The sequence below is a fragment of the Gemmatimonadaceae bacterium genome, from assembly GCA_035633115.1.
Classification (GTDB): Bacteria; Gemmatimonadota; Gemmatimonadetes; order Gemmatimonadales; family Gemmatimonadaceae; genus UBA4720.
In genome coordinates, this window is sequence record DASQFN010000080.1 from 1 (window position 1) to 57,671 (window position 57,671).

Here is a 57,671-nt window from a genome sequence, read left to right on the forward strand (position 1 = left end):
GGGGAGTGTCGAGCTACCGGAAGGAATGGAGATGGTGATGCCGGGTGACAACGTTCAGATGACGATCGAGCTGATCACGCCGATCGCGATGGACGAAGGTCTGAGGTTCGCGATCCGAGAGGGCGGCCGCACGGTAGGCGCTGGTGTAGTAACCAAAATCATCAAGTAACTCGAGGCTCCGAGGCTCTCATGGCTGGAAGAATTCGCATCCGACTCAAGGCGTTCGATCACGCGGTGATCGACCAGGCGGCGGCGGACATCGTCCGCACCGCCGAGAAGACGGGCGCGCAGGTGTCTGGTCCGATTCCGCTCCCGACGAAGACCAAGCGGTGGACGGTTCTCCGGTCGCCGCATGTCGACAAGAAGTCACGCGAGCAGTTCGAGCTCAAGACGCACAAGCGGCTGATCGACATCCTCGACAGTCGCGCGGCAACAGTCGACGCACTGACCAAGCTGGATCTTCCGGCCGGCGTCGATGTCGAGATCAAGGTCGAGTAGCAATCATCTCACGCTGAAAGAACTCCAATGATCGGCATAATCGGTAAAAAGGTCGGGATGACGCAGATCTTCAACGAGCAGGGACAGCAGATCCCCTGCACGGTTGTCGAAGCACCGCCGAATCCCGTCGTTCAGGTGCTCGCGCCGGAGACCGCCGGCGTCGCGTCGGTGCAGCTCGGCTACGGCGAGCAGCGCATTCGTCGCGCGTCGAAGAAAGGTGAGAAGACAATTCTGCGCGGTCGCAGAGCTCACAAAGCGGTGATTGGTCACGCGGCCAAAGCCGGACTCGCGACGGCGCCCGCGATTCTTCGCAGCTTCCGCCTCGATGACGCACCAAAGAATTCGGAAGTCCCAACGTTCAACCTCGGCGACACCGTAACAGTCGGAATCTTTGCGCCGGGCGATCATGTGAAGGTCACCGGGACGTCGAAGGGCCGCGGATTCCAGGGCGTAGTGAAGCGTCACGGCTTCCGCGGCGGACCGAACACGCACGGCAACACGAAGCACCGGCGGCCGGGTTCGATCGGCCCGGGCACCGATCCGTCGCGAGTCATCAAGGGCAAGAAGATGCCGGGACAGTATGGCAACAAGCGGCACACGCAAACGCACCTGCGCATCGAGCGCATCGATGCGGAGCGCAACCTGATTTATATCCGCGGCGCGATTGCTGGTCCGACGAACGGCATCGTGCTCGTGAAGAAGCAGGTCTAACGGAAATGCCTGAAACGACGACAATGAACGCCGCGGCGTACAACGCAGAGGGAGCTCAACGCGAATCGGTCGCCCTTCCGTCGGAGCTGTTCGACGGAACGGTGAACATGCCGGTGATGCACCAGGCGGTGAAGGCCTACCTCGCGAATCAGCGCCAGGGCAACGCATCCACCAAGACGCGGGGATTCGTCATCGGTGGAAACCAGAAGCCGTGGAAGCAGAAGGGTACCGGTCGCGCCCGTCAGGGCTCGACGCGCGCGCCTCAGTGGGTTGGCGGTGGAACAGTGTTTGGTCCGCGCCCCCGCAGCTACGCCGAAGCCGTGCCGCGAAAGGTTCGCGCACTCGCCCGGAAGAGCGCTCTGAATGCACGCGCTCGCGAGAACGCGATCATCGTGATCGACTCTCTCGAGTACGATGCTCCGAAGACGTCCCAGCTCGCGGGGCTACTCCGCACGCTCGGTCTCTACGGCAAGAAGGTTCTGATTCTCACTGACGGCGTGAAGCCGAACGTCTACATGAGCGGCCGCAACCTGACCGACACTCAGGTGCTGAACTATCCCGACGTCTCGACCTTCCACATCCTGTGGTCGGAAGTGGTGCTGATCGAGTCCTCCGCGCTCGGGCAGGATCTCGGCGCAGGGTCCGACGAGAGCGCTCCAGAGGAGCCGCGCGCCGAGGAGGGCGAGGCAAAGTCGCCGGCGAAGGCGGCGGCGAAGTCGGCAAAGTCGGCAAAGAAATCAACGCGCAAATCGGCTACGAAAACCACGGGCCGAAAGAGCGCCGCCAAGTCTGCTGCATCGGGCAAGTCCGCGCGCAAGGCGACGGCAAAGGCGCCAAAGCGCGCCGCAAAAAAGAAGGGGAAGTAAGCAATGGCTTCAATTCATAGAACGATCGTCCGGCCAATCGTCACCGAGCAGTCGTCGGCGGCTTACCAGGAGCGCGGGGAATACACCTTCCGCGTTGCAGGCGACGCTACGAAGACGACCATTCGCGGCGCGATCGAGAAACTGTTCGGAGTGAAGGTCACGAACGTCTGGACGTCGAACCAGCGCGGGAAGCCGCGTCGCGTCGGGCAGTCGATCGGACGCAGGCCGCACTGGAAAAAGGCGATCGTGAAGCTTCGCCAGGGCGACACCATCGACATCTTCGAGGGTTAGGTAAATGGGCGTTCGTCAGTTCAAGCCGGTCACAAAGAGCTCGCGCTTCCGAAGCGTCTCCGATTTCGCCGATATCACACGCACGACACCGGAGAAATCGCTCGTCTCGCCGCTCAAGAAGTCCGGCGGCCGCGACAATCACGGTCACATCGCGATGCGCCGCATCGGCGGAGGCCACAAGCGCCAGTACCGGATCATCGACTTCAAGCGCAACAAGCACAACATGCCGGCCGTTGTGCAGCACATCGAGTACGACCCGAACCGCTCGGCGCGCATTGCGCTGGTGCAGTACGAGGACGGCGAGAAGCGGTACATCATCCATCCGAAGGGACTGTCCGTCGGCGACAAGATTGTCTCCGGTCCGGGCTCGGACACGAGAACCGGAAACGCAATTCCGCTGCGCGAGGTTCCGCTTGGAACCGATGTGCACAATGTCGAGCTCAAGCCGGGAAAGGGCGGGCAGGTCGCTCGCTCTGCGGGAACCTCTGTCGAGGTTGTCGCCAAGGAAGGCGAGTACGTCACGCTGCGCATGCGCTCGACCGAGATGCGTCTCGTGCACGGGACATGTCTGGCGACGATTGGCGTCGTGGGCAACGCCGAGCACGAGCTGTTGTCCGCCGGCAAGGCGGGGAAGTCGCGCTGGCTGGGGAAGCGTCCGAAGGTTCGCGGTGAAGTGATGAACCCGGTGGATCACCCGCACGGCGGGCGCACACGCGGCGGGCGCAACGTCGTCAGCCCATGGGGAAAGAAGGAAGGCGTCAAGACGCGCCATCACAAGAAGGCTTCGCAGCGTATGATCGTTCGCGGTCGGAAGCGCGGCAAGGCGACGAAGTAGTCAACCAGGGAATCAGTAAATGGCGAGAAGCGTAAAAAAAGGGCCGTACATTCAGGAAGCGCTGCAGACGAAAGTCGACGCGATGAACTCGTCGAACGCGAAGAAGGTCATCAAGACCTGGGCGCGGTCGAGCACGATCATCCCGGACTTCGTGGGCCATACTTTCGCCGTGCACAACGGCAACAAGTTCATTCCGGTCTACGTGACGGAGAACATGGTCGGGCACAAGCTCGGCGAGTTCTCACCTACGCGGCTCTTCCGCGGTCACACCGGCGCGAAGGCCGTCGACAAGAAGGCCACCGGCGTTCCGACCGCACCAGCCGCTGCACCAGCGCCGAGGGCGGGAGCTAAGTAATGGCCGCCAAAGCGAAGGCAGCATCGAAGAGCGCGGCGAAGAAAACAGCCCAGCGCGACGAGGGCGATGACGCGACGACTGCTGCCCCTGCGGCGCCTCGAAAGACGGCCGCGCGGAAGAGCACGCGTAACGACGCTCCTGTACTCGCTGATGCGCGCGCGTTCCAGCGCAGCACGCGGCAGTCGCCATACAAGATGCGCCTCGTTATCGACCAGATTCGCGGCAAGAACGTCAACGACGCGCTCGGTCTGCTCAGGTTCTCGAAGAAACACGCTGCGAAACAGATAGAGAAGGTGCTCAACAGCGCCGTGGCGAACGCGGAATACTCAGCGCGAAGGAACAACGAATCGCTCGATGTCGACACGCTTTACATCAAGCGCGCGATCGTCAATGAAGGTCAGAAGATCAAGCGGTTCATGCCGGCGGCCCAGGGACGGGCGACACCAATTCAGAAGCGGACCAGTCACGTCGAGATCGTGATCGGCGCCAGGGAAGGAGGGGGGAAGTAATGGGACAGAAGACACATCCGATCGGGTTCAGACTCGGGATCTCCAAGACATGGAGATCCACCTGGTATGCGAACCGCGACTTTCCCGCGCTGCTGCGCGAGGACGAGCTGCTGCGCGATTATCTGAAGCAGCGGCTCGGTCACGCCGCGATTGCCGACATCCGCATCGAGCGGAAGCCTGGCAAAGTGGTCGTGACGATTCACACCGGGCGTCCGGGCGTCGTGATCGGAAAGAAGGGAACCGAAGTCGATCAGCTTCGCGATGAGCTCGCGCAGATCTCGGGCAAGGAAGTCGGGATAAACGTCGAGGAGATCAAGCGGCCGGAGCTCGATGCACAGCTCGTGGCGGACAACATCGCCAACCAGCTGGCGCAGCGAATCTCATTTCGCCGCGCGATGAAGCGTGCCGTGCAGAGCGCAATGCGAATGGGCGCGGGCGGAATCAAGATCAAGTGTGGCGGACGACTCGGCGGGGCCGAGATCGCGCGTACCGAGGGATACCACGAAGGTCGAGTGCCTTTGCACACTTTGCGGGCTGACATCGATTATGCCACGTCGACGGCGAAGACGACGTTTGGCACCATCGGCGTTAAGGTCTGGCTGTTCAAGGGCGAGATTGTCGAGGATCGACGTGGGAAGACCTACTCTACCGGGGTTTGATTCCGTTGCCCGTACCTGTTGGCCGTTACGCGTTCGCCGCTGCCCGTTAGCCGCCCGCCCGCTGCCCGTTACCAGTTACCCGTTATCCGCAAACAGAAATGTTGAGTCCGAAGCGAGTCAAGTTCAGAAAGATGTTCAAAGGCCGCACGAAGGGTCACGCTACGCGTGGCTCTACAGTCGCGTTCGGCGCGTTCGGTTTGCAGGCCGTCGAGCCAGGTTGGGTTTCCAATCGGCAGATCGAAGCGGCACGTGTCGCGCTCACGCGCCACATCAAGCGCGGCGGAAAAGTCTGGATCAGAATCTTCCCCGACAAGCCAATCACGAAGAAGCCGGCGGAAACACGCATGGGAAAGGGAAAGGGATCACCGGAAGGCTGGGTCGCAGTGGTGAAGCCTGGACGCGTCATGTTCGAGCTCGAGGGTGTGACGCCCGAGATCGCGCGGAAGGCGCTTGCGCTGGCAGCCGCGAAGCTCGGCGTGAAGTCGAAGTTCGTGGCCAGAGAGGAGGCTCACACCGATGCTCAGTAAGGACATTCGCGAGATGAGCGAGGCGGATATCCGTACCCGCATCGCAGAAATGGAGGAGGAGAGGTTCCGCCTCAAGTTCCGCGCGGGAACGGAGACGCTGGAAGATCCACTCCGCCTTCGTGTGATTCGCAAGGACATCGCCCGGCTCAATACGGTGCTGCGCGAGAAGATCATCGGGATCGTCGAGGCCGGCACGTCGGCGTCGCTTCCGAAGGCGAGGAGCGCGACGAAAACGCGCGTGAGCCGCCGTACAAGAACGGGCGCGAGTCGCTCGAGCAAGAGGGCATAGGACAGAATGGCCGAGATACTTGAGAACGCTCAGGGTGTGAACCGTACGTCGCGAAAGACGCGAATCGGTACAGTCGTGAGCGACAAGATGGACAAGACCGTCGTCGTCTCGATCGAGCGTCGCGTGCAGCACCCGGTGTACGGCAAGATGGTGCGCCGGACCAAGCGGCTGAAGGCACATGACGAGAAGAACGATGCGAAGACCGGCGACACCGTGCGGATCATGGAGACGCGCCCCTTGTCGAAGGACAAGCGGTGGCGGCTCGTGGAAATCGTCGAGCGCGCGCGCTAGCACACACTGCGGTAGAACCAGGATTCCTCAATGATTCAGCAAGAGTCGGTGGTCAAGGTCGCGGACAATTCTGGCGCGAAGACGGCGCTCGTGATCCGCGTGCTCGGCGGCACCCGCCGGAGGTATGCGGGGCTGGGCGACGTTGTCATCGTCACGGTGAAAAACGCGCTGCCCAATGGGACAGTGAAGAAATCGGAGGTCGCGCGCGGGGTGGTGGTTCGGACGGCGAAAGAGACTCGCCGAAAGGACGGCTCGTACATCCGCTTCGACGAGAACGCGATCGTGATCATCAACGAAGCGGGAGAGCCGCGCGCCACCCGCATCTTTGGACCAGTAGCGCGCGAGCTGAGAGAGAAGAAGTACATGAAGATCGTCTCGCTCGCGCCGGAGGTTTTGTAGGATGAGACTGCTCAAGCACCGGAAGACCGCGAAGAATCGGAACACGACGAGGCACGGGATCAACTCCGAGCGCGTGAAGATGCGCGTGTCGAAGGGCGATACCGTGCGCGTGATGCGGGGCGACGATAGGGGCAAAGAGGGGAAGGTGCTGCGCATCTACCCCAAGAACGGCCGGGTTCTGGTAGAAGGCGTGAACATCGTCAAGAAACATCGCAAGGCACGGACTCCGGACGACAAGAGCGGAATCATCGAGCAGCCGGCAGCAGTGCATGCCTCGAACCTTATGCTGATAGACGCCAGGACAGGCGAGCCGACCCGCACGAAGGCGCGCATCGACACCGATGGAACCAAGGAACGGGTGGGCGTACGAACGGGGGAGCCTATCCCCCGGGTACGCTGACGGAGAATCGATAAATGGCCGACAAAGAGAAGAAGCACGTGAAAGGAGCGGGACCACCCAAGCCTCCCGGCGGCGACGCGAAGGAAGCGAAGGGAAAGGGAAAGAAGAAGGAAGGCGGCGAGCAGAAGCAGCAGGCGCATGCCGGTGCCGGACTTCCCGCTCCTCCGCCACGCCTCAAGATCTACTACCTGGAGACCGTACGCGACCGCCTCAAGGAGCAGTTCGGCTACAAGAACTCGCACGAGATTCCGACCGTCGAGAAGATCGTTCTCAACTGCGGCGTCGGCGAAGCGATCAAGAACCCGAAAGTGCTCGACAAGGTAGTCGAGGAGCTCGCGGTGATCAGCGGTCAGCGTCCGGTGCGGCGCAAGGCGAAGAAGTCGATCGCCAACTTCAGCCAGCGCGAAGGGCAGGAGATTGGAGCGGCGGTGACGCTGCGCGGGGCGCGGATGTGGGAGTTCATGGATCGCTTCATCACCGTCGCGATCCCGCGAATTCGCGATTTCCGCGGAATCAACACCCGCTCGTTCGACGGCCGCGGGAACTACAGCATGGGTGTGAAGGAGCAGATGATCTTTCCGGAGATCAATTACGACATGGTCGAGCAGATCCACGGGATGGACATCACATTTGTGACCACGACGAACAAGGACGACCAGGCGTTCGCTCTCCTGCGGGAGCTCGGCATGCCGTTCAAGGGCGATGACAAGCCCATCGTCGTTCAGAGCTGACAGTGGGCAACATTTTTTCAGAGAGACTTGGGTATGGCGCGTAAGGCCATGATTGAGAAGAGCAAGCGGAAGCCGAAATTCGACGTCCGGCAGCACAACCGCTGCGGGAGATGCGGGCGCTCGCGGGCGTTCCTCCGAAAGTTCGGTGTATGCCGAATCTGCTTCCGGGAGCTGGCGCTGTCCGGATTTATTCCGGGTGTGAGAAAGGCGAGTTGGTAATACTGCGGACTGCGGACTACTTCGGACTATTGCTGACTGCTGACAAACCGCACTACGAACTGCGGACTAACTAGGGAAGATACTGATGAGTATGACAGATCCTATCGCCGACATGCTGACGCGCATCCGCAATGCATGCGGAGCTAAGCACCGACGCGTTGATATGCCTGGTTCGAAAATGAAAGTCGAGATAGCGAAGATCCTGAAGGAGAACCACTTCATTCAGGACTACAGGACGCTCGAGGCGGAGACCGGGCGGCAGACGCTGCGCGTCGTACTCAAGTACGCGCAGGGCGGCCAGCCGGTGATCCGCGAGCTCCAGCGCGTCTCGACACCGGGACTTCGCAAGTACGTTGGCGTCACCGAGATCCCGCGCGTTCGAAACGGACTCGGCATGGCGATTCTGAGCACGTCAAAGGGGCTGATGTCCGACCGCCAGGCGCGCCAGGCGCGCACCGGCGGCGAGATTCTCGCCCTCGTCTGGTAGGGAAGGAGAACTCACGAATGTCACGCATTGGAAAACATCCCGTCGCCGTTCCAAACGGCGTCACTGCCTCGATCGAAGGGAACACGCTGAAGGTGAAAGGCCCGCGCGGGGAGCTCACGCGCACCTTTCATCCGGATATGAAGCTGACGGTGGACAACGGCAACGTCAGCGTTGCGCGTCCCTCCGACGAATCGAAGCACAAGGCGCTTCACGGCCTGAGCCGCACTCTCATCTCGAACATGGTCGAGGGAGTCACCAAGGGCTACCAGAAGCAGCTCGACATCATCGGCGTCGGCTACAAGGCCGAGACGCGCCCGTACGGCCTGCAGCTGGCGCTCGGGTTCTCGCATCCGGTCGAATACCGGGCACCGGAAGGCATCAAGCTCACGGCGCCGGTGCCGACGCAGATTCTCATCGACGGCGCAAACAAGGAGATCGTCGGGCAGGTCGCCGCGGAGCTTCGCAGTCTGCGCCCGCCCGAGCCGTACAAGGGAAAGGGCATCAAGTACGCCGGCGAGCAGATCCGCAGAAAAGCGGGTAAGGCGGGAGGCAAGTAATGGCGAAGATGGCAACTCGGGGCCGGGCTGGACTGCGGACGCGGCGCCACTACCGAATCCGCAAGCGGGTGAATGGAACCGGCGAGCGTCCTCGTCTCGTAGTCTACAGATCGCTGAAGCATATCTACGCTCAGCTCGTGGATGACGTGACTCAGCGCACTCTCATGACGGCGACCGATCAGGGACTCAGCGGCAAGAAAACTGAGAAAGCTGCCGAAGTCGGCAAGCGCATAGCGCAGAAGGCAAAGGAAGCGGGCGTCACGAGAGTCGTGTTCGACCGCGGAGGATATCTGTATCACGGCCGCGTGAAAGCGGTGGCCGATGGAGCCCGCGAAGGCGGCTTGGAGTTTTAGATAAATGGCGGAGAACGAAAATCAGGAAGGCGAAGCACCGGCAGCACCGGCAGCACCGGCAGCACCGGCAGCTCCGGCAGCTCCGGCAGCTCCGGACGAGCGGCCCGCGGCGAGCGAAGAGCGACCGGCGGCGGCTGAAGAGCGTCCGGCACGGTCGACAGGTGGACGCAGCGCGCGCAGCGGCGGCGGAGCCGGCGGGCCTGGAGGTCGCGGCGGCCGCGGCGGTGGTGGACGCGGCGGTCCGGGCGGCGGACGTGGCGGACCCGGCGGCGGTCGAGGCGGGCCCGGCGGCGGCGGTGGTCGCGAAGGCGCGGCAGGACGCTCGCGCGACGGCAAAGGACGTGACGGCGGAAGAGGCGACGGTCGCGGCGGAGACGGCGGAAGCGAGCTGGTCGAGAATGTCATCGCGATCAATCGCGTCGCCAAGGTTGTGAAGGGTGGCCGGCGGTTCTCCTTCAATGCCCTCGTCGCCGTGGGCGACGGCCAGGGCAAGGTGGGATTCTCGACGGGGAAGGCAAACGAAGTTTCCGAAGCGGTCCGCAAAGCGGTCGACAGCGCGCGCCGCAACATGACGCGCATCCCGATGACGGGCGGAACGATTCCGCACGAGGTCGTGGGCTGCCATGGCGCGGGCAAAGTTCTCATGAAGCCGGCCGCGCCCGGAGCAGGGGTAATTGCCGGCGGTGCCGTACGCGCTATCATGGAATGCGCCGGAATTCAGGACATTCTGACGAAGAGTCTCGGCTCGACGAATCCGCACAACATGGTTCTCGCCGCGCTCGACGGGCTGAAGCAGCTCACGACGGTCGAAGAGATCGCGCGCGAGCGCGGTGTGGAAGTGCACACGCTCGGCTATCGGTCGCGCGCGAAGATCAAGGAGGCACAACTTGGCTAGGACTCACGTTTGGTGGAATACCAAGGGCCCGAAGAAGACGGAGAAGTCGATACTCACGTCGGGCAATGTGCGGATCAAGCAGGTTCGGAGCGGCATCGGGCACACGTGGCGCATGCGACACACGCTCGCCGCGATGGGACTCAGGCACCATCAGGATGTGATCGTTGTGAAGGATTCTCCTTCGCTGCGCGGACAGATCAAGCGCGTTCGTCACCTGATCGAAGTGACGACGGTAGAGGAATAGACGAGTGGCGAGAAAGACAGCAGCTGAGGGTAAGCGCGACCACGAGATCATCGCGCGGTCCGAGAGGATCGGGCTTCACAATCTCGTTGCCGCGCCCGGCTCGCACCGGAATCGTAAGCGCCTGGGACGCGGCCCGGGATCGGGCACCGGAAAAACCTCCGGGAAGGGCCACAAGGGAATCAAGGCGCGCGCCGGCCATCACGGGCCCGGCGGAGGAAAGCCCCGGTTCGAAGGCGGCCAGATGCCGCTCACCCGGCGGCTGCCAAAGCGCGGTTTCACGAATATCTTTCGCGTCGAGCACCAGGTCGTTCGGTTGAACGATCTCGACCGTCTGCCCGAGGGAATGGAAGTGACTGAGCAGACGCTCGCCGACGTCGGGCTGATCCACAAGCGAAAGGGTCCGGCCAAGGTGCTGGCAAATGGCGATCTGTCGCGCGCCGTCACCGTTCGCGGCGTGAAGATGAGCGCCGGCGCACGCGCGAAGATCGAAGCGGCCGGAGGCCGCGTCGAGGAGTAACATGGCGCAAAACAACGCGGCATCGGCGGTTCAGAACATCTATCGGACCCCCGAGCTGTGGCAGAAAATCACCTTCACCTTCATATGCCTGGTGCTCTACCGCATCGGGTCGCATATCACGGTGCCTGGTGTGGACGTCGTCGCGATCACCGACTTCTTCAGGAATCAAGGCGGCGGCGGAATCCTCGGTCTCTACGACCTCTTCGTCGGCGGCGGACTCTCGCGGGCGACCGTGTTCGCGCTGGGAATCATGCCGTACATATCGGCCAGCATCTTCATGCAGATCGCCGGCGCAGTGGTGCCGACGATCGAGAAGATGCAGAAGGACGAAGAGGGACGAAAAAAGATCACGCAGTGGTCGCGTTATCTGACGGTCCTGCTCGCCATCGTCCAGGGATATGGATTCGCGCTGTTCACATCTTCGCTCGAGAATGCGGTCCTGCGCCCGGGAATGATGTTCACGTTCCAGATGGTGCTCTTCCTCACCGCCGGCGCAATCTTCGTCATGTGGCTCGGCGAGCAGATCACCGAGCGTGGTCTGGGCAACGGCGCCAGCCTCATAATCTTCTTCTCGATCGTCGAGCGATTCTGGCCCAGCATCTTCAGCACGTTCACCTTCGTCCAGACGCAGGCCGTCGGACTGTTCTCGCTCATCGTTCTCGGCGTCGTGATGGTGGCTGTGGTTGCTGGAACATGCGCTGTGACGATGGCCGCTCGACGGGTGATGATACAGATACCGCAGCGCACGATGGCCCGCGGCCGGATGCGCGAGGCGGCCAAGAATTTCATCCCGCTTCGCGTGAATGCTTCAGGCGTCATGCCGATCATCTTCGCCCAGTCGGTGATCGTGGTTCCGGGTGCCATTGCGCAATTCAGCGGCAATGAGCAGGCGAAGATAATTTCCGATTACTTCCAGCCGGGCACCTGGGTCTACTATCTGCTGTCTGCGACCCTGATTGTGTTCTTCACCTACTTCTACACGTCGATCATCTTCAACCCGATCGACCTTTCGGAGAACCTCAAGAAGCAGGGTGGATTCATTCCTGGCGTAAAGCCGGGAAGCAGGACGGCTGAATACATCGACCACGTCGTCACCCGCATCACGCTGCCTGGCGCAATCTTCCTGACGTTCATCGCTCTCCTGCCGATCTTCATTGCCGACATGATCAACGTGCCTTTCCAGTTCGGCGGAACGTCGCTCCTGATCGTTGTCGGTGTCGCGCTCGATACAATGGCGCAGATCCAGCAGCACCTGCTGCTCAGGAAATACGACGGCTTCATGAAGAAAGGTCGCGTGCGTTTCCGCGGCCGTCAGGCGATGGGCGGCTTCTAAAACCGACCCGTTAACCGCTGCCCGTACCTGTTGGCCGTTAGCCGTTAGTCGCTATCCGATCCCGTTACCAGGTTTGCAGTAACCCGCCGAGGCGGCCGATACATTAACGAATGATCATCGTGCTGCTTGGCCCACCGGGCTCGGGGAAGGGAACGCAAGGCGAGCGCCTCGCCGAGCGCCTCGGTATTCCGAAGATCGCAACAGGTGATGTGCTGCGAGAAGCGATTCGGGATCGCACAAAGCAGGGGCTCGCGGCCAAGGCGTTCATGGATCGCGGAGATCTCGTTCCGGACTCGGTGATTCTCGGCATCATGAAGGATGCGCTTGGCTCGCCGAGCGCCGCGAAGGGCGCGATTCTCGATGGCGTCGTGCGGACCGTTCCGCAGGCAGAGGGACTGGTGAAGCTGGTTTCCGAGCTCGGGCGAAAAGTGGACAAGGTTCTTCTTTTCGATATCGATGACGAGGAGCTCATCCGCAGACTCAGCGGGCGAACTGTCTGCGAGAACTGCCAGACGCCATACAAAGGTCGGGAGCCGGGCAGCATCTGCCCGAAGTGCGGCGGGAAACTGGTGCGCCGTCCGGACGACGAGTCTGCGGCAGTTCGCACGCGACTGCAGGTGTACCGCACGCAGACAGCGCCGGTGATCCAGTGGACGCGAGATCACGGGCTCGATGTCGCGGAGATCGACGCCACTGGCGAGCTCGACGCGATCACCGATCGCGCCATGAAAGCGCTGGAGTCATGATCCAGCTCAAGTCGCAACGGGAGATCGAAGTGATGGCTCGCGGAGGCCGGATCCTCGCCGAAGCCGTGACGTTAATGGAGAAGTCCGTGCGTCCGGGTATCTCGACGCAGGATCTCGACAAGATCGCGGAGGATTTCATCCGCAGCCACGATGGTGCGGTGCCGTCGTTCAAGGGCCTTTACAATTTCCCCGCCAGCATCTGTACCTCGATCAACAACGAGATCGTGCACGGTATTCCCTCTCGTAAGCGAGTGCTTGTCGAAGGAGATATCGTTTCCGTTGATATCGGCGTGAAGTTCGAGGGATATCACACGGATTCGGCGACGACCGTGCCGGTCGGCGAGATTGCTGATGAATCGCGCCGTTTGCTGGCGGTGACTCGCGAGGCGCTGGAGGCCGGCGTCAGCGCGGCAAGGAATGGGAACCACCTGGGGGACATCGGGGCTGCGGTTCAGCAGGTGGTCGAGCGGGGCGGCTTCAGCGTAGTTCGAGACCTCGTCGGTCACGGTATAGGGTCGGGCTTTCACGAAGAGCCGCAGGTTCCGAACTACGGCAAGCCGAAGCGCGGCTTGAGGCTCGTGCCCGGTCTTACCATCGCGATCGAGCCGATGGTGAATGTCGGCAAGTCTGGCATCCGGACGATGCCGGATCGGTGGACCGTGGTTACGATCGATGGTACGCGCTCTGCGCACTTCGAGCACACGGTCGCGATCACGGAGAATGCGCCGAGGATCCTGACAGCGGCGTGACTCAGGCGGGCAGAGCGTGGGGCAGTCAGGAAGCGACTACCGAGACTCCCCTGATTGCATTGAAATCGCTGTCGAAAGTTGCGACGAATCCGGGCGAATGTCGTCGCGCGACGGTCACGATGGCGGCATCGGTGAAGCTGAGATCGTGCGACCGGTCGCGCCCAAAGGTCTCGAACGTGTCGGAGAATATGTCCGAGCATGGAACGAAATCGATCTCCCGCGCATCGAGGAGAATCCTTCCCACGGTCACGGCCACCTTTCTGTCGCGCCGCGCTCGGAGCACGGTGACGGTTTCCAGGAAGACGTATTCGAGCAGAAGTCCCCGGCCCCACTTTCCACCGATCAGCTGAATCATCATGCGTGCCGCAGCGGCATGATGCACGTCACGGGTGTTGTAGTAGGCGATCAGGAAGCTCGAATCGAGCACGATCATTCCGCGTCAGTCTCGTATGCGATAGCATCGATCTCTTCGCTGACCCGCTCGTTGCCCTTTGGAAACGGCTCGGGGACGAGATCGAGAAGGCTCCCGGTCTTCGATGGCTGCGGACGGGCGAGATACGCGCGCATGGCCTCGCTGACCGCCTTTCCGACGGTCATTCCAGTGAGCGCCGCGCGCGACCTGAGCTTCCGATAAAGCTCGGCATCGATGTTCCTGATCGTCGTATCCATGTCACCAATGTAACACAATCCGGTATTGCATGCAACACAACGTCACGTTCTCGCTATTGCAGTGCTTTCTCTACCAAGTTCATTGTTGCTCTTGTGCGCGTCTCCGTCCGCTGCACCAGCTCCATCGCTTCGCGCACTAGAAGCTCCCCGCTCGAGGGGTCGTCGAGCGATGACACGTTGATTCGCACGTTGTAGGCGGCGCCTTTGCAACCCGCGTCGGCCAAGAGTGCGGCAACCCCCGAGTCCGTAATCGCCTTCGAATTACCCTTCTCTGCAACTGCGGCGGCGAGATCCGCAACGCCGGCACAGGCGCGAGCCGTCTCGAGCGGTATCTCTGACGCGGCGAGGAGCGCAGTCGTGATGGCCTGCTTCCGGGCGTCCACTTCCGCTTCCGTGCCCTTCGGCATCTTATACGCCGCAGATACCGCCGAATAAACTACGGCGTCACTCGCTACCAGGCCCTCGAGTTTTTCCATCAGCGCAGCGGCGCTCGACGCGATATCGGCGATCTCCGATTCAACGGCGGCGTATTTCTTTTTTCCGAGGGTGAGGCCGGTCACCATGCGGGTGAGCGCCGCGGCGAGTGCGCCTGCGTACGCCGCGACGCTGCCCCCACCGGGAACGGGCTCGGCTGACGCGACAGCGGAGAGAAACGCATCAGACGCCGCGGCGCGCTTCGCATCGGGAGCGGGGGACTGATCCACGCCTGCCGCGGCGGGCTTCGCCTCGGGAGTGGGGGACTGCTCTGCGACTGCCCCGGCGCCTGACGCGCGCATCGCGCCTGCGACCTGCCGCTCGAGCACCTGATCATTCGTGAACTGCGCGAGCTTGAGGTAGTGCTTTGCCGAGTCGAAGAGGACGCGCTCCGGAACGAGTCCGATGATCTCGCTCCACGTGACTTCGGCACCGGCTGCCTTTGCCTGCTCGGAGATGAAATCGAACGGAACGTGAAGTGGAGTGGCCTCGGTATCGACGAGATTCATCGAGACCTGCGCCTGACCGTCCACCTCGAGGCCGAGGCCTTTGACGTGCTTGAATCCGCCGGACGACTCGCGCACGCCTTTGGCGATGGTCTTTGCGAGCGGCAGGTTGCCTGCGTCGCCCAGGTACACGTTGTACGCGACGAGAAACGGGCGCGCGCCGATTGCTACCGCACCGGCGGACGCGTGAATCACGCGCGGTCCAAAGTCAGGATCGCGATCGGGATTGGAGCCGATCTCTGTTGAAAGCGCCTCGAACTGTCCCCGCCGAACATCTGCGAGATTGACGCGAGTCGGCCGAGTTGCCGCGCGCTCGTAGAGATACACGGGAATGCCCAGCTCATCACCGACGCGCCGGCCGAGGTCGCGCGCGAGCGTGATGCAATCGTCCATCGTAGTGTCTTCGAGCGGAACGAACGGGACGACGTCAGCGGCGCCTATGCGCGGATGCTCGCCGGAATGCTGGCGCATGTCGATTTTCGCCCCCGCCACCTGTATGCCCGCGAACGCCGCTTCGACCGCGCGCTCGAGGGGAACGACGAACGTAATCACCGACCGGTTGTGCGAAGCATCCGATGATGCGTCGAGGACGGTCACGCCCTCCACCGCGGCTATCGCGTCACGAATCGCCTTGACGACCTCGGGCCGCCGGCCCTCGGAGAAATTGGGAACGCATTCTACGAGCTTCATCGTGCCAGGAGGGTGTGGTCTTCGACGGCGGCCTGAACGGTGCGCAGCAGCCAGGGCTGTATGTCCGGGTTGCCTGCAACGACTGAGCCGTGTGATATCGACTTCGTCGTCCCATCGAGATCGGTGACCACTCCGCCCGCCTCCCGGACGATCAACACTCCGGCAGCGATGTCCCACGGTGCGAGCACAAGCTCCCAGAATCCGTCGAAGCGGCCGCACGCAAGGTTCGACAAGTCGAGCGCCGCCGATCCTGCCCGGCGGATTCCAGCCGTGTGCCGGCTCACGTGGATGAACTGGCGCGCGTACTCCTCCAGCAGGTCATGTCGCTTGAACGGAAATCCGGTTCCGATCAAGGCGCGCGCAAGGGTGGATTCGCGCGAGACAGCAATCCGCTCGCCGTTGAGGTATGCGCCACCGTTTCGGACAGCGGTGAATGTTTCGTTCTTCGTGAGATTGCGCACAACACCGGCTACGAGGTCCGATCCATTGGTGACGGCTATCGAGACCGAGTATTCAGGGTAGTCGTGAAGAAAGTTCGTCGTTCCGTCGAGCGGGTCGACGATGAAGCTGATTCCTCGCGCCGCAAGCGAGCCTTCGGGGGAAAGCTCTTCGCCGATGATTGTTGCATCGCGGCAATGGGCGCGAACAACGTCTGCAATGGCGGATTCTGCCGCCCTGTCGACTTCAGTCACGAAATCCGCAGAGCCTTTCTCCTCCCACACGAGCGAGGTGCGCCCGCCGACTGCGTCGTCGATCACGCGCACGGCTGCCGCAGCAGCGAAAACCGCAATGTCGAGCAGTTCCTGCGCGGAGAGCGCATCGTTATCAGTGGATCCGAAGTTTGCTTGCAACTCGTTCCTCTCAATCGTTAACTTCGCCGGATGCCCAAAATCTTCAGTGGAATACAGCCTTCGGGTGAGCTGCATATCGGCAATTATCTCGGGGCGGTGAAGAACTGGGTTGTGCTGCAGCGGCAATACGAGTCGTTCTTCTGCATCGTCGATTATCACGCGATCACGGTGCCGTACGATCCGGCTGACCTGAGGCAGCGGACGCGCGACATGGCCGTATCGCTGCTCGCCGCGGGGATCGACCCATCCGCGTGCACGCTGTTCGTTCAGTCAATGGTTCCGGAACATACCGAGCTTGCCTGGATATTCAACTCGGTCACGCCGCTCGGCGAGCTCGAGCGGCAGACTCAGTTCAAGGAGAAGGCGCTCAGGCAGGAAAGCGTGGCCGTGGGGCTGCTGACGTATCCGGTGCTCCAGGCAGCCGACATACTATTGTATAAGGCGGACATGGTGCCGGTGGGCGAGGACCAGGTCCAGCACCTGGAACTCTCGCGAGAAGTTGCGCGGCGCTGGAACACGAAGTTTGCGAGCGAGGAGACTCCGTTTTTCCCCGAGCCGAAGCCTCTGCTCACTCCGACTCGCCGCGTCATGGGCCTCGACGGCCAGGCGAAGATGTCCAAGTCGCTCGGCAACACGGTTGGCCTGCTCGAGGATCCGAAAGACATCTGGGAAAAGCTGCGTCCGGCAGTGACGGATCCCAAGCGTGTTCGCCGGACCGACCCGGGGACGCCGGAAGTGTGCAATATCTACCACCTGCACAAGGCGTTCAGTCCGCCGGCTACGGTCGAGCACGTTGCCGTACAGTGCAGCACTGCCGGATGGGGCTGCATCGACTGCAAGAAAGTTCTGTTCGACTCGATGGAAGCCGAGCTGCAGCCTATCCGCGAGCGCGCTGCGGGAGTCCTGGCCGAGTCGAATAGCGTCGGCGAAATACTCGCGGCCGGAGCCGCAAGAGCTCGGGCGATTGCAGTTGAGACGCTTCGTGAAGTGAAGCAGCTCATGGGACTCACCTGAACGCAACCGTCAACTGCGGACTGCGGCACTACACTGCGGAATGCGGCACTACACTGCGGACTGCGGATTGAACTGCGGACTGCGGATTCACAACGGGGCGCGGCGTGAATCGAGACCTTGCGTCTGACGCTCGCGAGCTGCTCGAGAAGATCGCGTCCGCTCCGAGATTCGCCGGAAGCGACAGCGAAGCCCTTGCGCGAGACCTCTGTGCGTCGCTGCTGAAGAGCCACGGATTCTCCGTGAGAGAGGATCCGTTCACATTCTCCGAATTTCCCGCACGTTACGGCCCGACGGTCGTCGGGCTCCTGCTGATCGCCGTCCTGCTGCTCACCAGCCACGTGCACTCGGACCACGGCGGAGCCGGGCCGGCCCTTGGGACGCTCCTGCTCGGCCTCCTGCTTACAGGAGCTACCGGCCGATGGCTCGGCCGCGGCGCGATTTTGAAGTTCCCGCTGCTGAGATCGAGATCCGCGAATCTGATCGCGACGCGGGGAACGCCGACCATCTGGCTGGTTGCGCACGCCGATTCGAAATCACAGACGATACCGATGCTTGTCCGCGTCGGGGCTGTTGTCTTGACATTCGTTACCGTCGCTGTGTTTGCCACTGCGCTGATCGTCGCGTGGGTGAGCGTGATGAGGAACGGAGAACGATGGCTTGGGAGCGAGGTGGTTCCGACCCTTGCGATTGTCGGCGCCGTGTGCGCACTCCCCCTCGTGTTCTGTCTCACGGGCAACAAATCGCCCGGGGCGGTCGATAACGCGAGCGGGCTCATCTCCGTTCTACTCGCTGTTCGCGAGCTCCCTGCAGAAGCAGACGTCGGCGTGATAGTCACGAGCGCCGAGGAGCTCGCGCTCGCCGGAGCGCGCGCGCATGTCGAGTCCAATCACGAGCGCGCACCTGTCGTCAACTGCGACACGATCGACGATAACGGCAATTTCTTGTGCATGACGCACGGTCGCAATCGCGGACCTGCCGCTGCAGCCGTCGTGAGGGCCGGCGACCGTCTCGCGTTGCCCGTGCGCGTTCGTGCGTTGATTCCGGGCATACTCACCGACAGCATCGCGTTCGCCGATGCCGGCTGGGATGCGGTCACGGTATCCCGCGGAAACCTCGGCACCCTCGCGCGCGTACATACTTCCAGCGACACGCGTGAACGACTGGACGGCAGCGGAATTGCAAACGCAGCGCGTTTACTCGCCGCAACCATTGAGGAGCTTCGTTAATGGCACTCGTACTGTTGACCGCCGTACTCGTACTGTCACTCGTACTGATCGCGCTCGGACTTCCGGGACTCTGGGTGATGATCACAGGCGCAGTGATTTACAACATTCTGGTCGGGGGAACTCCGATCGGGTGGTTCACGCTCGTCGCCGTGACCGTGCTGGCGGTTATCGCGGAGGTGCTCGAGTTCGGGCTGGCGGGGAAGTACGCCCGAAAGTACGGCGGCTCGCGCCGGGCGAGCTGGGGAGCGATCATCGGTGGAGTTGTCGGAGCTATTCTGGGTTTTCCAATCCCGATAGTTGGTCCACTGATCGGCGCCTTTGCCGGTTCATTCATCGGCGCGCTCGTCGGAGAGGTGTCGCAGGGGAGCTCGCGAAAGGACGCGACGAGAGTCGCGACAGGAGCGCTGCTGGGAAGGGTCGCCGCCACCGCGCTCAAGATCGGGATTGGCTGTGCCATAGCGTCGTGGATATTCTTCGCCGCGCTCGGCTGACCTGATTGACACGCATCACTGCTCGGGTAGATTCGAACAACGCCTCGCGACTGCCGGGGCGTTTTTCATTTCGGTGAGAATTCTCTCGCGCGTTTAGCGCGGTCGCGGAGCGCAATTGTTCGATTCCAAGATACGCACCGTGGTAATTGTCGGTGCGCAATGGGGCGACGAGGGGAAGGGCAAGCTCGTCGACGTGCTTGCCGAGCGCGCTGACTGGGTAGTTCGTTACCAGGGCGGTGCGAATGCCGGACATACAGTGCAGATCGGCGAGAAGTCATTCGTTCTCCACCAGATCCCGAGCGGGATTCTTCATCCTGGTGTTCGCTGTGCGATCGGAAACGGCGTCGTGCTCGACCCCGAGACTCTATTCACGGAGATCGACGAACTGATCGCGGACGGCGTGGATGTGCAGGGTCGGCTGTACGTAAGCGACCGCGTGCACCTCGTTCTTCCTTATCACAAGCTCGTCGATTCAAAGAGCTCTGCGAGCCGGGAGATTGGCACTACGGGGCGGGGAATCGGCCCAGCGTATGAAGACAAAATCGCTCGGCGCGGTGTTCGCGTGCTCGACCTTCGGCATCCGGAGCGGCTTCGTAACCGAGTAGAGCGCGGCGTTGCTCATGCGAATGCGCAGCTAAGTGCTTTTGATGTACCTGAGCGAGCCGACCTCGAGGCCACGCTTTCGACTCTCGAGCGACTGGCACCTCGCATTCTGCCAATTACCGAAGACGTTGGTCTTGCCGTGTACAAGGCAATCAGGAAGGGCGCGAGCGTGTTGCTCGAGGGTGCGCAGGGATCGATGCTCGACGTAGATCACGGGACTTATCCGTTTGTAACATCGAGCAGCACGACCTCAGGCGGAGCCGCAATTGGAGTGGGCATCGCACCCAGCTCGATTCACGCTGCGCTGGGGATCGTGAAGGCTTACACCACGCGAGTTGGGAACGGGCCACTGCCGACTGAGCTCGAGGAACCGCTGGCTTCCCGGATCCGCGAGTTGGGCAACGAATACGGCGCCACGACAGGTCGTCCGCGCCGATGCGGCTGGTTCGACAGCGTCGTGGTTCGCTACGCGACGCGCATCAATGGCCTCACCGGGTTGGCTGTTACGAAGCTCGATGTGCTCGACACGCTCGATCGTATTGCCATCTGCACTGGATACCGCGTCGGCAACGAGTTGCATTCAGAGTTTCCCGGAGATCTGGTCACCCTGGAAACAGCAGAGCCGCAGTACGAGTGGCTGGAGGGCTGGCAGCAATCGACGGCGGATGCTCGCTCGCTCGACGATCTCCCTCGCGCGGCGCGCACTTATCTGGACAGGATCGAATCACTTTCGGACGCACCGATTTCGTACGTGAGCGTCGGGACGCGGCGAGATCAGATCATCGCAGCCTAGACATGCGGTCGCTCGTTGCTCTTGCCATCGCCGCTACGTGTTCGCGAGCTGCGATTCTGGCACCGCGCTCATCCGATGGCCGGCAGTGAACGATCCGGGAGTGCTTGACGGCCGTAGGTTTCCGCATGCGATCGACGGCTGAGTGGCGGTTCTGGGGTCGGTATGATCCCATGTGGGCGGTGGCGACGTGGGAGGGACGCCAGCACGATGGGCCGCACCCATGGACGATCGATGACTTTCTCGCCGCGGGTCGGAGCGATTGCACGGACATCATGCGCCAATGGAACCAATACGGGCGCAAAGACGGCGGTAGATGCGTCGAGATAGGATGCGGAGCGGGGCGGCTCACTTCCGCGCTGGTCGATTACTTCGACCGCGTCCTGGCAATAGACGTCTCGGTGGATCAGATCGAGCTCGCTAAACGCTTCCTCGGAGCGAGCGTGACGCGCGTCACTTTTTCCATCGTGGAAGAACCAGTGTTAGACGTCCGGCCGGGAACCTGCTCGGCGATGATAAGCACGTTTGTCTTCCAGCATCTTTCGGATTACTCGGGAATCGTCGCGTATCTCCGTGCTGCGCACCGCGCCCTGCAGCCGGGTGCGTCGATCTGTTTCCAGACGCCAGTGCCCGGCGCGGATAACGGTGACTTACCCTCGGCCGCCGCTCGCACGCTTGACTCGGTACGTTCACGCGTCAGCCGCGCCCTCGGGCGGCGTCGTTTCATGGAGTACAACCGGTATCCGGTCGAGCGGATCGTATCTACACTCGAGGAAATCGGCTTCCAGGACGTCGAAATGAGGATCGTGCGCCTCGCGTCGACGAATCGCCGCCAGAGCTTTTTCTTCGCACGGAAACCCGGCCTTCACTCCAACGGCGCGTAGGTGATCAGGGGATCGTGCGCATGACAGAACACGCACTACTTGCGGTTCTTTCACTCGGAAGTCCTCACTACGGTGTCCGCTATATTTAGCCGGATGTCCCCAAACTACCCCGACGTGATGGACAAGCTCGTGTCGCTATGCAAGCGGCGCGGCTTCGTGTTTCAGTCATCCGAGATCTACGGCGGCACCGGCTCGGTATGGGACTACGGCCCACTCGGCGTCGAGCTGAAACGCAACCTCCAGGACAGATGGTGGCGCGCAATGGTTCGCCAGCGCGATGACATCGAGGGTCTCGACTCGGCGATCCTGATGCATCCGCGGGTGTGGGAAGCGAGCGGACACGTAAGCGGATTCGTCGACCCCCTCGTCGACTGCCGCAACTGCAAAAAGCGCTTTCGTGCCGACGATGAGAAGATCAAGGGAGCTCCCGGCACGCCCGACGCACAGTGCCCCGCCTGCGGAATGAAGGGAACCCTCAGCGCACCGCGCCAGTTCAACTTGATGTTCAAGACGTTCATGGGCCCGGTAGAGGACAGCGCTGCGACGATCTATTTGCGCCCCGAAACGGCGCAGGGAACATACGTGAACTTCCTGAATGTCCAGCAGTCCACACGCCAGCGAATTCCTTTCGGCATCGCCCAGATCGGCAAGGCGTTCAGAAACGAGATCACTCCCGGGAATTTCATTTTCCGGACGCGTGAGTTCGAGCAGATGGAGATGCAGTTCTTCGTCGAGCCCGGCACCGACGAGAAATGGTTCGAGTACTGGAAGCAGGAGCGAATGAAATGGCATCAGGGCCTGGGACTCGCGCCGGACCGCCTGCAGTTCCATCAGCACGGCGAGAATGAGCTTGCCCACTACGCACGTGCTGCCTTCGACGTGCAGTTCGACTTCGGCGGGTCACTCGGGTTTCAGGAGATCGAAGGAATTCACAATCGCGGCGACTTCGATCTCTCGCAGCACCAGCAGTTCTCCGGCAAGAAGCTCGAGTACTTCGACCACGCGGGGAACAAGCGCTACATCCCGTTCGTCGTCGAGACTGCAGTGGGACCAAACCGCACGCTGCTTGCTTTGCTCGTGAACGGCTATCGCGAGGAAAGCGTTGAGGGAGAGAGCGAGGGCCGGACTGTGCTCGGGCTCAGTCCTGCGCTCGCTCCGATCAAGGCGGGAGTTTTCCCACTCGTGAAGAAAGACGGCATGCCGGAGATGGCGCACAGAATCGCCGACGATTTGCGGAATGCATTTCCGGTTTTTTACGATGACAGTGGCGCCATCGGCCGGCGCTACCGGAGGCAGGATGAGATCGGAACTCCTTTCTGCATTACCGTGGACGGCGAGTCCGGTGGCGCAAACGACGTAACAGTGCGCGACCGGGATACGCTCAAGCAGGAAAGGATCGCGATTGGCAGCGTTCGCGAGTACATCGGCGAGAGAATCGCCGCATGACGCAGCTCACTCTCGAGCGTCTGCGGCGGGAGGGAGAAGCGTTCACCGAGGAAATTGCGCGCGAGACCTTTCTCGCCCATGCCGGGCACAAGCCCGTGGCCGAGCTGAGCCCGATTTACGAGCGACACGCCGCTGTGCTGAGCTCGGACGCGCTGGAGCTGACACTCGATTTGTTTCGCAGCTCGGGCAAGGGAACGGAGGAGCACCGGTCAGCCCGCTACCTTCTGGAGTTCGAGCTGGAGGCGCAGGCATCGCGGTCCCTCGCCGCGATCGATGAAGCCGAGATTGCGTTCGAAAACTCGGCGTTCGTCGAGACGGCCGACGGCCGTCAGATCCAGTACCAGACCGCGTCCATCGAGATCGCGAACGAACCCGACCGCGCCCGGCGTCTCGCACTCGACGATGCGCGTGTAGCACTTGTCGAGCGTGAGCATGCTCCGCTCCGGCTCGAGCGACTGCGGCGTGAGAAGGAGATCATCGAATCTCTCGAGATCGCACCCACCTACAACAAAGCGTTCGAGGAAATCACGGGAGTCTCACTCGAAGGGCTGGCGGCCGAGTGCAGGGATTTCCTGGATGAGACGCAGGGGATGTGGAACGACACGCTTCCTTATTTCCTGAGTCGCTCACTCGGCATACGGCCGTCGCAAGCCACGCGCTCGGACGCGCTCGCTCTCCTCCGCGCGTCTGAATACGACTTTGCATTTCCAGGAGCAGGTCTCGAGGGCGCCATAAGAAAGCAGGTGGCCGAGATGGGGCTCGATCCCCATGCGGGCGGCCGGATCATCTATGACGTCGGCGACCGTCCGGGCAAGCGATCGCGCGCGTTCTGCGCTCCGACGCGCGTGCCTCATGAGGTTTACCTCGTGCTCAGGCCGCACGGCGGACAGAGCGACTACACGACGCTCCTTCACGAGGCCGGACACGCCCTGCATTTCGCCAACACACGCGCCGACTACCCGTTTGAGTTCCGCTGGCTTGGCGACAACTCAGTGACGGAGTCGTACGCCATGCTCTTCGATCACAGGATGCAGGACCGCGGGTGGCTCCTGCGCTATACCGACCTCGGCAGCGCACGGATGCAGGAGTTTCTGCGGATGGCGGGCTTCGAGGAGCTCCATTACCTGCGACGATACTGCGCCAAGCTCATCTATGAGGTGGAGGCGTACGGAGCTGACGCCGACTGGGACGATCTTCCCGATCTCTACGTTGAGACACTCACTGGTGCGACGACATTCGAGTACCGGCCGGCCGACGCATTCGTGGATTTCGATCCGAGGTATTACTCGACACGCTACCTCCGCGCGTGGCAGCTGCAGGCCGTCCTCAATGAGTCGCTCGTTTCGCGCTTCGACGCCGACTGGTATCGAAACCCATCGGCCGGTCCGTGGCTCGCAGGCGAGCTCTGGAGCGAAGGTCAGCGGGAGTCGGCGGAGGAGATCGCGGCGAGAGTCGGCGTGGGAGGCGACGGGCTTTCGTTTCGTCCGCTGACGCGGAATATCGAGAAGCTTCTTGGAGCCTGATCGCGCCGCTGTCGAGGCGGAGACAATCGCCGTCCTCCAGCGTCTGATCCGATTCGACACGACTAATCCGCCGGGAAACGAGTTGCCGCTCGCCCAGTGGATTCACGCGACTTTTGTCGCGGAAGGAATCGAGTCGCAAATTCTCATTCCCGTTCCGAATCGCGCTGTGGTGGTCGCCCGGATTCGCGGCGACGGCCGATACCGGCCGGTGCTCCTGCTCGCTCACATGGACGTCGTCGGCGTGGAGCGGGACAAATGGTCGCACGACCCGTTTGGCGGCGTCGTCGAGGACGGCTACGTCTACGGGCGCGGCGCGATCGATGACAAGGGAATGCTGGCCGCGAACGTGATGGCGATGCTCGTAATTCGCCGGGATATCGCTGCGGGAGGGTTGAATCTCGCGCGCGACGTTCTTTTCGTCGCGACCTCCGACGAAGAAGCCGGTGGAACAGCGGGCATGCAGTGGCTCGTCGCTAACCATCGCGATCTTCTCGACGCCGAATTCGCGATTAACGAGGGCGGGCGCACGCGCATCCTTCCCGACGGGAAGCGTTACCTCGCGATACAGGTCGCGGAAAAGGTTTCGCACACCGTGACCATTACCGCGCGCGGGCCCGCGGGGCACGCCGCAATTCCTCGCGAAGGCAACGCGATTTTTAAACTGGCTGGAGCGCTCGAAAAGCTTGGTCATTATTCCGAGCCGATTGCGGTGACACAGACCACGAGACGCTTTTTCGGCGAGCTTGCTGCGATCTGGACCGACGATCGCGAGGGTATCGCGATGCGAGCGATCGCGACAGCGTCGGAGCAGGATATCACGGAAGCCGCATCAGTCTTGTCGGCAAATCCTGTCTTCAATGCGGTTCTCCGAAACACGATCTCGCCGACATTTCTGGGTGCCGGAGTCCGCGGCAACGTCATTCCTGCCGAAGCGAGTGTTGGAGTCAACGTCCGCACGCTTCCCGGACATTCGATCGATGACGTCGTCTCGCGCCTCAGGCCGATAGTTGCCGGGGATAATATCGAGATTACGACGCGGACCAATGGGGTGGACGCGCCTGCTTCAGACCCGGATTCCCCGATGTTCGCGGCGCTGGCTCGAACGGCGAAGGAGCTCGACTCCGAGATCGCTGTCGTTCCCTATCTTGGAACGGGCGCGACGGAAAGTGCCGAGCTGCGAAGCGTTGGAATCAAGGCTTACGGGATTCTGCCTTTCCCGATGGTGCCGGCCGACGAAGAGCGCATGCACGGACACGACGAGCGCGTGCCGATTGCATCACTGCATTTCGGCACGCGCCTGATCCACGAGTCGGTGCTGCGCGTCGCTGCCGCAGCTATTTAAGCGCCGACGACCTCCCCTGAAGCTCGTCCGCGATGCGGGCTCCGTCGTACATCTTTCGCAGAGCTTCCACCATTCCAGCGGAATGCACGCTCACGGTGCGAGGAAAGTCGGTAGTGAAGAGAAACCTGTTCGCGATGCCCTCGATGTTGGAGTCGAAAGCGAGGCCAACGATTTCAGCGTTCCTGTTGATCACCGGGCTCCCCGAATTCCCGCCGATGATGTCGGCGGTCGATACGAAGTTGTAACCCGTTGCGAGGTTCAGCCGGTCGCGCCGATCCGTCCACCGCTTCGGCATATGGAAAGGCGGCTTGTGGTCGAATGCGGCGGATCGCTCGTAAAGACCGAAAAACGTTGTCTTGTATGGCGCGAGGGTGCCGTTCAGCGGGTATCCCTTCACTACACCGTCACTGATGCGAAGCGTAAACGTTGCATCCGGAGGCAGGGCAGTCCCGTACGTCGCGAACAATGCCTGGCCGATCAGCTCTGCATTCGACGTGATGATTGCGTTGAGACTGTCGGCGCGCGCAACGATGCGGCGATTGAGCGGATCGATGGTCCTGGCAAAGACAATCATCGGGTCGTTCGAGGCGGAAACTGCTGCCGGTCCGCCTTCTACCAGCGCGCGGCGCACCTCCGGATCGGTGAGCCGCGTTCCGCTCACCAGCGCCTCGGCAACTGCCTCGGGCGTCCGCCCGCCAAGAGCCGCGGCCAGGAATGCATCGTTGGCGGGCAGCTCCTGCTGTGCCGCCCGTAGCTGTGCGGCAATCGAAGCCCTCTCGAGTGCAGGGTTGACCTGACGGGGGCCGACAAGCTGTCGCTTGAGCGCTTCGAGGCTCGGGCCTCGGTAAGGTGGAAGGCGCTGCGCATCGGGCTTTCCACTCTCGCTCGCGACGCGAACGACCTGCGCAGCCATCGTCAAAAGCGTCGAGCCCGCGAAGTTCACGTTCGGGCCAAAGCCGTAGAATCTGAACTGCGGATTGAAGCTGGCGAGCTCTCGCTGTGCCGCGCTTATGGCATCCCACGCTGAGCCGTACCGTGCGCGCAATGCCGGATCGGCGTTCACTCGCGCTCTGAATTCGGTCTCGAATGCTCGCTTCTGCGCCATGCGAGTGCTGTCGACAAGGCCTGTGCGATAGCCGGTCACCGCCTTGAACGAATTCTCGATTCCGAATATCTGGTTCTGGTACATTCTCGCGGCCGCGGTATCGCGGGCGATCAGGTCGCGGTAAATCGTGAGCGCGCGCTTGTATCCGGCGAGCTGTGCCGGATATCCGATGTCTCGCAGGAACTCCATCTGCGCAAGCGTGTTCAGCCGCCCCGTGGATCCGGGGTTTCCGATTACGAACACTGCCTCTCCCTCGGCGGCGCCGTTCGCGCTCCAGCGCAGATAATTGGTCGCACGGTAGGGAGCATTGTTCTCGTACACGCGAAGCAACGCCATGTCGAGATCGTATCTCGGGTAAGTGAAGTTGTCCGGGTCGCCTCCGAAAAATCCAATGCTCTCTTCAGGTACCATGACCATTCGCAGGTCGCTGAAGCGCTTGTACCGGTACAACGAGTACATGCCACCGTGGTAAAGTGACACCACCTGGCACGTCAGCCCGGTTGCCTGCCCGCATTCGCTCTGAAGTCGCGCGATTGTCGCTGTTCGCTGCGCGTCCTGCTCTGCGGCAGTCGAGCCTGTGATACCGGCACGTACCTTGTCGGTGACGTTCTCATTCGAGATGAGCTGATCTACGTACAGTCTCGGGCACTTCTTTTCGTCGCTCAGATTACGCGCGGTGAACCCGGTCTCGATGTAGTTGCTGTCTTTTGGAGAGACGTCCTCGGTGCATTGGCGGGAGCAGTGATGGTTCGTCAAAACCAGTCCGTTTGCGGAGACGAACGAGGCTGAGCAGTTCGGAAGCCTTACTGCGGCGAGTCGGACGTTATCGAGCCAGCGCTGGTCCGGCGAGAAGTTGTAGGTTCGCTTCCAGTAGTCGAGCGGCGGGGCATCGAAAGTCCACATCGTCCCGAACTCAGACTTGTAGCCGGGCGGGGAGAGCGGCCTCGTCGGCGCCGCCGTACCCGTCTGGGGTGATGCGGTCGCCGTCGGCGCCTGCGTCGTGGTTGACGGCTGAGTGCTGGCGCAACCGGCGGCGGCAAGCGCGATGAGCGTAACGATGGAGATTCGCAACTGGTGGATTGCTGAGGGCATCGAGAATCCTGTAAGGTTGTCGAACGGTGCGAAGCGAACGGGTAGATGCTCGCTCCGCTTGTTCGGGTTGTCAGGGACCGGTAGATTCTGAACTGACATCGACAAGCATAACTTATATCCGCGACGGTTGTCGCGTTCGCACCCGACAGATGGCTACCCCCACTAACTCCCAGCGCGCGCGAACGGTGCAGGAAACGACGACGTCGCTATTGCCCGCCGACATTCTGCGTGAGGCGAAGACGTTTTTCGCCCGTCAGAGCGGCGTCTATTCGGCTTTCGCCGAGCAGGAAGGGCCGAACTACCTCACGCTGCGAGGTATGGGCGGGGAAGAGGTTGCAATCGGCATTGCTCCAGTGAAGGAAGGAGGGGAAGGGGGGACACGGGTCACCGCTTCCAGCTACCTCTTCGACCAACAGATTGCGCGTTTCCTCAGCACTCTGCCGCCTGCGCCCCCCGCGTCGGAGAGCGCCCCGCTCCCGCAGGCGGCGGCATTGCCGACGGACTCAGCCGCGTGACTTCTGCGCCGTTCGTCACCGGTCTTCGCACGAACGGAGCGGTCCTCGAGTTGGCATCGGGCGATGAGCCAGTCCTTCACATCCGTGTTCAGGTCATGGATCTCTGGGACTCGGTTCGCGTCGATGCCCCGCCAACAGAACCCGTCCTCTCGGTCAAGGGTGCCGCGCTCGCGGCTCAGTACCCCGACGGCGCTGAGACCGATGACTATGTCGTAAGGCTGCACGGCTTCGAGATCCTCGACGAAACGCAGAGCCTCGCGGCGGCCGGCGTGCGGGATGGCTCGATTCTCCTCCTCGTTGCCCGCCGACGAAGGCCCGTCAGGTAGTTCAGCGGGCGGCGGCTCGCGGGTCGCTTTCATCTCCCACCGCGACTGCGGACGGCACGACACCGGCTGGGGCCATCCGGAGCACGTCGGCCGGCTGAGAGCCGTCACGCGCGCACTTCGAAACAGTCCGGCACTGTTCGACTCGGTCGATCAGATCGAAGGCCGACACGCCACCATGGAAGAGATCGCTCTTGTGCACAATCCCGATTATGTCGCGGCGATACAGCGCCTCGCGGCCGCCGGCGGGGGCAGTCCCGATCCCGACACAGTCGTGAGTGAAGGCTCCTGGGATGCCGCGACCGCGAGTGCCGGATGTGCGGTCACGGCGGTTGATCGCGCGATGTCGGCTTCCGGTGGCCGCTCGTTCTGCGCGGTGCGTCCGCCAGGACATCACGCGCTGAAATCGCGGTCGATGGGGTTTTGCCTGTTCGGCAACGTCGCGATCGCGGCGCGATACGCGCAGACTGTGCACAAGCTCGAGCGCGTGCTGATTGTCGACTGGGATGTTCATCACGGCAACGGCACGCAGGCTCTCGTGGAGAACAATGCTTCGATCCACTTCGTCTCGATGCACCAATGGCCGTGGTATCCGGGGACGGGCTCCGCCGACGACAGAGGATTACATGAAAACGTGTGGAATCTTCCAATGGCCGGAGGACTCGCGCCCGAGCGTTACGTCGAAGCTCTGCAAGGCGGAATCGATGCGGCGACAGTCGGCTTCGTGCCTGACATCGTCCTGATCTCCGCGGGTTTCGACTCGCTCGCCGGCGACCCCCTCGGCGGCTTCACCCTCGAGCCGGATCATATCGGGACCTTGACGCGGGCACTCGTCGAGCAGGCTCGCGCATGGTGTGCGGGACGAGTCGTGAGCGTGCTCGAGGGAGGATATGCGCCTGACAGATTGGCGGAGGGGTGCATGGCGCATCTCGCGGCGCTCGCCTGATTGCGTGGAGTTTATCGACTAGCTTCATACCGGCGGGCTCTTGTCACAAACACGACGCTCAACACGAGGCCTGATGGAAAATCCTGACAACGGAGGCGGTAGCGTAACCTCCGTCAAGCTCCGTGACCGGAGCACCGACGCCGCATCGGATCGTGACGCTGACGGCGAAGCTCCGTGGAGCTGCTACCACTCTCCCGACCGCGGAGTTCAGCAGGGCCTTTCCGTCGACGAGATCCGTCGTATGGTCGAGTCGGGCACGGGAAATCTGTGGGTGGACATCGATTACCGTTACCCGAGCCAGGTCGCGCTGCTGGAGGATGTTTTTCATTTCCATCCGCTCGCGATCGAAGACAGCCTGAACCCGAACTCGCGCGTGAAGATCGAGGAATACAAGGGGTTCCTGATCCTCATCGTGCGAACGGTCGCGCTTCGCGCCGAGACCGAGGACCCATACGACATCGAGACAGTAAATCTCACCTGCTTCCTGGGGCAGAACTATCTGGTAACGGTTCACGGTGAGAATGCGCCACCGATAGAGACGACTGTCCAGCTGCTGGAGCGAAAGCCCGAGCTCGCCGAGGCGGGACCCGCACGCCTGATGCATGCGATCGTGGATGAAGCCGTGAACGCGTACTTTCCCATCATTGACCAGCTCGACGAGTTCGTCGACGGACTCGAGGATCGGATTTTCGGCTCATTCGACAAGGATGCCCTTCGCGACATCTTCAGCGTCAAGCGGCTGGTTCTCTCTCTCCGCCGGCACCTCGCCCCCGAGCGGGACGTGTTCGCGGTACTGACGAATCGCCCGAGCTCGCTCCTCACGCTCGACACACAGATTTATTTCCGCGACATCTACGACCACATTCTGCGAATCAACGATGCACTCGAGACCTTCCGCGAGTTGCTGAGCAACACCCTCGACAGTTACTTAACGCAGGTCTCGAACCGGCTTGGATCCATCACCAAGGCATTGAGTACTGTCGCCACGATCACGCTCCCGTTCATCATCGTCAGCGGGATGTGGGGAATGAACTTCGACCGTATTCCTCTGGCGCACTCGCCTGATGGGTTCTGGATCATGCTCGTGTTCCAGCTCGCGCTCGGCGCTCTGCTTCTCATTGCCCTGAAATGGCGCAAGCTGCTGTAGACGCTCTCCGCCTTTATGGTGTGGCCGCGGTGGAGTCGAACGCCGTCGCCTCGCTGGCTGCGGGTACGACCATCGTGCCTTTCCGGATGCTGGGCGCTGTCGTGGCACCGACGAAGTACGCGCGCGTGCCGGTGGACGAAGCCGAGATAGGCGAGTACACGCGCATCCTCGAGGAAGTTCAGTCGAATACCGCCGTGCTTCCTGCCCCGCCGGGGACCGTCTTTCGCACTCGCGACAGCCTCGCGCGCTGGCTGGAGCTGCATTACTTCACGCTCACTCAGGCGATCGGAGTTGTGGAGGGCCACTCGGAGGCGCGGGTGAGCATCACCAAGTCCGCTACAGCGGACCAGAAGGATGCGACAGCGGACGAGATGAAGGAGCATACGAAGCAGCTTGCGTCGGTGGCGTCCGACTCGATGCGTGTGCTCCGGGGGCAGGCTACCGCAACAATAACGTTGCCCGTTTCGGAAGACGATACTACAGTAGTCGCTCAAGCGTCCTTTCTTGTGGACATGGAGCGCTGGGCGTTGTTCTGCGAGCTGGTCGCCAAGGAGGATGAGCGTCACACCGACATCAATTTCCGATTGAGCGGACCGTGGCCTCCTTATGACTTCGTTCGAATGGAGTTCGGCGGGTAACGATGTTCTGTCCTGATTGCGGTTCGTGGAACCGCGCCTCTGCGGCGCGCTGCCTTCGCTGCAGTGAGCTGCTGCCGGCGATCCCGAATAAGACCTCTCAGCCGCCCGATCCGGTTATCACGGCCCTCCGTTATGTAACGGGCGGGCGCTACAGCATCATGCACCGCGTTGGCGAAGGCGGGATGGCAAACGTCTACTACGCCCTCCATGTCGCGCTCGACTGTCCCGTGGTGGTCAAGGTGATGCACCAGCATCTCGCGCGTGACCCCGACATGCGCGAGCGCTTCCGGCGTGAAGCGGAGTCCGCCGCGCAGCTCGTACACCCTCATATCTGCAAGATTACGGATTTCGGATCGGTGGGAGACCAGGTGTACCTGGTCATGCCGTACCTGGCCCGGGGCACTCTCGCGGATCGCATCAACAACCGGCGATCGTTCCCGCCGGAGCGCACGGCGGCAATCGCCGCACAAGTCGCGTGCGCACTCGACTACGCGCACCGGCATGGGCTCGTTCATCGCGACATCAAACCCGACAATATTCTGTTCGACGAGGATGAGAATGCGCTGGTGACCGATTTCGGGATTGCCACCGGTCATTTTCGCGCCCGCATGACCGGCACCGGGAACGTGATGGGGACGCCGCACTACATGTCTCCCGAGCAGGCCCGTGGAAAGCTTCTCGACGGCCGCAGCGATCTATATGCGCTGGGTGTGGTGATCTACGAGACGCTCCTTGGATTCCCACCGTTCGACGGCGCCGACGGGTATTCCATCAGCTACAAGCACGTCACCGAAACGGCGGCTTCCCCTGACATTGTGGATTCGCGAATTCCACCGCAGCTCTCGGCGATCGTGATGAAGTGTCTCGAGAAGCAGGCCGCGGATCGGTATCAGCGGGGCAATGATCTCGCTGACGCGCTGATCGCCTTCCTCAACGTGTCGCAGGCGCCCGATGACCTGCGTGGAGCATGGAGCGCGCGTGTGCTGGCGCCCCGCGCCGCCCTGGCTCCGGCCGGGAGCCAGGTGTGAAGCTTTCGCACGAAATCATATCGCTCGACACCCGGTACCCGTTCGTCATCGCGAGGGGCGGGTACGCGGCGCACGAGAACGTCGTCGTCCGCATTGTGGACGATGAGGGAATTGAAGGCTGGGGAGAGGCTGCACCCAACCGGTATTACGGAGAATCGGTCGGCTCCGTTGCGGCCGCGCTCGAGCAGTTCGTGCCGGTGTTGAGCGCCGCGAATGCGTGGTCGCTCGAGGCGATCGAAGCTCAGCTCAATCGCACACTGCGGGGAAACGGGTCCGCGAAAAGCGCAGTCAGCGCCGCTCTGCACGACATCGTCGGCAAGCGGCTCGGAGTGCCGGTCTACCGGCTCCTGGGTCTCGACGCCGCCGACGTTCCGGAGTCCAGCTTTACGATCGCTATCGCCGACAACGAGGGATTGCGCCAGCGCGTTGCCGACGCTGCGGAGTATCCCATTCTCAAGGTGAAGCTCGGCACCGATCGCGACATGGAAATTGTTCGCGTCGTTCGCGAAGCTGCTCCGCATAAGCGCCTTAGGGTGGACGCCAATGCGGCGTGGACTCCCGCGGAAGCGCTGCGCATGGCTGTGTTTCTCAAGGACCATGATATCGAGTTCATCGAGCAGCCGGTGGTGGCGCACGACATCGAAGGCCTCCGCTTCGTGCGCACGCGCTCACCGATTCCCATCATCGCCGACGAATCGTGTCTCGTTGCGACCGATATCCCACGGCTGGCCGGCGCCGTCGACGGCATTAACATCAAGCTCGCGAAATGTGGAAGTCTGCGTGAGGCGTTGAGAATGGTTCATGTCGCGCGCTCCTTTGGCATGATGGTGATGGCAGGCTGCATGATCGAGTCGAGTCTCGGCATCTCCGCCATGGGGCAGCTCGCCCCGCTGCTCGATCACGCGGATCTCGACGGTGCGGCGCTTCTCAGCAATGATCCGTTCCGTGGCGTTTCGATCTCCGGTGGACGCATCGAGCTCGGCGAGGGCGCCGGACTGGGCGTGACACGTGCGGCTGCAAGCGACCAGCGGTTAGCGAGCGCCGGCAGCAGGTAGCCTCATGCCCCAGGAAACACAGGGGCTGGTCGAGATCGCGCTTCCCGTTCCACTCTTCCAGACATTCACCTACGCAGTCGACCCCGCTGCCGCGAGAGTTCCGGCAATCGGGGCGCGCGTCGTAGTTCCGTTTCGAAACGGAACCGAGATCGGAATCTGTCTGGGGTCGGCAGACCGGTCGTCGCTGCCGCGCAAGGTGCGGACGATCATCGACGTCCCGGACGCCGACCCGGCACTGAGCCAGGACATGATTGCGCTCTGTCGCTGGATGGCGGACTACTACGTCGTGCCCATCGGGATTGCCCTGCGGACCGCGCTTCCTGCCTTGCTGAGCGGCGCACAGCAGCCTCAGCCCTCACGCAAGACGCATCGCATCGTCCGTCTGCGCGATGATCTGCCCACCCTGCTCGAACGAGAGAAGGCGTTTGTCCGCGCGCCAAAGCAGCGTGCGCTGTTCGAAGCTCTCGAGTCTCTCGGAGGGAGCAGCACCCTCGAGCATCTCCTTCAGCAGCTTTCGTTTTCGCAGTCGGTGCTGAAGGGACTCGAGAAACGCGGACTCGTTGTCATCGAGGCGGAGGAAGTAGAGCGTGATCCATTCGCGGCTCGGCCAATCTCGCGCGTCGCACAGCATCGGCCTACAGTCGCGCAGACTGAGGCAATAGCTGCCATAGATGACGCAAAGCCCGGAGAAGTTTTCCTGCTGAACGGCGTGACGGGCAGCGGGAAGACGCTCGTGTACATCGAGGTGCTCAAGCGTCTTGTTCTGGAGCAGGGAAAGACCGGGATTGTTCTCGTACCGGAAATCGCGCTGACGCCGCAGACAGTAGATCGGTTCCGCGCTGTCTTTGGCGACAGCATCGCGGTGCTGCACTCGGCGCTGAGCGATGGCGAGAGGTACGACGCGTGGCTGGCGCTTCGCCGCGGCGAAAGGCGTATCGCTGTCGGCGCCCGCTCCGCGGTGTTCGCTCCGCTGGCCAACCTCGGTGCGATAATCGTCGACGAAGAGCACGAGACGAGCTACAAGCAGGGCGAGACGCCGCGGTATCATGCCCGGGAAGTTGCGATCGTGCGCGCGAGACTCGAGGGAGCTGTTGTGGTGCTCGGCAGTGCTACGCCGTCCCTCGAGAGCTGGGCGAACGCTGAGGCCGGCAAGTACGCGTTACTGAATCTTCCCGAGCGCGTGGGCGGCGGACGATTGCCACAAATCGACGTGCTGGACCTGCGGCGACGGGACGGCCCCGATGCACCGCGAGAAGGCGCTGCGTCGCCTGCCTACGCCTACGTGATTCGCGACGAGCTCGACCGCGCACTCGAGCACACGCTGGGCAGAAAGGAGCAGAGCATCCTTCTGCTGAATCGTCGCGGTTATTCGTCCTTCCTCATGTGCAGCGAATGCGCCGACGTCGTCGCCTGTCCCAACTGCAGCATCACGCTCACGCTTCACCGGGCGCCGGAGCGGCTGCTGTGTCATTACTGCGGCCACCACGAGGAGCTCAGTCAGGTGTGTCGCCGCTGTGGCGGTCGCACGCTCCGCCATCGCGGACTCGGCACGCAGCAAGTGGAGCGCCTTGTCTCGGACCGTTTCCCCCGCGCTTCGATAGCCCGAATGGACGTTGATACCACGAGTGGAAAGTGGGCGCACGCGGAGATCCTGGACCGTGTGGCGAGTGGGGAGGTGGACATCCTCCTTGGAACGCAGATGATCGCCAAGGGCCTGGATTTTCCAAACGTCACGCTCGTCGGAGTGGTCGACGCCGATACCGGGATCAATCTTCCGGACTTTCGCGCTTCCGAGCGATGCTTCCAGCTGCTTAGCCAGGTGGCCGGCCGAGCGGGACGAGGACCAAAGGGCGGTCGCGTGCTGATTCAGACGCGGGTACCCGACCATCACGCCGTAGTCTGCGCAGTCTCGCACGATTATCTCCGCTTCGTTCGCGAGGAGATGCCCGGCAGGGCCAAACCTCCGTACCCGCCCAATGTGCGCCTTGCCAACATAGTCCTGAGCGGCACGAGCGAGCCGCCGGTCGCTGAGCTGGCTATCGCGGCGGGCGACTGGCTTCGCGAGCTCATTCAGTCGCGCGGGCTCCATGAAGTCACGGTCATCGGCCCTGCGCCGTGTCCCATCGAGCGAATAAAGAATCGCTGGCGATGGCATCTGCTGCTGAAGTCGGTGCAGGCTGGTGATCTCACGCGCGTGTCACGCTATTTCATGGAAAAATTCCCGGTGCCCTCGAACGTCAGGGTCACGCTCGACCGCGATCCGGTGGCGCTGCTGTAGAACGGTCAAGCATCTTTAGGCGTGTCACTGCCCACCGCTGCCGACAGCGTCAAATCCAGACTTCCCGACGCGCCCGACGCAAAGTTCGTCGCTGCGCCGGACGATGGCGTCTTGCCTGAAGGCTTCTTTTCGACCACCAACCTTCCGACGTATGTCAGAGTCAACGGAGAGTGGGTGATGCCCCTCGAGCCGCGAATGGACTCCGCTCTGGTTCTCGAGACCGACGGCCGCGTATGGGTGAAGGAAGGCCGGCGCGTTGTCCGCGGCGCGATGGTGGCCGTTGGAGGCAAGGAGGACGGCACCGAGGGAATCTACGTCGATTCCGCCCTGGCATCCGACGAGGAAGTCGACGAGTTCAAGTTCATGACGAGCGAAGTGTCTCGCGAGAAGCCTATCGACTATTCGCTGATGGCTCGCATCCTCATCCGTGAGCGGGACCGCGGCGGCTACATCATCTGGGTCACAGGCCCTGCGCTCGTCCACGCGCGGGCGCGGACGGACATGGTGTGGTTCGTAAAGAACGGATTCGTCGGCGCCCTGTTGGCCGGAAACGCGGTCGCCGTGCATGACATCGAGGCATCGATTTTCGGAACCACACTCGGCATGACGAACACTGGTGTGGCGACGCCCGGCGGTCACGGCCTGCACATGCGGGCGATCAACAAGGTCCGCGCGGCGGGATCCATCGCCGAGGCGGTACGGCAGGGAATCGTGAATGACGGAATCATGCACGCGCTCGTGACGTCAGACATTCCTTTTGTGCTCACCGGATCGATCAGGGATGACGGGCCGCTGCCGGAGGTGATCACGGATACGCTGGCCGCGCAGGACGCGATGAAGCGACACACCACGAAGGCGACCATGGCGATCCTTGTCGCGACAGCGCTTCACGCGATCGCCACCGGAAACATGCTCCCGGCATTCGTAACCGAGCCCGGCGGCACGCTCCGCGAGCTGACGACGATCTGCGTCGACTCGTCGGAGTTCGTAGTGAGCAAGCTCAAGGATCGCGGGACTCACCAGGCGTTCGGCGTAGTGACGAACGCGCAGGATTTCATGCACATTCTCCGCATCTACGTAGAGCGCGAGCTCAGCGGGGTTGCCACAGTATGATCGATACGACCGAACGCTTCCTGAAGGAGATCGGCGACCGAATCGGCGCCGCGCTCGTCGAAGAAGTCCGTCTCTTCCCACCAATCCGGCAGGGCGGAACGGAGAGCGCGGTCGCGATCGTCGCGACGTCGGCGTACCCTGATCCGTGGCACACCGTCTACAGCGCGTCCTACCGACACACGCTCAAGGGAATGGATCGCGGAAAGTGGGAAGTGGAGGTCACCGCCGAAGCCGACGCGCCTCTCGTAACGCTCGAGGAAGTCGTTCGCGGCGTGATGAAGAGAGCAGGGGAGCAGTTCGAGCCGGAGCGCATCACTGCCGGTGAGTTCCGGACGATTGTGGGCTACCCGCCGCAGCGTACTTGAGCATCACAACGCGGTGGATGTCTCTCGCATCCTCGATTACCTCGTCCGGGTCGAGCAGTCCCTCCGGCGTGACCAGGAAAGGGTAAACCTGATCTCCACCGGCTGAGCCATGCGCTCCCACCTGGTCGTCGAAGGAGACTATCTCTGTTCCATCGAATTCTCCGAACACGACTATGTCGCCGCAGTTCGGTTGCAGCACGAGTGACTCGATAGCTCTCAGCTCGTGCGGCTCCGTTGCATAGTGCTCGAGAGGGTTGCTGCCGGCGACCACACTCGCGCCGGCATTTCGGATCAACGCCTGCCCTGCCTGTGACGCCGCATGCACACCTTCGACTGACCTCGTCAGAACCAGGCCAATTCCCGGGTGAGCCACGAGGCCGTCGTAAAGTGCGCGCAGTCGCGGATTCCCGACGATTGCCTCGCGCGATAGCTGCTCTGACTCCGCGGCGAAGTAGAGCAGCGCGAGGCACGAGCTGTAGGTCACGACGACTTCGTGACGCGCATCCACGAGGTACTTCTCGGGAAGGATGATCTCGCGAAGTCCGTATCTGCTCCGGACCCAGTCGCGCAGCCGACCGAGCGCGCGCCGAACGGAGAGCATTGTTGGCGGAGTCGCCTGGGCGACAGTCTCCACCACGTTTGCACTCAGGGTCGCGTACTCGCTCTGCTCGGAATGGCTGATGAGCGCTTCCTCATCGAGCATCCGCTGCACTGTCGCACCGAGCGACTCGCCATACTCTACCCGGTAGCTCCGCGCCGGAGTCATTCCGTGGTCCGAGAGAATCACGAGGTCGTAACCGCGTCCACCGGCAACGCGCGCCATCCGCCAGATCTCGGAGATGCGCGAGTCCGTGCGCCGGAGGTCCGCGAGAGCCGGACGGCTCGAAGGCCCGAAATGATGCGCGAGCTCGTCGTACTGCATGAACGTGCTGTAGATCACGGGAACGCCGAGGTAGACATCGAGCAGAATTGCCATCGTCTGAAACTCCCGCACGACGACGTTGGTGATGATCCTGATCAGAGGGAAAATGCCTTCCGAGTGCGTGACTCTTCCGGTCAGCTCCCCCCACGCGCGCTCCCACTCCTCGCGAAACCATTCGACGACGCTTTCCGCTCCCATGCGCAGAAGTCGAAGAGGATGCAGCAGAATGAGCAGCGCCATTCGCGAGCCGCCAAGGCGCTGATAGACGGACATCTTCTCTCGCGTCGCGACGGTGAACGCCACCGTCTGCGCGTCGCCGTCGAGAAGATTGACGTAGCTCGAGCCGCCGGCCAGAGCGCCTGGTGTGGAGATTCCGTCGCGAATATATTGAACGCCTTCCGGAGCGTTGCACGTGATGAGCCTGCGAGCAGCCTTGTCGTAGAACCGGAAGGCGGGAATCCTGTCGTTCTCACCGTGGAAGATTCCCGCCTGACAGTACGGTGTGGCGGAAGGCAGTCCGCAGAACCATCGGCGAAGAACGAACTTCTGATCGGCGAGCAGTTTCCCGATAGTCGGGCAATAACCCTGCTCCAGCGCGCGGCGGAGGTCCGTGAACGCGAGCGCATCCACCTGAAGCATGATGAGGCCGCGGCGATTGTCGCGCGGGCGGCGCTCGCGGGCGAACGCGCGGTATTTCAGCGCGTAGTACCGTCGCAGAAAAGGACCGGCGCGGGGATACGCGCGGCGATCCGTCACGTCATTCGGTCGGCGATGGCGCGCAGGATATCGCGAACCGGCACCGGTTTCACGAGCACGTCGTCGCACCCGGCGGCAATGCATCGCTGGTGCGTCCCGGCGTCATCGTATCCGGTCATCGCGAGTTTTACCGCGGGCCGGACGTCGCGAGAGCTCAGCTCCTCGATGACCCACAGACCGTCGGCGTCGGGTAGTGTCAGATCGAGCAGCAGAACGTGCGGCGGGGAGTGCGTGCCCGCCTCGACGGCCTCGAGTGCCGTACCCGCGACTGTCACGTCGTATCCGTTCGACTCCAGGAGAATTCGCAGTGCGCTCGAGATGAGCACGCTGTCCTCTACGACGAGGACGCGAATCGGCACTACTCAGGTGCCTTGGCGCAGGGCAGCGTAAAGAAAAACCGGCTTCCCAACCCGAGCTCGCTCTCGACCCAGATGCGGCCGCCGTGCAGCTCGACGTACCGGCGGGCGATCGTAAGACCGAGGCCGGTGCCGTGATGCACGCGCGACGCGGTGGAATCCACCTGGGCGAACTCCCGGAAGATGAGCTCGTGGTGGTCGGGGGCGATTCCCCGTCCGGTGTCGCCCACCTCGACGCGAATGGTCGCGGATGTGGCGGGTGCATCCTCGAGACCAGCCATCACCCAGACTTTGCCGCCCGGTGCTGTGAACTCGAACGCATTTCCGAGCAGGTTCATCAGAACATGCATGATCTTGTCGCGGTCGCCGTTCACCTCCGGCAAGTCGTCAGGGACGCAGCATTCGAGCGTCAGCTGCTTCTTAGCGACCAGCGATTCGTTGAGCGACGTCACCTGCTCCACGATTGCCTGAAGCGGAAAGGATGTGGCTGTGACGGCAAGCGCCTCGCTCGTTCCCTTCGCGTAGAGCAGAATCTCGGCGATCATGTCGAGCAGCTGCCTGCCGCCGGTGATTATCGTGTGCACGCTCTCGCGCTGCTTGCCGTTGATTTCTCCGAGAAGCCCGTCGCGCAGTATCTCGGCGTGCGTGATTATCGCCGTTAGCGGCGTTCGGAGATCATGTGCGATGTTCGACAGGAACTGCGTCTTGAGAGAGTCACGCTCGCGCAGGTCCGCGATGATTCTGGCGGCGTCCGCAAGCTGGTCGGACAGCGCGCGGATATCTGCGTCGTCCGACTCTTCTCCGGTGGCGCCGCCGCGCGTATCTCCGCTCGTGCCGCTCACGAAGCGGCCGTCAGCGGTCATTCGTTCCGGCGCCTGAAGTACTTCCTCCCGTCGACTCGATCGATTCCACCAGCTGCTGCCTCCTGAGAAGTGACCAGTACCGCCCCTCGCTCATCATCAGCTCCTCGTGGCGACCTTCCTCCACGATTCGGCCGCGGTCGAGGACGATGATTTTCGTCGCATGGCGGATGCTGCTCGCGCGATGCGACGAGATGACCGCTGTGCGCCCCCCGAGCGCAACCCTGAGCTCACGCAGGATGTCGGCTTCCGTATGCATATCCACCGCACTCAGAGCATCGTCGAGAAGCACGATTGACGGCTTTCGCGCGAGCGCACGCGCGAGCGACGCTCGCTGCTTCTGGCCCCCCGACAGATTGATTCCTCTCTCGCCGAGCATCGTCTCGTATCCCCCCGGAAATGACTCGATGGTGGAATCCAGCTGGGCCGCCTGCGCGGCCCATCTCACCGACTCGGCGCTCTGAGTGCCGTAGCCGAGATTTGCGGATATCGTGTCGCTGAACAGCACGCTCTCCTGCTGGACGAACCCAATCTCACGACGCAGCTCGTCGAGCGGAACGTCGCGAACTGGTACACCATCGATGAGAATTTGCCCCTCCTGCGGATCATAAATTCGAGGGATGAGATCCATCAGGGCGCTCTTCCCGCTTCCCGTCGCGCCGACGATACCAAGCGTCGCGCCGGCGGGCACCACAAAGCTGAGATTGCGAAGAATCCAGCGCGGCTCCCGACTCGTTTCGGCAGGGTAGTGAAATCCGACGTCGCGAAACTCGATGGAGCGGCCCGCCGTTGCGGGCACCAGGCTCACCGGCCGCGGCGGCGGTGCGTCGAGAAGCGACTTCGCATCGAGGATCTGGCCGAGGCGCGCCATTGACGCTCCTCCGCGCTGGAAAAGATTGATCACCCAGCCGAGCGCGATGAGCGGCCACGTGAGCAAGCCGAGGTAGATCCCGAACGCGACGAACGACCCCACCGAAATCGAACCCCGGATGACGAGGAGCCCACCCAGTCCCATCACCACAACCGCGCCAAGACCGGCGAGCAGCCCGAACAATGGAGTCATCGTTCCGTAGAGCCTGACGAGGGACATGTTTCGCGCGAGGTACTCGTCGTTGAGCGCACCGAAACGCTCTATCTCCGCGGCTTCCTGGCGATAGGCACGGACAATCCGCGCGCCGGTGAGGTTCTCCTGAGCGTGGGTCGTGAGCGTGGAGAAATGCTCCTGCACCGCATCGAAGCGCGTATGGATTGCGCTGCCCATACGCACAGTGATTATGGGCAGAACGATCATCGGCAGGAGCGCGAGGCCCGTCAGCATCGGGTCGATGCGAAGCATGAACACCAGCGCGAACAACCCGCTTGCAACGGTGTTGACGAGATACATGATCGCGGGTCCAGCCGCCATGCGAACGGCGCCAAGGTCATTCGTCAGGCGCGCCATGATGTCGCCGGTGCGCGTGCGCGCGTAGTACGACGCGTCGAGAGATTCGAGGTGTGTGAACAGGTCGTTCCGCAGGTCGTACTCGATGCGGCGGCTAACCCCGTTCATCAGATGTCGCATTCCGTATCGCATGGTGCCTGCAACGAGCGCCGTCGCAACGATTCCCGCGGCAACCTGCCACGCCACCGTTTGATCCGCTCCCTTGCTCATCGCGTCGATCCCAGCCCGCAGCAGCCATGGAATTACGCTCATTATGGCCGTTGAGACGACCACAAGGAGAAGGCCGGCAATTATCTGCCACCGGTACGGGCGGAAGAACGGAATCAGGCGTCGTAATTCTTTCATAGATGGCACACCGATTGCCCGTTTGTGGGGTCTAAAGACTTGAGATTCAAGGGCTTCGGCAGTGCACATAAATATGGAGGCAGAGATGTCAAGAACAATTGCCAGATGGACCGCGCCGCTCGCGTTCGCGATCGCGGTTGGCATGATCGCTTGCGGTGATGACAAGCCGGACACGCTGGCGGAGGACACGAGTCTGAGTCGTGATCTTCAGATGGCGAACGCGGATACTTCGGTGCAGCCTGCGCTGCAGGACGTGCCGGCGGGCACGTCGGTGACGCCCACGCCTGTGGCGCCGACACCCGCTCCGCGAACCAGAGCGCCCGCCCGCAAAACGAGCGGTGCAGTGGTGCGCACTCCTGCGCGCGTAACGCCGACGCCGGCGCCTGCTCCGACTACGGCAACAACGTCGAGTGGCAACACGGTGACGCGCACGTCAGGAGGATCGGAGCGCGCAGTCGGCTCGATCGCTGCTGGCTCGACGCTGAGCATGACGTCGAACTCACGCATTTGCACCAACACGAATCGGGTTGGCCAGCGGTTCAACGCTACGGTGTCAGAGACGGTAACGGGATCGAACGGCGCGCGCATTCCAGCGGGTGCGACGGCGAGCATCGAGATCACCGAGCTCAAGCGCAGCGAGAACGCGAATGACAACGTCGTGATGGGGTTCCGCGTCATATCGGTTTCGTTTGGCGGCAGGACCTACCCGGTCGACGCGACCACACAGTACGCGCGCGTTGAGAAGGTAAGAAACCAGCCGAGGGACAAGGACGTGCAGAAGGTCGTGGGTGGCGCCGCAGTCGGCGCGATCATCGGCCAGGTACTCGGCAAGAGCACCAAATCCACGGTGATCGGCGCGGCGACAGGTGCAGCGGCAGGAACAGCTGCCGCCGTTGCGACCGCAAACTTCGAAGGGTGCGTGCCCGATGGAGGCCGTATAACGGTATCCCTCGACGCGCCCATGCAGGTTCAAGCCTAGCGCCTCAGGATTGCGAGCGACTACGATCGCTAAGCCCGGCGGAGAGTTCCTTCTTCGCCGGGCTTTCTTTACGCTAGATCCTTTCGCCCGGGAGGTGCGGCTGGTGTCATTAGCTGCCGAGGGAGGAACATCGACGACTCCCAAGGCGCACTGACCTGGAATCCGCTTGATGAAAACGCGATGTCTCGGCAATTCCCAGGAGTTGCCGACGATCGACGACTCAGTATCCGACTGCTGCTCCCGCTGACCGCGGATCGTCCATGCCGACGTAGCCGCCGCGCACGCGCATGATCGCCGTCACCTTCGCCTCCGCGATTCCCTGCCTGGCGAGGGCGTATCCCATCTGGCCCAGCTTTTCCATCGTCGCGGGGTCGAGCCCGTCCGGCTCGTACTTCAGCGTATCGGGAAGCGCCTGATGATGAATCCTCGGCGCTCTCAAGGCATCGGACAGCGTCATTCGGTTGTCGATGACATTCAGAATCACCTGCGCGGTGCTGGTGATGATCCGCGGACCTCCGCGCGCGCCGAGCACGAGAAGTACATCTCCGCGTGGGTCGAGGACGATCGTCGGCGACATCGCGCTCAGCATGCGCTTGCCAGGCGCGATCGCGTTGTTCTCCCCCTGCACCAAACCGAACTGGTTGGGTTTGCCGGGCTGGGACGTGAAGTCATCCATCACGTTGTTCATGAAAAACCCGGCGCCACGAATCAGCACTCCTGAGCCGTAAGTGCTGTTGATCGTTGTAGTCGTAGCAACTGCGTTCCCATGAGCATCGACAACAGAATAATGCGTTGTCTCCGTGCCCTCGCCCGCATGCATGGGCAGCGTGGCGGTGGGAGTGTGCCGGTCGGGCGAGATCGTCTTGTGCAGCTCGAGCGCGTATTCCTTGCTCGTCAGCTGTGCGATTGGGACCGTTGCAAACGCCGGGTCCCCGAGCTTTGCGTTTCGGTCGATGAACGCTCGCTGAAACGCCGAGGCAACCAGATGGAAGTACCGCGCTGTTCCGAACTGGGACAGCGAGGCGAAGGGCTCGAGGATGTTCAGGGACTCGCTGAGTGTAACCCCGCCTGAGGATGAGGGCGGCATCGATATCAGCGTGTATCCCCGATACGTCGTCCGGAGCGGCTCACGCCAGACGGGCTGGTACTGTTCCAGGTCCCGGACGGTGATGATGCCGCAGGCGCGAGATGCGCGGTGCCGTCCAGCAAGAGCAGGTGGACAGTCCCGCTGCAATTCGCTCGCGATCAGTTGCGCCACCCGTCCGCGGTAGAATCCCGCCGCGCCCTCGCGTGCAATGATCCGCAGAGTCCCGGCCAGATCGCGCTGAACGAGTCGTGCTCCAACCGCCGGCGGCATTCCCCCTGGGGAAAAAAGCTCATTGCCGGCAAACTGCCGAATCAGCGTTTGCTTGTTTGCGACCGATGCAGCCAGAGCGCTGTCGACGACGATGCCGTCCGCCGCCATGCGGATTGCGGGTGCCATCACTTTGTCGAGCGACATCGTACCATATCGTGCGAGCGCGGCGGTGAGCCCGGCGACCGAGCCCGGCACGCCCGACGCCGCCCGTCCGACGACGCCCGCTCTCGTCAACGTGCCAGTGGAATCCATGTACATGTCGCGCGATGCGGCTGCCGGTGCGACCTCGCGATAATCGATGGCCGCCGTTCTTCCGTCGGCCAGCCGGATCACCATGTAACCGCCTCCTCCGATGTTACCCGCCTCCGGGAGTGATACGGTCAGCGCGAAACCGACTGCAACGGCAGCATCAACTGCGTTTCCGCCAGCGCGCAGAATTTCAACCCCTGCCTCACTGGCGAGACGGCTGTTGCTCGCCACCATCGCGTGCTCGGCGAATGTCGCGTCCTGACCGGGAGGATAACGCCACGCGGCCGGAAAAACGGCGGCAACGCGAGGAGGAACAGTATCGGGTGCATCGTTCGCCGTTTGAACGGCGGGAGCGCACGCGCCTGCTACAAGTGCCAGGAAGAGAGGGCGAGCACAGTTCACGAGCTTCTCCAATTCGATTTCCGACTAACCAACTCTGACTGCGAACAAAATGTAGGCAATTTTCTGATCCGGAGCCCGCAGTGCCGTGTCGCAGTGCGCAGTTTAGTCCGCAGTTCGCAGTTTAGTCCGCAGTTCGTAGTGTGGTACCGCAGTCCGCAGTGTAGTACCGCAGTCCGCAGCGCAGTACCGCAATCCGCAGCCCTCTACCGTCGACGCCCGCGAGTCCCGAATCCCATCCTGAAATTGAGCCGCGTACTGCGCTGTGTGAGCGTGTTGCTCTGACTGTTGGACAGGCCGGTACGCTCGTGAAGCACAAGCCCGTAGTCCTGAACTATGTTCACCTGCATCGTCGGATTGAACGTGTAGCCGAAGCCGTACCCGAACGTGAAGAACGGATCGATGTTTGTCCCCGTTGGCTCCAGTTCGGCATTGTCCGAGTCCCCCCGCAGGTTGCTGTACATCGTGGCCCCCGCCGAGACCTCCAGAACCTGGTGCAGACCCTGTGATCCTCCGGCATGAAATGACGCACCGAGCGATGTGAGATCCAGATGCGCGTCGCAGCGATTGCAGCTCGGGCCGGAGTAGACAAAAGGAACGTCGACATAAGTCAGCACAGCGCCGAGCGAGAACTGATTTTGTAATGCCTTCTCGAGCGCCGCGCGATACTGCCACGTCGTTCCTTCTCCAAAATCCCACGTGCTGTTGCTGGCTCCGTCGCTGATTCCGTTCGCGCCGTACAGCCCGATGCCCACGCTTCCCCACATCGATGGCTGGGTGACAATCGGCGCGCGCCGACGGACCTGCGCATCCGCCGGCTGTGCGGCAGCGACAAGGAGAGCGATCAGAATGTATTTGTTCACATGTACTCCGAGTTCTTGCGGCTCGCTCGAAGCGGCCGGTAAGTTAGGTTGTGATTCACCCCGCAAGACCGGACCGGGATGACTGATCCAAGGGTCACCGAGCGTCGCAATCCGCGGACCGCTTCGATCGATCTCGCCACTCCACTGGAGATCGTGGATGTCATAAACGCGGAAGACCGCATGGTTCCCGACGCCGTAAACACGCAGCGTGAGCAGATAGCCGCTGCAATTACGCTCGCGGAAGACGCATTCAGAAAAGGTGGACGGCTCTTCTACATCGGCGCCGGAACATCCGGTCGCCTTGGCGTGCTCGATGCGAGTGAATGTCCACCAACTTTCGGAACGGATCCGGAAATGGTCCAGGGAATTATCGCCGGCGGCACTCCGGCGCTCACTCGCTCACAGGAAGGCGCCGAAGACGTGGCCGAAAATGGCGCAAAGGAGATGGATGATCACGGCGTCACGACGCACGATCTCGTGATCGGTATTGCTGCTTCAGGAACCACACCGTACGTCCACTCCGGAATCCGGCGCGCGCGCGAGCTCGGCGCGAAGACGGCGATTATCTCGTGCTCCCGACCGCCACTCGATGTTGTCGAAGATGTCGACGTAGCGATTCTTCCCATCGTTGGCCCCGAGGTCGTGACCGGCTCGACGCGAATGAAAGCGGGTACCGCGACGAAGCTCATTCTCAACATGATCACCACCGGCGCGATGATCCGCCTCGGGAAGACCTACGGAAATCTGATGGTCGATCTGAAGGCGACGAACAACAAGCTGAAGGATCGAAGCGAGCGCATCGTCGTCGAGGTCTGCGGTGTGTCCCGCGCTGAAGCACGAGAGCTGCTGGAGGCGGCGAACAAGAGCGTGAAGACAGCGATCGTAATGCAGAAACTGCGTGTATCTCGGGAAGAAGCCGAAGCCGCGCTGGCACGCGCCGGCGGCGTCATTCGGCGCGCGATACCCGATGCGCCTCCCCCGGTAACCGAATGACTCAGCCGAGAGCCGAGCAGGACAAGTCCGCAGAGCTCACAGAGCCCCGGACAAGGCGATCCGTTCAGCCCGAACGCGGAATGCTCATGGTCGGCCTCATGTCGGGAACATCGCTCGACGGAGTCGCCGCCGCAGTTGTGCGCTTCACCGATCGCGACGGAGGCGTTGACGCAGAGCTGGTCGGCTTCACACAGCATGCTTATTCAAGGGAACAGCATGATCGGCTCGCGCGTGCTCTGGTCGAGGGAACTCCGGCCGAGTATTGCCGGCTGGGCTTCGATCTTGGCGAGTGGCTCGCGAATGCGGCCGCCGCGGCCATCAGCGAAGCTGGTGTCGGGCGCAGCGAAGTCGCAGCAGTTGCATCGCACGGACAGTCCATCTGGCATGAGCCGGGACATTCAACCTGGCAGCTCGGAGAGGCGGCCGTGATTGCCGAAAGGCTCGGCGTTCCGGTTGTCAGCGACTTTCGCGTGAGGGATGTCGCTGCCGGTGGGCAGGGAGCGCCGCTGGTACCGATCGCCGACGCGATGATTTTTTCTTCGCCAACGATCTGGCGCGGGCTGCAGAACATCGGCGGAATTGGAAACGTGACAGTTGTTCCGCCGGGCGGTGAATTGAGCGGAGTCCGCGCGTTCGATACCGGACCAGGCGCTGGAGTGATCGACAAAACGACTCGCGCGCTCCGCTCCGACCTGCCATACGATATAGACGGAAAGCTTGCCGCGGCGGGGACGCCGGTCACCGAAGTCGTTGACGAGCTGCTCACACACGCCTACTTCGCCGCGGAACCGCCAAAATCCACCGGCCCCGAGCTCTTCAGCCCGAGCTACGTCGCCGAGCTGATTCGCCTGTGCCGCGAGAAGCGCACCGGATGCACCGATGAAGACATCGTCGCGACTGCCGTCGACCTGACGGCGCGGAGCATCGCGGATTCCTATCGCCGCTTCATCGCCGAGCCGATCTCGGAGGTGGTGTTCTCGGGCGGCGGCGCCAGGAACCCGACTCTCGTGAAGCGAATCTCCGAAGCAATCTCCCCGCTCGAAGCCCGATTATTCGACGATGTCTTCTTCGACGGGGAAGCAAAGGAGGCCGTGGCCTTTGCATTGCTAGGCTATTTGCACCTGAAGGGCAGACCCGGCAACGTTCGGTCCGCCACCGGAGCAAGGGGGCCCCGGATACTGGGCAAGCTCACGCCACCTTAAGACTGCGCGACGGCTAAACGCATTTACCGGAGCAGCCAAATGAGTCCACAGCAATCACGTAACCCCCTCCAGGTCTTTGGCCGTCCCAAGATGGCCGTGCTGCTCTTCCTTGGATTCTCCTCCGGCCTTCCGCTCTACCTCACGAAAACAACGCTTCAGGCGTGGATGACCACCGCCGGAGTGAGTCTCACGGCGATTGGCGTGTTCAGCCTCCTCAATGCGCCCTATTCACTGAAGTTCGTGTGGGCGCCGGTCCTCGACCGGTACGTTCCGCCCTTCCTCGGGAGGCGGCGCGGATGGATGCTCATCACGCAGGTCCTTCTGCTGAGCGCTATCGCCTTCATGTCCTTTCACGATCCGAAGGTCGGGTTGATGGCCCTCGGAATCAACGCCCTTGTCATCGCATTTCTCAGCGCGTCGCAGGACATCACCATCGATGCCTACCGAACGGACATTCTCACGAAGGACGAGCTTGGGCCCGGCACATCGGTCTACGTGCTCGGCTACCGAATCGCACTCATTCTGACAGGGTGGCTGGCGTTCGTGCTCGCCGATCGGCTGTCGTGGCCGACAACCTACGTCATCATGTCGACGCTGATGATCGTCGGCATCATCACGACCTTCCGCGCTCCGGAGCCGGTCCTCAAGGATCCGCGTCCGGCCAGCCTGACCGAGGCTGTGGTCCTTCCGTTCAAGGAGTTCTTCCAGCGCTCCGGTTTTGTGGCAGGTCTCGTCGCACTGCTGTTCATCGTTTTCTACAAGCTGCCGGACAGTTTGACGGACAACATGAAGACTTCGTTCCTGCTCCAGGCTGGCTTCTCGCAGACGGAAATCGGGACGGTGCTCGGATTCGCCGGAATCATTGCGACCATCACGGGCGGCCTGCTCGCGGGTGCCGTCATCGTGCGACTCGGGGTGAACAAGTCGCTGTGGGTGTTCGCGGTCTTTCAGGCTCTGAGCAATGTCGCCTATTACATCCTCGCGCTCGCTGGGAAAAGCTATGCCTTGATGGTCATGGCGGTGGTCACCGAGAACTTCGGGCTCGGCTTGGTGAGCGCGGGACTGCTCGCGTTCATGATGAGCGTGTGCAACCGACGGTTTTCTGCGACGCAGTTCGCGTTGTTATCGAGCCTGATGGCGGCGAGTCGCGACATTCTCGTCGCACCGGCGGGCAGAATCGCTGAGCTGACGGGGTGGCCCGGGTTCTTCCTCTTCACGGTGGCTTCGGCAGCACCCGCTCTGTTGCTGCTGCCGATAGTGGCGCCGTGGGGGCGAGATATGCCCCGATTTGCCGCGGAGCGCGAAGGTGATTCTGCGGATGAGTCCGATCCAGACGAGGTCGCCAGCCTGGAGGCGAACGCTACGGATCAGTCGGACGGCGTGGGCCCCGGGGGTCAGCCGCGAAAACGTTAAACCGCATCCGGGCCGGGCCGCCTCTGGTGCGGCCCGACGCAGCCGCTCAGGCGGCCGGCTTCTCGGGAGGGTCTGGCTTATCAGTCGTGAACCGCGCCGCGACGACAGTGACGTTGTCCGGTGCGCCGGTTTCGAGGGCTCTTTGGACGAGGAGCGTGCAGAGGCTGTCGAGACTCTCGTTGTCGGTTGCCATCTTCGCGATCTCGCTCGACGTGAGCTGGTTCGAAAGCCCATCGCTGCAGAGAACCACCACATCTCCATCCTGCATGCGGTCTCGCGTCAGCTCGGGTACGACGGCTTCCTCCGGCCCGAGCGCCTGGAGAATGATGTTGCGGTGCTCGCTCTTCTCGGCTTGTTCCTGCGACATCTTGCCGGCATCGACCATTCGCTGAACGAGCGACTGATCCTTCGTCATCTGCTTGGCCGATCCGTCTCTCACGATGTACGCCCGGCTGTCACCAACCTGGGCGAAGTAGATCATCCCGTTGACAGTCAGGGCGAGCGTCGCCGTCGTGCCCATTCCGTGGTGCGACCGGTCCTGAACGGCATGAGCATGAATGGCGCGATTCGCCGAAAAGAGCGCCTGCTGCAGGGCATCCGCGACGATGACAGTCCCGCGAAGCCCGCCGCGATGCCATCGGTCGCGAAGGTATTCGTATGCGATCGTCGTCGCCATCGAGCTCGCGATCTCCCCAGACGCAGCTCCTCCAACCCCATCCGCGACCATCAGAACGGCGGGAACGGCGTCCACCTTGAGAATCGGTGAGTCGTTTTCGCTCACGCTCTTGCCGGAGACGAGGTCACCGAAAAGGAATGAATCCTCATTGTGCTCCCGGATTAGTCCAACGTCGGTTCGGCCCGACACTTCGAGCGTTCCATCGGGAAGCGCGGGAAATTCCGCGGTAAACGGCTCGACTGCCTTCATGCGATAAAACGCACGCCTGACCCGGGGGCAGGGGCGTCACAGGATGTTGTGGGGGTCGCAAGGGCGGGGCACGGCATCCGCGAGAATATAGGTTAGACGACGCGGGCGCGCCTAGATACAAAAAAACGACAAATGTCCACCGAACAGCTCTGGTACCGACCATGCAATCAGGTTATGACGAGACGGCAGAGGCTTGTGATGACTACCAGTAGATCGTTCCGCGTGATTTTCGCCGCTGCGGTTTCGGCCGGCGTCGCGGCGTGTTCGCCCCGGACTCCGGCGGTGGCGACCCCAACGCCCGTGCCAACAGCGCCGGTGGTCACCACACCGGCTCCTCTCCCGCCGGCGAACGCGGCTCTGCCGCCCGTACCGCGCGCGTCGGGGCCGCTGGAAATCAAGGTGGTCTATCCCACTGCGGGTCAGCTCATACAGTCGAAGGACTCGAACTTCATATTTGGATCGGTGGGGAATGGCGACGCCGCGTTGACTATCAATGGCGTCCTGACGCCCGTTTGGCCGAACGGGGCGTTCATGGGATGGTTGGCCAACCCTCCAGCGAGCGCTCCTCAGTATGAGCTCGTCGCGGCGACGCCGACGGACACGGCCAGGCTCACGCATCCCATCAAGGTTCTGCCACCCGCTTCTCCCGCTCCCGTGCCGCCCCCTACGGCCGATACTGTAGATGCCGCGCAGCGAATCACGCCGGGACAATACGCTACGCTGATTGGCCAGGCGACAGTCGCAAACGATACCGACCGCGTCGTCACCGGATATGCCCCGGTCGACAATCTCGATAGGTGGTTCCTGCTCCCGGGGACAGCGGTGCGGGTGGACTCCGTCAAAGGGAATTACGCTTTCGTCCACCTCGATAGTCAGCGAGTTGTGCGGATCGAGAAGCCCGAGATCAACCTGACAACCCCTGTCCCCACCCCTCCGTCACTCACAGCGCAGCCATTTACTGTAACCCCCGCGCAGGAATGGGTCGACGTTGCCATCCCCGTAAGCGGAACGCCGCCGTATCTCATTGACGTAGGCAACAATTCACTGACGGTGACGTTCTATGGTACAGCGGGCACGACTCAGCCGGCGGTAAATCTTGCGGCGTCGAGCTATGTGAGCTCGGTTGCTTCGGCTGTAGCAAAGCCCGAGATGCGTTATACGGTTTCAATGCGCGGGCCAGTATTCGGCTTTCAGCGCTTGTGGCAGAATGGCGTGTTTACGCTTCGTGTTCGCCGTCCTCCTCCAGTCGATTCCACTGCTCCGTTGCGAGGCCTCACGATCGCGGTCGATCCGGGGCATCCGCCGGCGGGCTCGAGAGGACCGACCGGGTTCTGGGAGCCCGAAGCGACTCTGCCAATCGGGTTCAAGGTTCGTGATCTCCTGCAGGCGCGTGGCGTGAACGTGCTGATGACGCGAACGACGCCGGAAGCGGTGGATCTGAATCTTCGGCCAACGATGGCCCGGCGGGCGAATGCGCACGCACTCGTATCGATTCATCTCAACGCGGTTCCGGACGGGATGAATCCCTTCGTTGCGCAGGGGACGACGACTTACCATTTCTGGAAGCACTCGGAGCCTTTGGCAAGCGCGATGCACCAGGCGCTCCTCCAGCAGCTCGGCTTGCCCGACAAGGCGGTTAAGCGTGCTAATTTCGCTCTCGTGCGAGCGACGTGGATGCCGGCGGTCCTTGCCGAGGGCGCGTTCATGATCATGCCCGACCAGGAAGCGGCGATACGTGCGCCCGAGTACCAGGAGCGGTACGCGCGGGCGATCGTCGAAGGATTGGAGCGTTACTTCCGATCGCTGGGTCAGGCGTCTCGTTGAGCTCAGCCGGCATCGGCGCATCGCCGCGTCTGCGCAAGGCGGCAGCGATCGCCGGTGCAGCCGCGCTGATACTCGCCACGCTCGTTCCACTCGAGCCACTCAGGGGACAGCTCGTTCCGAATGACGAGTGGAAGACAATACAGACGCAGCATTTCCGCGTGCATTTCACGCCACCGCTCGAGCAGCTTGCCCGTCACTCGGCCGCGACCGCCGAGCGGGCGTATCTGCTTTTGTCGCGCGAGCTCGTTCCGCCACGTGGAAAAATCGATCTCGTCGTCGCGGACAACGTCGATTTTACGAACGGGTACGCAACGCCGTTTCCGTCGAACCGGATTGTGGTCTACGCGCACCCGCCGGTGGACGAGATCGCGCTTCGCTACAACGCGGACTGGACGGAGCTCGTCATCACGCACGAGCTGACGCACATCTTCCACCTCGACCGCACCAGGGGAATCTGGAAACTCGGGCGTTTCCTCTTCGGACGGCATCCTGCGTTTTTTCCCAACGCCTACATGCCGGCATGGATCACCGAAGGCCTGGCCGTCTACTACGAATCGAGGATCACCGGAACAGGGCGACTCGAGGGGTCGACTCACTACATGGTCGCGCGAGCCGCTGCTGAAGCCGGTTCGCTTCCGCGGCTTGGCGAGCTCTCCTCGGAGACGTCGCGGTTTCCACGGGGTGAGGTTGTGTACGCATACGGCGGATTCATCTTCGACCATCTATCGCGTACTCGCGGAGAGAAGACAATCCGCGATTTCGTCGAGCTGACGAGCGGGTCGATATTCCCGCTCACGCTGAACGGCAAATCGCGGAAAGCGTTCGGTGTGAGCTTCGAGCGCGCATGGAGGCAGTGGGGGGACTCTCTCCTCAGAACGGCTCAGCGTGGCACTGTTCCACTCGCCGGCTGGCGCGAGCTCACGTCGGAAGGGTGGATCGTATCGGCACCGCGCTGGGTGAGCGAGACAACACTGTTGTACGGCGCCGCGACGGGACGCGAAGTGGCTCACGCGTACATGCTCGGCCTCGACGGCATTCAAAGGAAGATCGGACGACGGAACGCACCGGCCGTGAACGTTCCACTTCCGAACGGCGACGTGCTTTTCAGTCAACCCGATCTCATCGACGCATACCGGCTGCGCAACGATCTCTACGTACAGCGGGGTGGTGAGGAGATCAGGCTAACGCACGGCGCGCGTCTCTCCGCGCCCGACGCCCGTCGCGATGGAGCGATCGTCGCAGTGCAACAGGTACCGGGATCTACGCGCCTCGTGCGAGTGGCGGCCGATGGCAAACGCATCGTGCCTATCACGTCGGGCGCACTGGACGTGCAATGGGCGGATCCACGCTGGTCTCCGGATGGCGCGCGCATCGCGGCCGTGCGCATCCCGCGCGGGAACAGGCCGGAGATTGTCATCCTCGACACTCTCGGCACTGAGCGGTTCTCCCGGCAGTTTCAGAACGCGGTTGCCGCATCCCCTAGCTGGTCGCGTGACGGGACAAAGCTCTACATCTCATCGGATCATTCGGGGACAATGCAGGTGTACGCGCTGGACGTCGCACTGTCGCCGGGGACTTTGACCCGGCTTAGCAACGCTGTGACCGGATTGTTCGGCCCCGAGCAATCTCCGGATACCGAGCGGTTGGCAGCGGTGCTCTATCAGACGGACGGATATCATCTCGGGATCGCACCGGTCCCCCGCGCGCCGGTCGTCGCGAATGAATCAGCCGTGCGCGGGGCGAGAGCGCTGTGCACTGAATGTCGGCTTCCGGACGCGGTCTTGCAAATCCCGCTCAGGCCGGAGTCAGGCACCGCAAGGAGCTATTCGCCATGGCGCTCCTTGCTCCCTACATACTGGGAGCCTTTGATCGAGAGCTCGACTGGTTTTGGGACGCGGCTTGGAGGAGCGACCACCGGCACTGACCTTGTCGGGCGGCATTCATATCTCGCGCAGGCGACCTTCAACACGAAGTATCGCGAGACCGAAGGGTTCGGCTTCTATCGGTACTCCGGGTTTGGCCAGCCGTTGCTCGACTTTACCGCGGAGCAGGCGTGGGACCACTCTTCGATTGTGAATTCCGCCGAAGCAATTGTTGGCGATCTCGCGCAGCGCTCGCGGATTTTTTCCGCGCGGGCCACGGTCACGCGGCCGCGCGCGCGCAATTTCGGCTCGGTCACGATAGGAGGAGATGTCGAGACGCGCGATTACACCAGCGACCCGGACACACTGCTCGCAAAGCTCCCACCGCTTTACGCGCAGACAATCCGCTACCCGTCGGTTTTCGGAGTCGCCGCGTGGTCGAACACGCGGCGTCCTCCGCTCTCCATCTCCCGCGAGGATGGAGTGTCAGTTTCGGTCTCGGCTCGCCAGCGCTGGAGGAATTCCCCCGAGAATCTCCCGTCAGAAAATGCAGGTGTTGCAGGCTCGCGCAGCTGGAGCCGCAGCGTGGTCGGTGTGACAGCCGCGTACAAATCGCTCGACCTTCCTGGCTTCGCCCACCACGTGATCGCCGTGCGCGGGGCAGCAGGATATGCGGACAGCCGTGCTATCTCGGGCTTTTCCGCCGGCGGTCTCAGCGGAACGACGATCGAGGTGATCGCCGGAGTCGGGCTTGGCAACGAGCGCCGCACGTTCGGAGTGCGCGGATTTCCGCCGTCCGCGGAGCGCGGGATCAGAGCGTTCGCGGGATCGCTCGAGTATAGAGCGCCCATTGCCGCACCGTCGCGACATGTGCGATTCATCCCGCTGCTGTTCGACCGATTCTCAGCGACGGCGTTTGCCGATGCGGGACGGGCGTACTGTCCGGGCGCCGTGGTCCAGGCGGTGACGGTGTGCAGTGATCCGGGTGCCGCGAATCCCTGGCTTGCATCTGCCGGCGCAGAGCTCAACCTCGATGCGGCAATCTACTATGATGTCCCTGCGAGAATCCGGCTGGGTGTTGCAGCGCCAGTAGCGAGTCGCGAATACGGTCGGGCGAAATCGATGAGTCTATACCTCACGTTCGGATCGTCGTTCTAACCCATTTGAATGGGGTCCCATATATCCGACCGTAGTCGCCAGCAATTTCCTGAAGAAAAAGCTTGACAAAAATTCAATGTCACACACGTGAAACCGAACAAGTTTTCCACCTTCCGAGGAGAATCGAGCGCGGGAAATCTTCGGGCCCGCTGCATTCGTGATGTGGATACCGTAAGTGCTTGGTGTGTATTATCTTACATTAGCACTGGCGTGGAAACACGAACTCGGGTAAACTGCTTCCCCCACGCCGGTCTGTCCCGTAAAAATACAGTAACGTTTCAGCCCGTGATCCTTTCTTGACAATCGCTACCAGCCGCGGAGAGTTGTATTAAATGCCAACGCCTGCCACCCCCGCCCCGGGACCCGCTCAGCTCAATCAGAACGCGCGGACCGTCATCGAAAAGCGCTACCTCATCAAGGACTCGACGGGCATGCCCACCGAACAGCCCGAAGACATGTTCTGGAGAGTGGCGACGACGGTGGCCGAGGCGGACAGACGTTACGGCGCCGGTGAGCCTGGGGTCTCGCAGCTCGCGCGCGATTTCTACGCGCTGATGACGGAGCGTCGCTTCGAGCCGAACTCTCCGACGCTCATGAACGCCGGCCGGCCACTTGGACAGCTCTCCGCGTGCTTCGTCCTGCCTATCGAGGATTCTCTCTCGAACGGACAGAATGGCATTTACGATACGCTTCGGGCGATGGCTCTGATTCATCAGTCAGGCGGCGGCACCGGCTTCAGCTTTTCGCGTTTGCGCGGTACGGGATCGATGGTGCGCTCCACCACGGGTGTCGCCTCCGGACCCGTTTCATTCATGAAGCTGTATGACGCTTCCACCGACGCCGTGAAGCAGGGCGGAACGCGGCGCGGCGCGAACATGGGGATTCTTCGAGTCGATCACCCCGACATCATGGACTTCATCACCTGCAAGGAAGACCTGTCGCAGGCGACGAACTTCAATATCTCCGTTGCAGTCACGATGAAGTTCATGGATGCGGTCAGAGCCGGCACTTCCTATGACCTGATCGATCCATCGACTGGGAAGGCGGTTGGCCAGCTCGACGCGCAGCACGTGTGGGGAAAGATGATCGAGGATGCGTGGCGCACCGGCGAGCCCGGGTGCTTCTTCATCGACGAAGCGAACCGCTACAATCCGGTGCCGCACGTCGGGAGCTATGAGGCAACCAACCCCTGCGGCGAGCAGCCGCTGCTGCCGTACGACGTCTGCAACCTCGGCTCCATCAATCTCGGCGCGTTCGTCCGGGACGGCGCCATCGACTGGGATTCGCTTCGCCGGGTGATCCATCTCTCGACCCATTTTCTGGAGAACGTGATCGACGCGAACCAGTATCCGCTGTCCGAGATCACCGACCTGGCGCAGCGGATCCGGCGCATCGGGCTCGGCGTCATGGGCCTGGCCGATGTGTTCGTCAAGCTCGGCGTGGCGTACGATTCGGATGAAGGAGTGGCGCTGGGGCGCCGGATTCAGCAGTTCGTGGATGAGGAAGGCAAGGTCGAATCGGAGCGGCTGGCCGCGGAGCGGGGAGTGTTCCCTGAGTGGGAGCGTAGCATCTGGGGGCCCGATGAAACCGCGGCCCGCGATGCCAACGGTGAGCGGATCCGGCCCATGCGGCGTCTCCGCAACTGCAACGTGACCACGGTGGCGCCGACCGGCACCATCTCGATCATCGCCGGCTGCAGCTCCGGCATCGAGCCGCTCTTCGCCGTGGCGTTCATGCGGAACCAGGCCGGCGCGCTGATGCCGGACGTAAATGAGGACTTCGTCGCCATCGCCAAGGCGGAGGGCTGGTACTCCGACGAGCTGATGCTGAAGATCGCGGCGACCGGGCACATCGACTTTCCGGAGGTGCCGGCGAAGTGGCAGCGGGTCTTCGTCACCGCCAACGCCATCAAACCCGAGTGGCACATCCGGATGCAGGCAGCGTTTCAGGAGTACAACGACAGCGCCATCTCGAAGACCTGCAACTTCGCGCAGGACGCCACCGAGGAATACGTCGAGGAGATCTATCGGCTGGCGTATCGGCTGAACTGCAAGGGCGTGACCGTGTACCGGGACGGCAGCCGGGAGATGCAGGTCTTGTCGACCGGCTCGACCGCGAAGAAGGTGACGGAGCAGCACGGGAAAGACGGGAAGGGCGGGAAGGAAGGGAAGGGCAGGCTCGATCGTGCGCAG

At 62.3% G+C, this 57,671-nt stretch carries 61 protein-coding genes and 1 pseudogene (1 of these 62 running past the window's edge); 50 read left to right on the forward strand and 12 right to left on the reverse strand.

Going from position 1 to position 57,671, the window contains the following annotated elements; translation table 11 throughout:
• From tuf to map, 25 genes and pseudogenes are all read left to right on the forward strand, one after another.
• A partial coding sequence (gene tuf / locus VES88_10945) for an elongation factor Tu (GenBank protein HYN82010.1) occupies positions 1-169 on the forward strand: 169 nt, incomplete at its 5' end.
• Positions 170-189: 20 nt separating this feature from the next.
• Positions 190-498: a 30S ribosomal protein S10 gene (gene rpsJ, locus VES88_10950; GenBank protein HYN82011.1), complete on the forward strand. Its 309-nt coding sequence runs from the start codon at positions 190-192 to the stop codon at positions 496-498.
• Between the two features lie 27 nt (positions 499-525).
• Positions 526-1,209 (forward strand): 50S ribosomal protein L3, encoded by a 684-nt coding sequence (gene rplC, locus VES88_10955; protein ID HYN82012.1) that lies wholly within the window; start codon positions 526-528, stop codon positions 1,207-1,209.
• Between the two features lie 5 nt (positions 1,210-1,214).
• Complete coding sequence (gene rplD / locus VES88_10960) at positions 1,215-2,075, forward strand: 50S ribosomal protein L4 (GenBank protein ID HYN82013.1); 861 nt, start codon at positions 1,215-1,217, stop codon at positions 2,073-2,075.
• Between the two features lie 3 nt (positions 2,076-2,078).
• Complete coding sequence (locus VES88_10965; protein HYN82014.1) at positions 2,079-2,366, forward strand: 50S ribosomal protein L23; 288 nt, start codon at positions 2,079-2,081, stop codon at positions 2,364-2,366.
• Positions 2,367-2,370: 4 nt separating this feature from the next.
• Positions 2,371-3,201 (forward strand): 50S ribosomal protein L2, encoded by an 831-nt coding sequence (rplB, locus tag VES88_10970; protein HYN82015.1) that lies wholly within the window; start codon positions 2,371-2,373, stop codon positions 3,199-3,201.
• Positions 3,202-3,220: 19 nt separating this feature from the next.
• On the forward strand, positions 3,221-3,556 hold the full coding sequence (gene rpsS, locus VES88_10975; protein ID HYN82016.1) for a 30S ribosomal protein S19: 336 nt from the start codon (positions 3,221-3,223) through the stop codon (positions 3,554-3,556).
• Positions 3,557-3,705: 149 nt separating this feature from the next.
• Positions 3,706-4,065, forward strand: a pseudogene (gene rplV / locus VES88_10980) (50S ribosomal protein L22).
• On the forward strand, positions 4,065-4,724 hold the full coding sequence (gene rpsC / locus VES88_10985) for a 30S ribosomal protein S3 (GenBank protein HYN82017.1): 660 nt from the start codon (positions 4,065-4,067) through the stop codon (positions 4,722-4,724). Before rplV ends, rpsC begins: the two are co-directional and overlap by 1 nt.
• 98 nt (positions 4,725-4,822) lie before the next feature.
• Positions 4,823-5,251: a 50S ribosomal protein L16 gene (gene rplP / locus VES88_10990; GenBank protein ID HYN82018.1), complete on the forward strand. Its 429-nt coding sequence runs from the start codon at positions 4,823-4,825 to the stop codon at positions 5,249-5,251.
• A complete protein-coding gene (gene rpmC, locus VES88_10995) occupies positions 5,241-5,540 on the forward strand; it encodes a 50S ribosomal protein L29 (GenBank protein HYN82019.1) in 300 nt (99 codons plus the stop codon). The genes rplP and rpmC overlap by 11 nt, the downstream gene beginning before the upstream one ends.
• A gap of 6 nt (positions 5,541-5,546) precedes the next feature.
• Entirely contained in the window at positions 5,547-5,831 is a 285-nt protein-coding gene (rpsQ, locus tag VES88_11000) for a 30S ribosomal protein S17 (GenBank protein HYN82020.1), read from the forward strand.
• Positions 5,832-5,861: 30 nt separating this feature from the next.
• Entirely contained in the window at positions 5,862-6,230 is a 369-nt protein-coding gene (rplN, locus tag VES88_11005) for a 50S ribosomal protein L14 (protein ID HYN82021.1), read from the forward strand.
• Between the two features lie 79 nt (positions 6,231-6,309).
• Positions 6,310-6,630, forward strand: a complete 321-nt coding sequence (gene rplX / locus VES88_11010) for a 50S ribosomal protein L24 (GenBank protein ID HYN82022.1) — start codon at positions 6,310-6,312, stop codon at positions 6,628-6,630.
• A 179-nt stretch (positions 6,631-6,809) separates the two neighbouring features.
• A complete protein-coding gene (rplE, locus tag VES88_11015) occupies positions 6,810-7,361 on the forward strand; it encodes a 50S ribosomal protein L5 (protein HYN82023.1) in 552 nt (183 codons plus the stop codon).
• A 33-nt stretch (positions 7,362-7,394) separates the two neighbouring features.
• Positions 7,395-7,580, forward strand: coding sequence for a type Z 30S ribosomal protein S14 (locus tag VES88_11020; protein HYN82024.1), 186 nt, complete (start codon positions 7,395-7,397; stop codon positions 7,578-7,580).
• 85 nt (positions 7,581-7,665) lie between these two features.
• A complete protein-coding gene (rpsH, locus tag VES88_11025) occupies positions 7,666-8,067 on the forward strand; it encodes a 30S ribosomal protein S8 (protein HYN82025.1) in 402 nt (133 codons plus the stop codon).
• 17 nt (positions 8,068-8,084) lie between these two features.
• Entirely contained in the window at positions 8,085-8,624 is a 540-nt protein-coding gene (gene rplF / locus VES88_11030; GenBank protein ID HYN82026.1) for a 50S ribosomal protein L6, read from the forward strand.
• 8 nt (positions 8,625-8,632) lie between these two features.
• Complete coding sequence (gene rplR / locus VES88_11035; protein HYN82027.1) at positions 8,633-8,977, forward strand: 50S ribosomal protein L18; 345 nt, start codon at positions 8,633-8,635, stop codon at positions 8,975-8,977.
• Between the two features lie 388 nt (positions 8,978-9,365).
• Complete coding sequence (rpsE, locus tag VES88_11040) at positions 9,366-9,872, forward strand: 30S ribosomal protein S5 (protein HYN82028.1); 507 nt, start codon at positions 9,366-9,368, stop codon at positions 9,870-9,872.
• Positions 9,873-9,945: 73 nt separating this feature from the next.
• Positions 9,946-10,116 (forward strand): 50S ribosomal protein L30, encoded by a 171-nt coding sequence (gene rpmD / locus VES88_11045; protein HYN82029.1) that lies wholly within the window; start codon positions 9,946-9,948, stop codon positions 10,114-10,116.
• Between the two features lie 67 nt (positions 10,117-10,183).
• Positions 10,184-10,633, forward strand: a complete 450-nt coding sequence (gene rplO, locus VES88_11050) for a 50S ribosomal protein L15 (protein HYN82030.1) — start codon at positions 10,184-10,186, stop codon at positions 10,631-10,633.
• A 1-nt stretch (position 10,634) separates the two neighbouring features.
• The gene (secY, locus tag VES88_11055; protein ID HYN82031.1) at positions 10,635-11,966 is read left to right on the forward strand and encodes a preprotein translocase subunit SecY; all 1,332 of its coding nucleotides are present in this window, start codon (positions 10,635-10,637) and stop codon (positions 11,964-11,966) included.
• Between the two features lie 110 nt (positions 11,967-12,076).
• Positions 12,077-12,712, forward strand: coding sequence for an adenylate kinase (locus VES88_11060; GenBank protein ID HYN82032.1), 636 nt, complete (start codon positions 12,077-12,079; stop codon positions 12,710-12,712).
• Positions 12,709-13,461, forward strand: coding sequence for a type I methionyl aminopeptidase (gene map / locus VES88_11065; GenBank protein HYN82033.1), 753 nt, complete (start codon positions 12,709-12,711; stop codon positions 13,459-13,461). The genes VES88_11060 and map overlap by 4 nt, the downstream gene beginning before the upstream one ends.
• Before the next feature lie 25 nt (positions 13,462-13,486).
• Here map and VES88_11070 read toward each other — a convergent pair whose 3' ends face one another.
• From VES88_11070 to VES88_11085, 4 genes are read right to left on the reverse strand one after another with little or no spacing between them, the layout of a single operon-like run.
• Positions 13,487-13,894, reverse strand: coding sequence for a PIN domain-containing protein (locus tag VES88_11070; GenBank protein HYN82034.1), 408 nt, complete (start codon positions 13,892-13,894; stop codon positions 13,487-13,489).
• Positions 13,891-14,130, reverse strand: a complete 240-nt coding sequence (locus tag VES88_11075; protein HYN82035.1) for a hypothetical protein — start codon at positions 14,128-14,130, stop codon at positions 13,891-13,893. Before VES88_11075 ends, VES88_11070 begins: the two co-directional genes overlap by 4 nt.
• 53 nt (positions 14,131-14,183) lie before the next feature.
• Positions 14,184-15,800, reverse strand: a complete 1,617-nt coding sequence (gene ftcD / locus VES88_11080; GenBank protein ID HYN82036.1) for a glutamate formimidoyltransferase — start codon at positions 15,798-15,800, stop codon at positions 14,184-14,186.
• Entirely contained in the window at positions 15,797-16,651 is an 855-nt protein-coding gene (locus VES88_11085; protein ID HYN82037.1) for an inositol monophosphatase family protein, read from the reverse strand. Before VES88_11085 ends, ftcD begins: the two co-directional genes overlap by 4 nt.
• Before the next feature lie 30 nt (positions 16,652-16,681).
• Here VES88_11085 and trpS point away from each other — a divergent pair, with 30 nt between their 5' ends.
• From trpS to VES88_11125, 8 genes are all read left to right on the forward strand, one after another.
• Positions 16,682-17,665: a tryptophan--tRNA ligase gene (gene trpS / locus VES88_11090; protein ID HYN82038.1), complete on the forward strand. Its 984-nt coding sequence runs from the start codon at positions 16,682-16,684 to the stop codon at positions 17,663-17,665.
• A gap of 104 nt (positions 17,666-17,769) precedes the next feature.
• Positions 17,770-18,891 carry a M28 family peptidase gene (locus VES88_11095; protein ID HYN82039.1) on the forward strand — a complete coding sequence of 374 codons (1,122 nt, stop codon included), beginning with the start codon at positions 17,770-17,772 and terminating at the stop codon, positions 18,889-18,891.
• On the forward strand, positions 18,891-19,382 hold the full coding sequence (locus VES88_11100) for a DUF456 domain-containing protein (GenBank protein ID HYN82040.1): 492 nt from the start codon (positions 18,891-18,893) through the stop codon (positions 19,380-19,382). Before VES88_11095 ends, VES88_11100 begins: the two co-directional genes overlap by 1 nt.
• Before the next feature lie 115 nt (positions 19,383-19,497).
• The gene (locus VES88_11105; GenBank protein ID HYN82041.1) at positions 19,498-20,778 is read left to right on the forward strand and encodes an adenylosuccinate synthase; all 1,281 of its coding nucleotides are present in this window, start codon (positions 19,498-19,500) and stop codon (positions 20,776-20,778) included.
• Between the two features lie 125 nt (positions 20,779-20,903).
• Positions 20,904-21,659: a class I SAM-dependent methyltransferase gene (locus tag VES88_11110; protein ID HYN82042.1), complete on the forward strand. Its 756-nt coding sequence runs from the start codon at positions 20,904-20,906 to the stop codon at positions 21,657-21,659.
• A 93-nt stretch (positions 21,660-21,752) separates the two neighbouring features.
• Entirely contained in the window at positions 21,753-23,105 is a 1,353-nt protein-coding gene (locus VES88_11115; GenBank protein ID HYN82043.1) for a glycine--tRNA ligase, read from the forward strand.
• Complete coding sequence (locus VES88_11120; GenBank protein HYN82044.1) at positions 23,102-24,628, forward strand: hypothetical protein; 1,527 nt, start codon at positions 23,102-23,104, stop codon at positions 24,626-24,628. Before VES88_11115 ends, VES88_11120 begins: the two co-directional genes overlap by 4 nt.
• Complete coding sequence (locus VES88_11125) at positions 24,618-25,970, forward strand: M20/M25/M40 family metallo-hydrolase (GenBank protein ID HYN82045.1); 1,353 nt, start codon at positions 24,618-24,620, stop codon at positions 25,968-25,970. The genes VES88_11120 and VES88_11125 overlap by 11 nt, the downstream gene beginning before the upstream one ends.
• Here VES88_11125 and VES88_11130 read toward each other — a convergent pair.
• Positions 25,963-28,167 carry a S46 family peptidase gene (locus tag VES88_11130; protein ID HYN82046.1) on the reverse strand — a complete coding sequence of 735 codons (2,205 nt, stop codon included), beginning with the start codon at positions 28,165-28,167 and terminating at the stop codon, positions 25,963-25,965. The genes VES88_11125 and VES88_11130 overlap by 8 nt on opposite strands.
• Before the next feature lie 149 nt (positions 28,168-28,316).
• Here VES88_11130 and VES88_11135 point away from each other — a divergent pair, with 149 nt between their 5' ends.
• The 10 genes from VES88_11135 (at position 28,317) to VES88_11180 (ending at position 37,575) form a co-directional block, all read left to right on the forward strand.
• Positions 28,317-28,682 (forward strand): hypothetical protein, encoded by a 366-nt coding sequence (locus tag VES88_11135; GenBank protein HYN82047.1) that lies wholly within the window; start codon positions 28,317-28,319, stop codon positions 28,680-28,682.
• Positions 28,679-29,008 carry a hypothetical protein gene (locus tag VES88_11140; GenBank protein ID HYN82048.1) on the forward strand — a complete coding sequence of 110 codons (330 nt, stop codon included), beginning with the start codon at positions 28,679-28,681 and terminating at the stop codon, positions 29,006-29,008. Before VES88_11135 ends, VES88_11140 begins: the two co-directional genes overlap by 4 nt.
• Positions 28,959-29,951: a histone deacetylase gene (locus VES88_11145; GenBank protein ID HYN82049.1), complete on the forward strand. Its 993-nt coding sequence runs from the start codon at positions 28,959-28,961 to the stop codon at positions 29,949-29,951. Before VES88_11140 ends, VES88_11145 begins: the two co-directional genes overlap by 50 nt.
• 73 nt (positions 29,952-30,024) lie before the next feature.
• Positions 30,025-31,098, forward strand: coding sequence for a magnesium transporter CorA family protein (locus VES88_11150; GenBank protein HYN82050.1), 1,074 nt, complete (start codon positions 30,025-30,027; stop codon positions 31,096-31,098).
• Positions 31,080-31,736 (forward strand): GvpL/GvpF family gas vesicle protein, encoded by a 657-nt coding sequence (locus VES88_11155; GenBank protein HYN82051.1) that lies wholly within the window; start codon positions 31,080-31,082, stop codon positions 31,734-31,736. Before VES88_11150 ends, VES88_11155 begins: the two co-directional genes overlap by 19 nt.
• Positions 31,737-31,738: 2 nt before the next feature.
• On the forward strand, positions 31,739-32,764 hold the full coding sequence (locus VES88_11160) for a serine/threonine-protein kinase (protein HYN82052.1): 1,026 nt from the start codon (positions 31,739-31,741) through the stop codon (positions 32,762-32,764).
• Positions 32,761-33,819, forward strand: a complete 1,059-nt coding sequence (locus tag VES88_11165; GenBank protein HYN82053.1) for a dipeptide epimerase — start codon at positions 32,761-32,763, stop codon at positions 33,817-33,819. Before VES88_11160 ends, VES88_11165 begins: the two co-directional genes overlap by 4 nt.
• Before the next feature lie 4 nt (positions 33,820-33,823).
• Positions 33,824-36,097: a primosomal protein N' gene (priA, locus tag VES88_11170; GenBank protein ID HYN82054.1), complete on the forward strand. Its 2,274-nt coding sequence runs from the start codon at positions 33,824-33,826 to the stop codon at positions 36,095-36,097.
• Between the two features lie 21 nt (positions 36,098-36,118).
• Positions 36,119-37,210 carry a hypothetical protein gene (locus tag VES88_11175; GenBank protein HYN82055.1) on the forward strand — a complete coding sequence of 364 codons (1,092 nt, stop codon included), beginning with the start codon at positions 36,119-36,121 and terminating at the stop codon, positions 37,208-37,210.
• Positions 37,207-37,575 (forward strand): hypothetical protein, encoded by a 369-nt coding sequence (locus tag VES88_11180; GenBank protein HYN82056.1) that lies wholly within the window; start codon positions 37,207-37,209, stop codon positions 37,573-37,575. The genes VES88_11175 and VES88_11180 overlap by 4 nt, the downstream gene beginning before the upstream one ends.
• On the opposite strand, the gene VES88_11185 is transcribed toward VES88_11180, so the two are convergent.
• Genes VES88_11185 through VES88_11200 form a run of 4 tightly spaced genes read right to left on the reverse strand, consistent with a single transcriptional unit; the run spans position 37,523 to position 42,255 of the window.
• Positions 37,523-39,253 carry an alkaline phosphatase family protein gene (locus VES88_11185; GenBank protein HYN82057.1) on the reverse strand — a complete coding sequence of 577 codons (1,731 nt, stop codon included), beginning with the start codon at positions 39,251-39,253 and terminating at the stop codon, positions 37,523-37,525. The two genes, VES88_11180 and VES88_11185, sit on opposite strands and share 53 nt — an antisense overlap.
• Entirely contained in the window at positions 39,250-39,612 is a 363-nt protein-coding gene (locus VES88_11190) for a response regulator (protein ID HYN82058.1), read from the reverse strand. Before VES88_11190 ends, VES88_11185 begins: the two co-directional genes overlap by 4 nt.
• A complete protein-coding gene (locus tag VES88_11195; GenBank protein ID HYN82059.1) occupies positions 39,612-40,472 on the reverse strand; it encodes a HAMP domain-containing sensor histidine kinase in 861 nt (286 codons plus the stop codon). Before VES88_11195 ends, VES88_11190 begins: the two co-directional genes overlap by 1 nt.
• Positions 40,462-42,255: an ABC transporter ATP-binding protein gene (locus VES88_11200; protein ID HYN82060.1), complete on the reverse strand. Its 1,794-nt coding sequence runs from the start codon at positions 42,253-42,255 to the stop codon at positions 40,462-40,464. Before VES88_11200 ends, VES88_11195 begins: the two co-directional genes overlap by 11 nt.
• 85 nt (positions 42,256-42,340) lie before the next feature.
• Between VES88_11200 and VES88_11205 the strand changes: the two genes are divergently transcribed.
• A complete protein-coding gene (locus VES88_11205; protein HYN82061.1) occupies positions 42,341-43,234 on the forward strand; it encodes a hypothetical protein in 894 nt (297 codons plus the stop codon).
• Positions 43,235-43,454: 220 nt separating this feature from the next.
• On the opposite strand, the gene ggt is transcribed toward VES88_11205, so the two are convergent.
• Entirely contained in the window at positions 43,455-45,242 is a 1,788-nt protein-coding gene (gene ggt, locus VES88_11210) for a gamma-glutamyltransferase (protein HYN82062.1), read from the reverse strand.
• Positions 45,243-45,445: 203 nt separating this feature from the next.
• Positions 45,446-46,102 (reverse strand): hypothetical protein, encoded by a 657-nt coding sequence (locus tag VES88_11215; protein ID HYN82063.1) that lies wholly within the window; start codon positions 46,100-46,102, stop codon positions 45,446-45,448.
• A 78-nt stretch (positions 46,103-46,180) separates the two neighbouring features.
• Here VES88_11215 and murQ point away from each other — a divergent pair, with 78 nt between their 5' ends.
• From murQ to VES88_11230, 3 genes are read left to right on the forward strand one after another with little or no spacing between them, the layout of a single operon-like run.
• A complete protein-coding gene (murQ, locus tag VES88_11220) occupies positions 46,181-47,095 on the forward strand; it encodes an N-acetylmuramic acid 6-phosphate etherase (protein ID HYN82064.1) in 915 nt (304 codons plus the stop codon).
• Positions 47,092-48,297 (forward strand): anhydro-N-acetylmuramic acid kinase, encoded by a 1,206-nt coding sequence (locus VES88_11225; protein HYN82065.1) that lies wholly within the window; start codon positions 47,092-47,094, stop codon positions 48,295-48,297. The genes murQ and VES88_11225 overlap by 4 nt, the downstream gene beginning before the upstream one ends.
• Before the next feature lie 39 nt (positions 48,298-48,336).
• Complete coding sequence (locus tag VES88_11230; protein ID HYN82066.1) at positions 48,337-49,710, forward strand: AmpG family muropeptide MFS transporter; 1,374 nt, start codon at positions 48,337-48,339, stop codon at positions 49,708-49,710.
• Between the two features lie 46 nt (positions 49,711-49,756).
• Here VES88_11230 and VES88_11235 read toward each other — a convergent pair whose 3' ends face one another.
• Positions 49,757-50,635 (reverse strand): protein phosphatase 2C domain-containing protein, encoded by an 879-nt coding sequence (locus VES88_11235; protein HYN82067.1) that lies wholly within the window; start codon positions 50,633-50,635, stop codon positions 49,757-49,759.
• 198 nt (positions 50,636-50,833) lie between these two features.
• On the opposite strand from VES88_11235, the gene VES88_11240 reads away from it, so the two are divergent.
• From VES88_11240 to VES88_11250, 3 genes are all read left to right on the forward strand, one after another.
• Positions 50,834-52,459 (forward strand): N-acetylmuramoyl-L-alanine amidase, encoded by a 1,626-nt coding sequence (locus VES88_11240; GenBank protein HYN82068.1) that lies wholly within the window; start codon positions 50,834-50,836, stop codon positions 52,457-52,459.
• Complete coding sequence (locus VES88_11245) at positions 52,456-55,479, forward strand: hypothetical protein (protein HYN82069.1); 3,024 nt, start codon at positions 52,456-52,458, stop codon at positions 55,477-55,479. The genes VES88_11240 and VES88_11245 overlap by 4 nt, the downstream gene beginning before the upstream one ends.
• A 332-nt stretch (positions 55,480-55,811) precedes the next feature.
• The coding region annotated (locus VES88_11250) for an adenosylcobalamin-dependent ribonucleoside-diphosphate reductase (GenBank protein ID HYN82070.1) crosses the window boundary (this coding region is incomplete at its 3' end): on the forward strand, positions 55,812-57,671 show 1,860 of its 1,900 nt. Its footprint extends 40 nt past the window's final position.

Coding starts and splice junctions, on each gene's coding strand:
- rpsJ (HYN82011.1), top strand. CDS start 190: ATGGCTGGAAGAATTCGCATCCGACTCAAGGCGTTCGATCACGCGGTG.
- rplC (HYN82012.1), top strand. CDS start 526: ATGATCGGCATAATCGGTAAAAAGGTCGGGATGACGCAGATCTTCAAC.
- rplD (HYN82013.1), top strand. CDS start 1,215: ATGCCTGAAACGACGACAATGAACGCCGCGGCGTACAACGCAGAGGGA.
- VES88_10965 (HYN82014.1), top strand. CDS start 2,079: ATGGCTTCAATTCATAGAACGATCGTCCGGCCAATCGTCACCGAGCAG.
- rplB (HYN82015.1), top strand. CDS start 2,371: ATGGGCGTTCGTCAGTTCAAGCCGGTCACAAAGAGCTCGCGCTTCCGA.
- rpsS (HYN82016.1), top strand. CDS start 3,221: ATGGCGAGAAGCGTAAAAAAAGGGCCGTACATTCAGGAAGCGCTGCAG.
- rpsC (HYN82017.1), top strand. CDS start 4,065: ATGGGACAGAAGACACATCCGATCGGGTTCAGACTCGGGATCTCCAAG.
- rplP (HYN82018.1), top strand. CDS start 4,823: ATGTTGAGTCCGAAGCGAGTCAAGTTCAGAAAGATGTTCAAAGGCCGC.
- rpmC (HYN82019.1), top strand. CDS start 5,241: ATGCTCAGTAAGGACATTCGCGAGATGAGCGAGGCGGATATCCGTACC.
- rpsQ (HYN82020.1), top strand. CDS start 5,547: ATGGCCGAGATACTTGAGAACGCTCAGGGTGTGAACCGTACGTCGCGA.
- rplN (HYN82021.1), top strand. CDS start 5,862: ATGATTCAGCAAGAGTCGGTGGTCAAGGTCGCGGACAATTCTGGCGCG.
- rplX (HYN82022.1), top strand. CDS start 6,310: ATGCGCGTGTCGAAGGGCGATACCGTGCGCGTGATGCGGGGCGACGAT.
- VES88_11020 (HYN82024.1), top strand. CDS start 7,395: ATGGCGCGTAAGGCCATGATTGAGAAGAGCAAGCGGAAGCCGAAATTC.
- rpsH (HYN82025.1), top strand. CDS start 7,666: ATGAGTATGACAGATCCTATCGCCGACATGCTGACGCGCATCCGCAAT.
- rplF (HYN82026.1), top strand. CDS start 8,085: ATGTCACGCATTGGAAAACATCCCGTCGCCGTTCCAAACGGCGTCACT.
- rplR (HYN82027.1), top strand. CDS start 8,633: ATGGCAACTCGGGGCCGGGCTGGACTGCGGACGCGGCGCCACTACCGA.
- secY (HYN82031.1), top strand. CDS start 10,635: ATGGCGCAAAACAACGCGGCATCGGCGGTTCAGAACATCTATCGGACC.
- VES88_11060 (HYN82032.1), top strand. CDS start 12,077: ATGATCATCGTGCTGCTTGGCCCACCGGGCTCGGGGAAGGGAACGCAA.
- map (HYN82033.1), top strand. CDS start 12,709: ATGATCCAGCTCAAGTCGCAACGGGAGATCGAAGTGATGGCTCGCGGA.
- VES88_11070 (HYN82034.1), bottom strand. CDS start 13,894: ATGATCGTGCTCGATTCGAGCTTCCTGATCGCCTACTACAACACCCGT.
- VES88_11075 (HYN82035.1), bottom strand. CDS start 14,130: ATGGATACGACGATCAGGAACATCGATGCCGAGCTTTATCGGAAGCTC.
- ftcD (HYN82036.1), bottom strand. CDS start 15,800: ATGAAGCTCGTAGAATGCGTTCCCAATTTCTCCGAGGGCCGGCGGCCC.
- trpS (HYN82038.1), top strand. CDS start 16,682: ATGCCCAAAATCTTCAGTGGAATACAGCCTTCGGGTGAGCTGCATATC.
- VES88_11100 (HYN82040.1), top strand. CDS start 18,891: ATGGCACTCGTACTGTTGACCGCCGTACTCGTACTGTCACTCGTACTG.
- VES88_11110 (HYN82042.1), top strand. CDS start 20,904: ATGCGATCGACGGCTGAGTGGCGGTTCTGGGGTCGGTATGATCCCATG.
- VES88_11115 (HYN82043.1), top strand. CDS start 21,753: ATGTCCCCAAACTACCCCGACGTGATGGACAAGCTCGTGTCGCTATGC.
- VES88_11120 (HYN82044.1), top strand. CDS start 23,102: ATGACGCAGCTCACTCTCGAGCGTCTGCGGCGGGAGGGAGAAGCGTTC.
- VES88_11130 (HYN82046.1), bottom strand. CDS start 28,167: ATGCCCTCAGCAATCCACCAGTTGCGAATCTCCATCGTTACGCTCATC.
- VES88_11135 (HYN82047.1), top strand. CDS start 28,317: ATGGCTACCCCCACTAACTCCCAGCGCGCGCGAACGGTGCAGGAAACG.
- VES88_11145 (HYN82049.1), top strand. CDS start 28,959: ATGGCTCGATTCTCCTCCTCGTTGCCCGCCGACGAAGGCCCGTCAGGT.
- VES88_11150 (HYN82050.1), top strand. CDS start 30,025: ATGGAAAATCCTGACAACGGAGGCGGTAGCGTAACCTCCGTCAAGCTC.
- VES88_11155 (HYN82051.1), top strand. CDS start 31,080: ATGGCGCAAGCTGCTGTAGACGCTCTCCGCCTTTATGGTGTGGCCGCG.
- VES88_11160 (HYN82052.1), top strand. CDS start 31,739: ATGTTCTGTCCTGATTGCGGTTCGTGGAACCGCGCCTCTGCGGCGCGC.
- priA (HYN82054.1), top strand. CDS start 33,824: ATGCCCCAGGAAACACAGGGGCTGGTCGAGATCGCGCTTCCCGTTCCA.
- VES88_11180 (HYN82056.1), top strand. CDS start 37,207: ATGATCGATACGACCGAACGCTTCCTGAAGGAGATCGGCGACCGAATC.
- VES88_11195 (HYN82059.1), bottom strand. CDS start 40,472: ATGACCGCTGACGGCCGCTTCGTGAGCGGCACGAGCGGAGATACGCGC.
- VES88_11200 (HYN82060.1), bottom strand. CDS start 42,255: ATGAAAGAATTACGACGCCTGATTCCGTTCTTCCGCCCGTACCGGTGG.
- VES88_11205 (HYN82061.1), top strand. CDS start 42,341: ATGTCAAGAACAATTGCCAGATGGACCGCGCCGCTCGCGTTCGCGATC.
- murQ (HYN82064.1), top strand. CDS start 46,181: ATGACTGATCCAAGGGTCACCGAGCGTCGCAATCCGCGGACCGCTTCG.
- VES88_11225 (HYN82065.1), top strand. CDS start 47,092: ATGACTCAGCCGAGAGCCGAGCAGGACAAGTCCGCAGAGCTCACAGAG.
- VES88_11230 (HYN82066.1), top strand. CDS start 48,337: ATGAGTCCACAGCAATCACGTAACCCCCTCCAGGTCTTTGGCCGTCCC.
- VES88_11235 (HYN82067.1), bottom strand. CDS start 50,635: ATGAAGGCAGTCGAGCCGTTTACCGCGGAATTTCCCGCGCTTCCCGAT.
- VES88_11240 (HYN82068.1), top strand. CDS start 50,834: ATGACTACCAGTAGATCGTTCCGCGTGATTTTCGCCGCTGCGGTTTCG.